Source organism: Paenibacillus sp. JT22N15 (assembly GCF_059383755.1).
This window is the reverse complement of record NZ_JBXENV010000001.1, coordinates 288,358-346,028: the sequence shown is the minus strand read 5'-3', so window position 1 is coordinate 346,028 and position 57,671 is coordinate 288,358. Positions and strand designations below refer to the sequence as shown.

The window sequence follows — 57,671 nt, the reverse complement described above, 5'->3', positions numbered from 1 at the left end:
TAGAAGGCAATTTGGAAATGCCGCGGCTCGGGCTTGAGGAGCAGCAGTATCAGCAGTTAATGAGCAGTCTGGATGCAATTATGCACAGTGCAGCGGATGTGAGGCACTTTGGCGAAGAGGGACAGTTTGCCCGTACGAATGTGAATGGGACGGCGTATTTGCTGGAGCTAGCCGCAGCTTGCCGCCAAACGGTTCGCTTCCACCATATTTCTACGCTCGGCATTCCAGAGGACTTGGCTTTAAGCGGGCAATGGGAAGCAGTTGTAGCCGCTGGAGAGCTTGCGCCGGAGCTGCATGTTGAGAGCTTGTATACGAACAGCAAGATGGAAGCAGAGAAGCTGCTGTACGCTGCTGCTGAGCAGGGCGTTCCCGTCAGCATTTACCGGGCAGGCAATTTGTCCTGCCACTCGGTAAGCGGAAGCTTCCAGCGCAACATTGACAGCAATGCGTTTTACCGGATGCTCAAATCGATGCTGCTGCTTGGACAAGCGCCAGAGGTTACTTGGGACATCGATATTACGCCCATTGATTATGCGGGCCAGTCGATTGTCAGTCTGGCGCTGCAGCCGGATACAGCCGGAGGTGTCTACCATATTTGCAACCCGGAGCCACTGCCTTACGAAACGTTGATGGACATGCTGCGCAGCAATGGCTACGCCATAGAGACGTCAAGCCCAGCCGCTTATACGAAGTGGCTGCTTGATAAAGCCATCCTGAAAAATCAGGAGGGTGTGCAGCTTGCGATCGCGCAATTGGAAGGCGATGGGGCGAAGGACTCTGCCTATCGCTACAGCTGCGAGCGGACAACCGCTGCTTTGCAGCAATCGGGCATTACATGCGCAGCGCCTAATGAGCAGCTAATTGGAAATATGCTTGCGTATGCAACGTCGATTGGCTACTTTCCGCAAGCGAGCGAGCGCCGTCCGGTCAGATAGGTACGTATATTCGCAAGATAATAGAGATAAGCATGAATGACGAATATGCAAAATGAGAAGCAAAACGCCAAGCATCAGACCTGCGAAGGACTGGAGCTTGGCGTTTTTTTACTATAAGAAGGTGGGCTGGATTAAAAGCTAGGGTTTGGCTTCTGGAAGCTTCTGCTGAGGTTTTCAGCATCAAGATCGCGCACGCGCTTCTCGAAATCCTCTAGAACATCAATTAAATAGGATTGACCGTCAGATTCTGCTTTGAAAATAAACTTATCGGCATCGTGGATGACCACATCGTGGCCGCACAATTTAAGGCATTTGGCATAATCTTCTACAGTGGGGTGCTGGTTCTCTTCCAGAAAAATCAACCCGTGCAGCGTCTTCGTTTCATGGGGGCGAATGATTTTGAAATGTACGGTATGTTGGATAGACATATGGGCTTCCTCCTTATTCTTCCGGGCTCGCTTCTATTATAATCCATTAAGCGCAGAGAAGCTGTGAAAAATGTTACAATCTTTTAGACGAATAGCTAGCAGGAGGAGCTGCACCTATATTGACAATAACTGAATGATCATTTATTATTAGCGAAGGAGCTCGATTTAAATTATCAACAGTTTTATTTTAATAAATGATCGTTCGTTTATATGGAGTTTATCTTTCATTAACCATAATTTAAAGGAGTAATCGCCATGCTGACTGCTATTATTGTGCTTGCTGTACTGCTGCTTGCGGTAATGCTTGTTTTAAAGTTCTATCCTGCGCTTGGAGGCGTGTTAACGAAGGAGCAGCTTGCTGCTTTCTCACGTTTGCCCCATTACAAGGACGGCAAGTTTAAAAATTTGAGTGCGACGGCTATGGACAACAGTGCAAGCAACCTATTTTCCATGCTGCGCGATTATATGAAAACAAACCCAAATCGCAAGCCACAGGCGCAGCTGCCGCTGCAGAAGCTGCAATTTGGCGGGGACGATAAGGGCGAGCAAGCGCGAGTCACTTGGTTTGGACATTCGGCTATGCTGCTGGAGCTGGATGGAAAACATATATTACTAGATCCGATGTTTGGCCAAGCGCCGACGCCGTTCCCTTTTTTCGGAAACAAACGTTATAGCGGCAAATTGCCGTTTGAAATTGCCGAGCTGCCGCAAATTGACGCTGTTGTATTATCCCATGATCATTATGATCATTTGGACTATGATTCGATTCTCAAGCTTAAAAACAAAGTTCGCCGTTTTATCGTTCCGCTCGGCGTAGGCAGCCATTTGGAGCGGTGGGGAGTGGAGAAATCGATTATAACCGAGCATGACTGGTGGGAAGAGCTGGAGTTTGAAGGCATTCGCTTGGCGGCCGCTCCAGCGCAGCATTTTTCAGGACGAAACCTCAACAACCGGGATTCTACGTTGTGGTGCTCTTGGGTGATTACAGGACGTGCAGCTAACATTTATTTTAGCGGCGACAGCGGTTATGGCGCGCATTTCAAAGAAATTGGCGAGAAATACGGTCCGTTTGATCTGACCCTTATGGAATGCGGACAATATGATCCGCGCTGGGCGTCGATTCATATGATGCCAGAGGAAACGGTGCAGGCCCATGTCGATGTAAAAGGAAAAACGCTGCTTCCGATCCATTGGGGAGCTTTTACACTCAGCTTCCACGACTGGAATGATCCAGTAGAGCGCGTGACGCAAGCGGCCAAGCAGCTGAATGTGCAAGTTGCAACGCCTATCATTGGCGAGCCGGTAGCCGTCGGGGCTGGCCGGCTTCCATCCTCCATTTGGTGGAAAACCGCGCAGTGAAAGGCTAATTGAATAACTAACTTAAAATCCAACTAAAAAACCGTCCCGAAGCTGCGGCTTCAGGACGGTTTTTGCAATAATTTAGGCAGCATGCCAAGCAGCTTGTTTGCTGTTTCCGCATCACCGTAGTTCCAGTTATTGTCGACTACGTAAGCATGGCCCTTTTGCACAGCCGGAAGCTGCTTCCAGAGCGGGCTGTTTATTAGCGATTCCATCGCTTGCCGAGAATCCTCTGTGTCGGGCACGATCATAAACAGGCGATTACCGGCATAATGGGGCAGGGAGCCAACTGTAATTTCCTTATAAGCCCGCTGAGCGGCAATGAGCATTTTCACTTCGCTGATTGGGGCAAAGCCAAGCGGATGATAGAGGGTGGATGCCAGCCCGCTGCCAGCCATTATAAACAGCCGATTTCCCCGTTCAAAAATGAATACGGAGGCGGTCTCGCCTTCCCTTATATGGCTGCCTAGCTGCTGCCACATCTGTTCTGTCCGCCGCTCATGTCTAGCAAGCCAGCGCAACGCCTCCTGTTTCTTGCCTAGCCAGTCGCCAAGCATAAGCAAACGCTCCTCGAGCGTTCCCCAAGAGTTAAAGGCAAGCGTCGGGGCAATGTCCGCCGCCTGCTCATAAATCTGCTCGTCACCACTCGCTAAAATAATCAAATCAGGCTCCTGCTCCGCTGCTTGTTCTTTATTGAACACTGGATAAACGGAATAATCCGCTCCCCCTACCGTTTGAAATCCGAGTACATGCAGGTCACCCAGTGTCTCGCCATAATACAGGATACGCTGCGGTTCTGCTGGAATGACAACTTGATGTCCCATCCAGTCTTTGACCTGAACGCGCTGCCGCATGGAAAGGGCATATTGCCTTGGCGAACCGCCGGTCATTTGCCGAAAGCGGCGGCTGAAATAATATTCGTCGGCGAAGCCGCACCATTCGGCAATTTCACGCAGCGAGGCATGGGAGTTCGCGAGCCATTCCTTGGCATGGTCAATGCGCAGCGATACTAAATAATCGAGCGGCTTTTTGCCAGTGAGCGCTTTAAATAAGGAGCTGTATTGCCACTGGGGCATGTTCGTCAGCGCTGCGAGCTGCTTGACCGTAAGCGGACTCTTATAATGAAGCTGAATATAGTGAACCGTATCTTCTAATGAATACAGCTGGCGATTCCCTTGGCTTGCTGGAAGATGCTGCTCCAGCAGCATGCCCATCAGCTTTTGGAAAGCGAGATTTTGCTTATACGCTTCGATGCCTTGCAGCGCTTTGCCATCTGCCTGTATCGCTTCCAGCAGCTTGGCGTATGGAGCAAGCGGGTAAAGGCGCAGCTCATGCTTGCCAGGAAACAGCGATTGCTGGTAATACGATGGCTGAACATAGTCGAGGCGAACGACCGAATAAACGAGGCAATAGTAGTTCATCGTTTCATTCGTCTGGCCATCAAATTGGTAGCAATCTCCGGGGGCTAATTGGAATGCGCTGAACGCTTCAAACCGGACATAGCGATTGTTCAAATAAAGGGTGCCTTCACTGTCGACAATGATGAGCAGCGTATGGCTCTCGACGGTTTGCTCGGCGAAAGTAATGTCCGCAGACTTCGTTAACCGTTTCATGCTGACAAGCTTAAGCATAAGGTGGTGAAGCGGAACGGACGGGGTTTCATGGGCATTCATGCGAGCGGAACTCCTTACTTTTAAGTTCATTAGCAATAGGATTGCATTGTTTCCTTTCATTATGCCATAGAATGGAGGGGAAGCGAATGGACGAAAAAGAAAACAGGCCGAGCCAGGGCTAAATCATGCCCTGTAACTCGACCTGTATCGTTTATTATTTGTAACGAAGCTTGCGCGTTAAACGTTATTTTTTCAAAATTTCTGCTGGCAGCGCGTCAATGAGCCAGTCGCGGGAAGTTGCGTCGCTGGATGCTTTCTGAATGTCAAAGTAGTATACTTTTCCTTCTTTTACAGCAGGGAGGTTTTTCCAAATGGTGCTTTTCAGCAATTCTTCCGTATCTTTCTTGGCATCTTCAGGTACAGGGTTCAAAATGAAAATACGATCGCCTGCAGCTTCAGGCAAAATTTCCGAAGAGATTTCCCGGAAGCCTTCGCCAGCGTCAATAATTTCCTGGATTAACGGAGTCGGCTTGAAGCCGTCCTCGTTGTAAACCGCTTGTGGAAGTCCGGCATTGGCCATAATGAACAGGCGGTTGCCTGGATACATTGTGAAGACGGAAGCTGTTTCTCCTTCTTTCAAGCCGTTCTCGTGCAGCATAGCCCACATTTCTTTTGTTTTCGCTGTATATTGGGCAATCCAATCCTCGGCTTCCTGCTTCTTATTAAGCAGATCGCCCAAAATGCGCATGCGGTCCTCAAGCGGAGCAAACGTATCAAAGGTAATGGTTGGTGCGACTTTGGCAAGCGCCTCATATTGGGCGTCATCTGAGTTGCCGAAAATGATCAAATCAGGAGAAAGCGACAATGACTTTTCAACGCTGATTGGAAAGCCAACATCTTCCGCATCTTTAATTTGCTCCTCGTAGACGGACCCTTCTGTGTTTTTCATCACCCCGATAGGTGTAACGCCAAGCGCAAGCAAATCGCCTGTCGTCTCGCCATGGTAAATAACGCGTTGAGGCGTAACCGGAACTTCAACCCCATGGCCTGTCCAGTCTTTGAAAATGCGCGTTCCCGTTTCAGCTTCTGCTGAAGCCGCTGGGCTTTCGGCAGCTGGTGAGCTGCTCGCTTCTGTAGTAGGAGCGGTGCTTGCCTGCTCAGCAGCCGACTGCTCCGTGTTGCTTCCGCATGCCAACAATAATGCCCCCATTAATGCGACAGTAGTAAGTAAAGAAATAATGCGTCCTGCTTGTTTCATTGTGGTTCTCCTCCTGCATCGTCTCAAAGATATTGATAATCATTATCGTCGACTAGCATAATAGATTGCGGCCAGTTGTACAATGGATAAAATTCAAAGCTAATTTGGGTTTGTACAAATTCATGTGCAGACAGCAGCAGATGTTCACCATCCTGTTAAATTCTCCTGCGCCACTGCCCCCAATACTCTCCTATAATAAGGGTAGAGGAAATAGTTCAAGGGGGTGTGAGCGATGTTGTGTTTTTTGATTCTTACGGCTTGTTTTTTTGGAGGCATTATTTATATTATGAAGGCCGGAGCAACGATTGTTGAGGATGACTCGATCATTCAGGATCGGATTCTTGAAGGACTAAGCTAGGATAGCAGCAAAAAATAAACTTTTTTCATTATAAAGCTTCTTCATCAAGCATGGCGGGCGGCAAGCGATTGTTATCGTTTGGCCGCCTTTTGCTTGCCCTTCACGCCTATTCAAGGCTCCGCTCAGCGTGACAGGTTGCAACTCGGCAGGCAGGAGCGTAATATGGAAACGAGGACTTCAAGCAAACTTATCGTTAAAGGAGTGCAGGAAGCGATGCAAATTATTTATCATGGACATTCTGCTGTGCAGCTCATAACAGGGGACAAGTCGCTGATTATTGATCCGTTCATAAGTGGAAATGGGCAGGCAGTTACGAAACCCGAAGATATTAAAGTGAATGCTGTCCTTCTGACACACGCTCATCAAGATCATATTTTGGATGCGGCGCCAATAGCTAAAGCAAATGATGCTCCTGTTGTAGCTAATTTTGAACTAGCGGCTTATATGTCATGGAAAGGTGTACAGACGATACCGATGAATATTGGAGGCACCGTCGATTTAGGCTTTGCGCAGGCCAAAATGGTACCAGCTATTCATACTTCAGGCATTATTGACGAAGAAAAGCAGACGATTACATACGGCGGGCTGGCTTCGGGCTATGTCATTCGCGCTGAAGGGCTGACGATATTGCATGTCGGCGACACTGCATTGTTCAGCGATATGAAGCTGATTGGCGAACATGAGGTCATTGATGTTGCCTTTATTCCGATTGGTGATCACTTTACGATGGGACCGGAGGAAGCCTTGCAGGCAGCAGAGTGGTACCGGGCCAAGCTGGTCGTTCCGGTTCATTATAATACATTTGAGCCAATCAGACAGGATGCGCAAAACTTTGTGGAAGCGCTGGAAGCGCGCGGCCTCATCGGCAAAGTGATGGCCCCGGGAGATAAGCTCGATATTATTAAGCAGGTTTAAGACGGTAGGCATCAGGCTAAATTCTCTTAAACAGCAATTGAAAGCAGGCTGCCAGTGACGGCAGCCTGCTTTGTTTATTTTATCGGACCCATCGAAGAGATTGTGACTTTCGCAGATACGGTAATGTCGGCTTGCGACAGCGCTTCTGCCCAATCATCCTCTACTTTTTTGAACGCTTTGTACTCATACGCCCTTGCGTACACTCCAAGTCCGATTGGATCGACCTTGAGCTTTTGGAATTTGGCAATAAGCGCTTTGAAGTGATCGGTCACCTGCTGGCCGATCATGTCCTCCAGCAGCTTGCTGTCATTAAATACATCGAAGGGGAAAAGATGCTCGGATAGGCCAACAACCATGCTTACTTTTATATCATATTTGAAGCGGTTGTTTTTAAAGCTGGTTTTAATTTTGGTTTTGACCTTTCCTGCAGAAAAGCTGACCGTATTCGTGGAAAACGGCGATTTTTTCGGCTCCTCCGGCAGCTGATAGGAAAGGCTAAAGCCTGGTAACGCATTTTTCTGCAAAATGCGCAGCAGTACCGTTTCCTGTGCATCGAGCATCCCTTTGTATATGCCTGCTTTCGATACGAGTGCCGTTCCCTGAATTCGAACTTTGCCGCCAATGATTTTGACCTGTGAGAAATAGGGGGTTATTCCCTTATCAAGAAATTGTCGGTGAAGCTCATGCGCCGTCGTACTGACCGTTTCCGAATGGGAACTAGTGGAGTCTACCATGCCGCGGAGCAAAATAGGTAGCATCGGCTGATCCGGTGGATTCAAATACAGCATCTCTGGAACGGAGCCGTCAACGACAATGACCCGGTCCGTAACTGTATTTCGGGCATCGCGATAGATGACGTCGAGCATTTGAAACCAGCCCTCATAATTCAGCATTCGCCTGCCAAGCAGAATGACCTGATAATTGCGCCCTTGAGTGGATCCAGCCGTCTGAGCGTCCTGCTCCGACCTGGACTGTCTCAGCGTCTTAGCCGTTCCGGTCATTTCCATGCTCTTCTTCTTGATGCGATTGCTGAATACAGGTGCGGTCAAATAAAAATGGAATTTTTTATTTTTATCCAAATCCATCCCCAGCACAAGCGGGGTAGTGGCATTTTCCAAATTTAGTTGGTCGCTGCAGCTAGACAGGAGGAGCATGATAACAATAAACAGTGTTATCCGGGTGATGGATGAGCTCATAGGCTGCTCCTTTCTTCCTTCCAAAACTTGCTTAGCCATAAATAGCAAAGCAGGCATACTGGAAAAATATATTCCATTATCAGCCCAACCCAAAATAATTGTCTGACCAGAAAGTTGTTTTTATTGTAGGTCGGAAAATAAAAAAACGTCCCGACTGCCAGCAGGATAATCAGCAGCCGCAAGGGGATGCCAATGCTCTCCCGCTTGAATATCCAAGCTATGCAATAGGTAAGCAGATACATCATTGGGATCCAAATAAGCGAGAAAATGAACAGATAGAAGGAGATGAATGGAATCTCAATGCGTTCAATAAATTTGAATTCAATCGATTTCAATACACTGATGACAGGATCATTGTAGAGATGGGATTCCTCCGGGCTGAAATAGACGTAACAAATAATTGTGACGAACAAATACAACAGCATCGTAATGGAATTTGCAATTACAATGCCTTTGGTAGCATACTCCTTATACTTCAAATGTGGATACAGAATGAAAATGGATACCATGCCCAGCATAGGATAAATCGTCGCTTTTACCGCGCTGAGAATGGGCAGCCAGCCTTCCTTGAGTAGAGGCAGCAAATATACCCAGTGCGCATGTTTGAGCGTATATATGTACACAAAAGGAATCCAGAGCGATATCCAAATGATCAGCTCAGCGTATCTCGCAACGTTGCGTATGCCGTGCCGGACAATCGAATAGGCCGGAATGAGCAGCAGCGGCATGAGCACGAATGATTGCGTAGTTGGCAGCAGCCAGGTTTTCGTTACGAGAATCGTGCGAACAAGCCCATCATACATCAGGTAAAAAAAATATAGCGCAAACAGCATAGCAGCCAATACCCCGGCCCACCGTCCCATATATTCCGAAAGCAGGTCGAATAAGGTGCCGTTCGGATAATATTTCATGACCCCAACAATCGCCAGTCCAGCAATCAGGCTTAGCGCCCAGCCGATAATCAGGGCGATCCAGCCGTCCGTATCCGCAGCCTCCGAGAGCTTTCTGGGCAAGTTTAATACTGCCACGCTCACCTGGCTACCCGAAATAATGGAGATAAACTGGAAAAGCGTGATTTGCTTTCCCACGTAGCTATTCATTCTGTGTCCTCCTTGATCCGGCTTTGTCTTTGCCTTATTGACTGTTTAGGAGCCGTACTTAACGGACGCTTGTCCATGAGCCACAGGGGAACCCTTACAATTGTGTCCTTCAAGTCAGCCAGTCTGACTGGACCAATCGGGGTTCCATAGGCGGTGCCAAGCGATTTGAGCGACAAAATATGACCGATCAAAGTCATGAGCCCAATGACGAGGCCAACAAATCCGAACATGGACGCTAGTATCATTAAAATAAAACGGATAAGCCGCACCGCTGCTACCATGTCATAGTTAGGCAGAATAAAGGATGAAATGGCCGTAAAAGCGACGACAATAACCATGACGTTACTGATAAGCCCGGCCTGCACAACCGCTTGTCCAATAACGATACCGCCGACGATGCCGACCGTTTGTCCGACTGGCGCAGGCAGCCTTATCCCAGCTTCCCGCAGCAGCTCCAGTGTAATTTCCATTAATATCGCCTCCACAAACGGGGGAAAAGGAACCTGCCCCCTTGATTCCCCAAGCGTCAGCAACAGCTTGAGCGGGATGATTTCAAAGTGATAGGAAACGACGGAAATATAAAAGGCGGGCAAAAATGCTGCCATAAAAAAAGCGAACATTCGCAGCAGGCGAAGAAATGTCGCAATCGTCCAGCGCGAGCTGTAATCGTCAATATTTTGAAAGAAGGACATGAAGGTTACGGGAGCAATCAACACGTTTGGGGAACGGTCGACGACAACCGCGCAGCGTCCTTGCAGCAGCTGGGAAGCAGTCGTATCAGGCCGCTCCGTCGTTATGAGCTGCGGAAACAACGAAAAAGGATTATCCTCGATAAATTCGCCCAGCTCGCCTGTATTAATGATGGCATCGACATTGATTTGCCGAATTCGCTGTTCCAGCTGAGCCATATACTTCTCGTTGGCAATATCCTCGATGTACAAAATGGAAACGGTCGTTTGTCCTCTCTCGCCAACCATGAGCCGTTTGATTTTGAGTCCGCGGTGGGGGAGATAACGGCGAATGAGTGCGATGTTTAAATCGCCTGTCTCAAGAAAGCCCTGATGTGCGCCCTTCAGCGATGATTCGAGCTGAGGGTCTTCGATATTTCGCTGCGGCCATCCCTTTGTATCGAGGGAGTAGGTCCGCTCGCTGCCATCAATAAATAACAGGCTGTTCCCCTGAAAAAGCCCGATCTCTGCTTTCTCCCAGCTGTATAAATGCTCTACATGACCGACGGTGACGGCAATTTCCTGACTGTTCTCGCCCATCTCTTGCTGCAGTGGACGGAGAACATCGTCATTAATCGCCGCTTTGTCGTTTAACCCGTCGATATAGATCAGCAAAGCCTGTTTGCCTGATTGTTTAATGGTCAGATGGCGGGAAACCATATCGGGGGTTTCGGTAAAAAGCTGCTGAATTTTTGCTAGGTTTTCCTTTAAATCGGTGCTAATGCGGTCGCTATGCGGTATATTTTGCTCTGTATTGTTGTCAGGCATAGCTGTAGACTTCCTCTCTGTCGATTCATTCGGTTCAGCTATTTTTTCCAGCACAGGCAAATTGTATGCAGATGGACGTTTGTGCTTTCCCCTTGGATAGTCGTGCTAGCAGGGCTGTTTTTCTATATAATGAAAAGCAGCATACGCTGCAATGAGGGAGAGCACAGGGAATGACGACATTTTTGAACGATACATTACTGGAAATTAAACAATCAAGGCAAGCCTCGTGTCCTCCGGTCTGGGCGGAGGGCGGACTTCCGCTTTCAAGCCATACTCTGCTTTATGTGGTGAAGGGCAAGGGAGAGGTTACGATAAACGGGGAACGCGAAACGCTTGCCCGCGATGGTTATTATCTTTTTTCTCCGGATACAACGATTGAACTATCTCTTAGCACAGCTGCGCCAGTAGAGCTGCACTGGGTTGTTTTTGATATGTTTCGCATGAAGGTGAGCAGCGAGCATCAGCGGGAGTATGAGCGAGAGCTGGAGTTCCCTGTGGAAGGGCTGATAAAGCTTAAGGGAAGCCGCTTCAAGCGGCTGCTCTATTTGCTAACGGCAGAAGAAAGCACGAGGCAGGGGAAAAGCCGTTTTCTGGAGCAGCATTATTTGCACGAAATGCTGGAGAGCTTTATTGCACATGCGGCTCCCGCTGCGGCGAATGATTTAGAAGAGCGGCTGGGGCTGACGCTGCGCTATATGCAGACCCATTTTCGCGAAGACATTCGAGTGGATAAGCTTGCTGAAATTGCCCAGCTGCACCCGTCCTATTATTCTCAGGTGTTCAAAAAAGTGATGAATAAGACGCCGGTCGCTTTTCTAACCGATCTGCGGATGAATAAGGCGAAGGAGCTGCTGCTGCTGACTGATAAGCCGATTCATGATATTGCCGGGGATGTCGGCTATGGGGACGAATTTTATTTCAGCCGCCGCTTTAAGGCAACGAGCGGTTATGCGCCGACGGTTTACACGCGGAATCGGGAATTGAAAATAAGCTCGCTTTCCTATGCCTATACGGATCATCTATTTACGTTGGGATTGGACATATGCGCGGCCCAGGTTCATAGGCATTTGCCTATTGTGACAAGGGAGCTGGAACTGCCAAAGCATGCGGTCGATCCTTGGGAAATCGGGCGCCAAATCTTTCTTGAAGTGCAGCCGGATTTGTTTATTTGCAAAGATAATGTGCTGGCGAAGGCGCTCAAGCATGTGAGTGACGTAGCGCCAATTGTAGGCATACCTTGGACAACGATGGATATATACAGCCATATGCATGAGCTGGCCGAACTGACGGGCAAGCAGGAGGCTGCGCGAAAATGGCTGGATCGCCATGAACGCAAGGCGGAGCAGATCCGCAGAAGCTTGCTGCGCTCTTTTTCCATAGGCACGACAGCGACGATTTGCGTCGCACGCCAGGGGGAGCTGCGCATTTATGGCACCCGCAACATTGGGCATGTGCTTTATCGCTCGCTGCAGCTTTCACCGCCTGCTAAAATCCGTGAGAAGCTCGCGCAGCAAGCGCCGGGAACGGGCTTCAACTGGGTTTCGATAACACCTGAGGAGCTGGCCGGTTATGAGGCCGATTATTTATTTCTCGCTTTCTCGAACGAGGCGGAGCATAAGCTTCTCGTAGAATTGCTGAAAACGAATGCGGTGTGGAGAAGCTTTCCAGCCATGAAAAATGATCGTGTCTATTTCCTTGATAAAACAAAATGGATCGTCTACGCTCCTTATGGCATAGATTTGCAGTTGGAGGAAGCGAGCAAATTGCTGCTTTCACCGAATAGATTATCGCTGTAAACCTGAGAATAATCCATATGGCAATCTTGAATTATGTCATGTACGGGAAAGCGGGAATCGTTATAATGAAGAAGATGATAATGATTATCAATATTGGTATTCGAGGAGGCTTTACGGGTAAAAGCGTATGAAATGGAACAAAGGATATACGATTAGTTTATCGCTTATTGCAGGCTGCGCATGGCTTGTGTTCTCACTGTTTATAGCGGTGTCGGGTGGCGCGAAGGAAATAGATTTGCATACGGTTTGGACGGCTGTTTTCGATTATAATGCCAGCTTGACGCCGCATCAAATTATACATGAGCTGAGACTGCCGCGCGTATTGGGCGCAGCACTTACGGGCATGGCCTTTGCTGTAGCCGGAGCTATTATGCAAGGGGTAACCCGCAATCCAATGGCGGATACGGGCTTGCTGGGCGTAAATGCCGGGGCGGCTTTCGTTGTAGCGCTTTGCTTTGCGCTGCTTCCAGCGTTATCCTATTCGCAATTAATGCTGCTCTCCTTCGTCGGCGCTGCTTTAAGCACCTTGTTCATCATGCTGCTGGGCTCGGCGGCTCCGGGCGGGCTTACTTCGCTGCGGCTGACGATTGCTGGCGCTGTTGTTGCTGCTATTTTGCATTCGCTCAGTTCTGGCATTGCGATTTATTTTGACCTCAGCCAGGATTTGGCGTTCTGGTATGCAGGCGGTGTAGCGGGAATTAAGTGGATGCATTTGAAGCTGCTGGCCCCCGTTATACTTGCTGGCCTGGCAGGTGCAATGCTGCTCGGACGCCCCATTACGTTTCTCTCTCTTGGTGAAGAAGCGGCGACGGGACTGGGCATTAAAACAGCCCGCATCCGCATACTCGGCCTGCTCATTGCTGTAGTGTTGGCAGGAGCTTCGGTGTCGGCTGCCGGCTCTATCGCTTTTGTCGGGCTTGTTATCCCGCATATTGCCCGCCGAATCGTTGGCGTCGATTACCGGTTTGTGCTGCCGTTTTCGGCGCTGCTTGGCGGAAGCCTGCTCGTCTGGGCTGATTATGCCTCGCGTATGGTCAATCCGCCGCGGGAATTTGCCATTGGCGCAATGGTCGCTATGGTCGGCGTTCCATTTTTCCTCTATTTAGCACGTAAAGAGAGGAGGGAGCTGTAGTCATGGATCAATCGGCATACCGAGCTCGCAGAGCGATTACGGTAAGCATCGTCATGTTTATTTTGGCTATTGTGGTCATTATGATTGGCTTAAACACAGGGACGATTCGCTTATCGCCGCTTGCGGTTTGGCAGACGCTTCTGGGCGGGGGAACGACGGAGGAGCAGATGATTTTATTCGACTACCGGCTGCCGCGCATCATTGTCACGATGCTTGGCGGCATCGGGCTTGGCGTAGCCGGAGCGGTGCTGCAGGGCGTATCGCGCAATGCGCTGGCTGATCCGGGCATATTGGGCCTGCATGCCGGAGCAGCCTTCGGGCTAATCGTATTTGTCTCCTTCTTTCGGACGATGGAGGGCTCGCTTGCGATGCTTATTCCGATGTTCACGTTTGCCGGAGGCAGCGTGATCGCCATCATCATTATTTTGCTGGCGTATGACAGGCAGCGGGGAATTATGCCGATTCGGCTCATTCTTGTAGGGATTGCGGTAGAAGCAGGCGTAAGTGCGATTACGTTGTTCCTATCCCTTAAGCTTGACCCGGATACGTATGCTTTCGCTGCTCGTTGGCTCGCGGGAAGCGTGTGGGGCAGAGATTGGATCAACGTCTGGGCACTGCTGCCGTGGATCGTTATTTTGATGCCGATCATTTACTTAAAATCGAAGACGCTGGATTTGTTCAGCTTTGGCGATGAAATCGCTTCAGGCGTAGGCAGCAGCGTTACGCGAAATCGGCTGCTTATGATTATTCTTGCCGTAGCTTTGTCCTGCGCCAGCGTCTCCATGACCGGCGGTATTGGCTTTATTGGTCTTGTAGCTCCGCATTTGGCACGCAGGCTAGCGGGTCCTCAGCATCGCTATTTTTTGCCGGCGGCGGCTAGCATCGGGCTTGTGATACTCGTAGCTGCGGATACGATTGGACGGTCTATTTTTCAGCCTAATGCGATTCCAGCCGGTGTCATCGTTGCCCTTATTGGCGGGCCATATTTTCTGTACATGCTGTTCAGGAAGAAAGTTTGAGCAGGGCAGTTAAGTGAAGAAGGGTAGATCGGATAGGTAAGGAAAGGTTTTTCAATAACTAACAGTAGACGCTGAACGGACGTTCAGACGATGAATATGGGGGACTTAACGAGTTATGAAAAAATCACGGTTTTCTTCTAAAGCGCTGCTGACGCTAATCAGCCTAATTGTCGTGGCAATGCTGGCGGCTTGTGGACAGGCTGCCTCGCCACAAAGCACGAATGGGAGCAATGCAGGCCAAGGGGCCGAAGCTGCTGCAGAAGCGAGTGCTTCACCAAGCGCTGAACAAGTGGAGCCGCATGGCCCTGATGTGAAAATTGCCTCCATGTCGATTCATATTACGAACAATCTGCTTGCTCTAGGAATTAAACCAGCTGGCTCGGTTGTCGGCGGCGACGTGAAGGACTTCCTGCCACATGTGGCGGATCGTCTGGAAGGCACGGCGAAGCTTGGCGTTGTTACAGATCCGGATATGGAAGCTGTGCTGGCGCTGAAGCCTGATGTTATCTACATCGATGAAGTGTACTCCGGTGCAGACCTCGCCAAATTCGAGAAAATTGCCCCGACGATTTCCATCGATATGGATAATGGCACTTGGAGAGAGCATTTAAAGCGGATTGCCGAGCATGTCGACAAGCAGGCGGAAGCGGAGCAGTTTATTAAAGATTATGAAGCGAAAGCGGATAGCGTGAAGTCGCTTATTAACAGCAAGCTTGGCGCTGATGCCAAGGTGATGGCGATTCGCACAACAGCGAAGGAGCTTCGCGTCATGGGCATGAAGCGTCCGGTAGGACCGATTATGTTCGAGGATTTGGGGCTGACTCCGGCAACGGGCGTTGAAAAAATTACGGATGAGCCTTATGCCGTCATTTCGCAGGAGGTGCTGCCTGATTTTGACGCAGATGCGATTTTCGTCATCATCAGCAAAGGCAATGAGGCGAAAGCGAATTTCGAGCAGCTGGAGCAAAATCCAGTATGGCTCAATCTGAAAGCTGTAAAGAACAACCATGTCTATGTGCTTGACGGGCAAAAGTGGCTCGATTATTCGTCGCTAGGTCACAGCATGGCGCTTGACGATGCGCAGAGCCTGTTCGAGAAATAAGCGAATAAGGCAGTGGGCTGGGTTAATAAAACGGTGATGGAACAGAATTCACCGACCGATCATCTAATGGCTGCGGAGCGCGAATAGGCTCTGCGGCCTTTTTTTCAAAATATAAGAATTTATTAGGTTCATCCTTAAATATAGGAAAGGATATTGTAACGCTATCCTTTCTCTATATTTCTCGGATTGAAAAGCGCTGCGCTGCAAGAGGATGGCGACAGCCGTTTCACCTTGATAATAGTCTTAATATCACAACTAAAAAGTCGGAATACGATTAGCCTGGGCAGGGCGGAATTCGCTATACTTAGAAGGTGAGCAAGACATCTACAGGCAAGCGAAGGGATGGGATCGGTTTGGCAGACAAGCGTGATCAGGCTACGACTATTCAATATATTCATAATAAAAATGGGCCGAAGCTCGGCTATTCCACCTTGTCCGGCGTCCGTATTTTGGAGCAGGACGGCTTTTATTTTAAAGATTTGAACAAGGATGGCAGGCTGGATAAATATGAGGATTGGCGCCTTAGTCCGCAGGAGCGGGCCGAAGATCTCGCTTCAAAAATGAGCGTCGAGCAAATTGCCGGACTTATGCTCTACAGCAGCCATCAGGCCGTTCCGGCTAGCCTGGGCTGGCACCCCGGCACCTATGGGGGCAAAGCTTACACGGACAGTGGTGCAGACTCACATGCGCTGACGGACCAGCAGCTTGCTTTTCTGGAGCAGGATCATTTGCGCCATGTGCTGCTGACGATGGTGGAAAGCCCGGAAACGGCGGCGCAGTGGAACAATACGATGCAGGCGTACGTTGAAGGCTTAGGGCTGGGCATTCCGGTAAATACGAGCTCCGATCCGCGGCATGCGACGGATTCGACGAAGGAATTTAATGCCGGAGCTGGCGGCAGCATCTCGATGTGGCCAGAGACGATGGGGCTTGCCGCTACGTTTGATCCGGAGGAAGCGAAAAAATTCGGCGAGGTTGCAGCCAGGGAGTATCGGGCACTTGGCATTGGCACGGCGTTGTCGCCACAGGTCGATATTGGCACCGATCCGCGCTGGTTCCGATTTGGCATGACTTTCGGCGAAGATCCCCAGCTGTCCACCGATATGGGCCGTGCTTATATTGACGGCTTCCAGACGTCGGAGGGTGAGCATGAAATTGCCGAAGGCTGGGGATATGACAGCGTGAATGCGATGGTGAAGCATTGGCCGGGCGGCGGCTCGGGCGAAGGCGGCCGTGATGCGCATTTTGGCTATGGCAAATATGCCGTTTATCCAGGAGAGCAATTTGAGCAGCATTTGCGACCTTTTACGGAAGGGGCGTTCAAGCTGGAGGGCAAGACCGGAAAAGCTTCTGCGGTTATGCCTTACTATACGATTTCGCAGGGACAAGATCCGGTTAATGGCGAAAATGTCGGCAACTCCTACAATAGCTACCTCATAAACGATTTGCTGCGCGAGCAGTACGGCTACGATGGCGTCGTCTGCACAGACTGGGGCATTACTGCAGATGAAGGCGATGACATTACGAGGCTGATGAGCGGCGGCCGCTGCTGGGGTGTGGAGGAAGGCTACAGCGTAGCGGATCGCCATTACAAGCTGCTCATGGCTGGCGTAGACCAATTTGGCGGCAACAATGAGACGGGTCCGGTTATTGAAGCTTATCAGATCGGCGTGCAGCAGCATGGCGAGGCGTTCATGCGCAGCCGTTTCGAGCAATCGGCGGTGCGGCTGCTTAAAAATATTTTTCGGCTTGGCCTCTTTGAAAATCCTTATTTGGAAGTGGCGCAGACGGCTGCGACGGTCGGTTCCCCGACTTTCATGGCGGCAGGCTATGAAGCCCAGCTGAAATCGATGGTGCTGCTGAAAAATAAAGGGCAGACGCTGCCGCTCCCTGCTGCAAGCGGGCGCCTGACCGTCTATATTCCTAGGAAGTTCCGGCCGGAGGGTGCGAGCTGGCTCGGCCTGCCGATACCGTCCTTCGAGGGTTATCCAATTAGTGTGGATACGGTCCAGAAGTATTTTGACGTGACGGACAACCCTGAGCAGGCGGATTTCGCATTGGTGTGTATCGAAAGCCCTCATAGCACGATGGGCTACAGCAAGGCAGACGCCGAAGCGGGCGGAAATGGCTATGTGCCGGTCAGCCTTCAATACCGTCCTTATACGGCTGTACATGCTCGTGAGACGAGTCTTGCAGGCGATGCTCGCGATGTGCTGAATCGCAGCTACAAAGGGAAGACGGTTACCGTTGCCAATGAATCCGATCTGGATATGGTGCTGGACACGAAAGCGAAAATGAAGGGCAAGCCCGTTATCGTTTCGATTACGCTCAGCAACCCAGCGGTAGTCGCTGAATTTGAAGCTGAAGCGGATGCTATTATTGCCCATTTTGGCTTGCAGGAGCAGGCGCTGCTGGAGACGCTTATCGGTGCTTCCGAGCCATCTGGTCTGCTGCCATTCCAAATGCCGCGGGACATGTTGACGGTAGAAGAGCAGCTTGAAGACACGCCGCATGATATGGATGTGTATGTGGACACAGCAGGCCATGCGTACGATTTCGGCTACGGGCTGAACTGGAGCGGTCTCATTCAGGATGCAAGGACGGCAAAATATGCTGGCGGCAAGCACAGTAAGAAATAATATGCCGATTTAAAGCCTATGTATGGCTATTCAACAACGCCGCCACTGTCAGGAAGCTGATGCTGGCGGGCGTTGTTCGCCTGTTCACAAGTGTTAGGAGCCTGGCAGGCGGCATAAAGGCATCCCCTTGTTTCAAGCCGAAAATTCCATTATGATTAATTTATCGGTTTGGAAAGGAAGCGAAGCATGAACGATTACGAAGCAAAAAAACAGCAGATCCTGGACGCGTTGTGGTTCAGGCATGCGACGAAGGAATTTGACCCCGAGCGAAAAATATCCGATGAGGATTTTCATTTTATTTTGGAAACGGGCAGGCTGTCCCCTAGTTCCATTGGGCTGGAGCCATGGAAATTTATCATTATTCAAAACCAGGCGCTGCGCGCGAAGCTGGCTGAAGTTTCCTGGGGAGCGAAGAAACAGCTGGAAACGGCAAGCCATTTTATCGTTATTCTAGCTCGCCGCAATGTGCGCTATGATTCGGAATATATGAAGTATATGTACACGCAGGTTAAAGGGATGCGCGAGGAAGTTTATCAGAAGGTTCCTGTTATTTACAAGGCTTTTCAGGAGTCTGATCTGCATTTGCTGGATAATGAGCGTACGCTGCTGGATTGGTCGTCGAAGCAAACGTATATCCCGCTTGCCAACATGATGACCGCAGCTGCGCAAATTGGCATTGATTCCTGTCCGATTGAAGGCTTTAATCTGGATCAGGTGCATGCGATTTTGGACGGGGAAGGGCTGCTGGAGGGCGGGAATATGGAAGTTTCCGTAATGGCCGCTTTTGGCTACCGGCTCGCTGAGCCAAAGCGCCCAAAATCAAGGCTGCCTTTAGAGGACATCGTGCAGTGGGTTGACTAAGTTTTTATAATAAAACGCATTGGAAGGCTGCTTGCTGGCAGCACTCCAATGCGTTTTTGCGTTGCCGCTATTGCGGCATGTATCGCTATAAAAGATTAGCCGCCGATTTTGAAGAGCTTATCGAGCGAGCCGCCTTCGGAAATGATCTTAATGGCGGTTGCAATGAGTGGCGACATCGGCAGAACGAAAAACTTGTCCGAATGATCGCTGAGCGCAATCGTATCCGTTACAACAACCTGGCGGATGTTCGGATGCGTCAGCTTCTCGATAGCATTGGCCGAGAACAAGCCGTGCGTCGCGCAAACGTAGGCGTCATGGGCGCCTTTTTTGTGGAGCGCTTCTACGACGTTTACGATGGTGCTGCCTGTATCGATCAGATCCTCAATAATAATCGGCGTCATGCCTTCTACTTCACCAATAATATGGGTAATTTCCGATTGGTTGTGGGCAGGGCGGTTTTTGATCATAATCGCAAATGGGCAATCCAAATAGTTCGCCAGCTTCTCAGCCGTTGAAGCTCGTCCAGCATCCGGCGAAACGACGACGGGATTGACGATATTTTGGCTTTTCAAATGTCTGATAATGAGATCCAGAGCCGTCAGATGATCGACCGGAATTTCGAAAAAGCCTTGAATAGGATCTGCATGCAAATCCACGGTAATGATGCGGTGAGCACCGACCGTAGTCAGCACATCAGCAACCAGCTTGGCGGAAATCGGCTCACGAGGAGCGGATTTGCGTTCCTGGCGTGCATATCCATAATAAGGGATGACGAGATTGATGGTTTTGGCGGAAGCGCGCTTCGCCGCATCGATCATAATCATCAATTCCACTAAATGTTCATTAACCGGATGGGACAGCGCTTGTACAATAAAGACATGGCATGTCCGAATAGGTTCTTCATACGATACGTGAATTTCGCCGCTTTGCTGACGGGATATCGCTACATTGCCCAGCGGAATTCCGAGTGAACCACAAATTTCCTCGGCAAGCGCGCGATTGGATGATCCCGAAAATATTTTTACCTTCTGCATTGTGCTCCTCCTTCAAGTTTTGCGCAGCAAAACTACTTCGAAAGCATAAACTTAAGTTTTGCGCAGCAAAACGATTTCGCAAGCGTAAACTTAAGTTTGCTACGAAAAACTACTACATTCCATTATACATTGAAGGAGGTCAGATTCAAGTCATAGTTCGTTCAATTTAGGAAGCTAGCGTTAGTTTGGACGAGGGTTTTCGTTTAAAGGCAACAAGCCCCTGACTTGCTGGCAGCTGGTATATAAATACAAAAACAGCCTCCAAGCCTGCGATTAACGCAAGTGTGGAGGCTGTCTTATTAGTATTAGCGATTAACGAAGGTTAGGGATTGCAACATCCGGATTGGCATCAGCTTCATAATCAATGCCGTCGGTTTCAAAGCCGAATAGTTGGAAAAACTCTTTGCGGTAGCCAGCAAGGTCGGACAGCTCGTACACATTTTCTGTAGTCAGCTCTGACCATAGCTTTGCAACCTCAGCTTGAATTTCAGGTCTCATTTCCCAATCGTCAACGCGGATGAGACCCCGGTCATCAACGAGTGTTTCTCCAGAAGCATTGTACAGGCGATCAGAGAACAGGCGGTACATTTGCTCAATGCAGCCTTCATGCGTTCCGTTTTCTTTCATTACCTTATACAGCGCGGAAATGTACAGAGGTACAACCGGAATCGCCGAACTGGATTGGGTAACGAGCGCTTTGTTGACGGAGACGTAGGCACGTCCGCCTTTCGTGCTGAGCTGCTCGCTCAGGCGCTTCGCCGTTGCTTCGAGATCATTTTTAGCATAACCAATCGTTCCTTCACGGTAAACCGCATGCGTAATTTCCGGTCCGATATAGGAGTAGGCAACAGTCGTTGCGCCGTCTGCCAGTACGCCTGCTTCCTCAAGCTGGTCGATCCACATTTGCCAGTCCTCGCCGCCCATAACGGCAATCGTCTGGCTGATTTCTTCCTCGGTTGCTGGCTCTATCGTTGCTTCCGTTACATCGCCGCTGTGGAAGTTAACCGTTTTGTTCGTATAGGTTCCGCCAATCGGCTTAATGACCGAAGAAAAGGTTTCACCGGTTTTCGGATGGGTACGGCGAGGCGAAGCTACACTGTACACGACCAGATCAATGCTGCCCAGTTCGCTGCGGATCAGGTCAATCGTTTGGGCTTTGATCTCATCAGAGAAAGCGTCGCCAACGATGCTGTACGATTTGCGGCCAGCTTCAGCAGCGGCTTTCTCGAAAGCAGCGGAGTTGTACCAGCCTGCGGAAGCGGTACGCGCGCCTTCAGCGGCTTTGTCAAAATAAACGCCAATCGTATTGGCGCCAGCTGCAAAGGAGGAAACGATGCGCGATGCCAGACCGTAGCCTGTCGAAGCGCCGATTACGAGCACATTGCGCGGTCCTGCAATAGCTGGCTTGGATGCAACATACTTGATTTGACGAAGGACTTGCTCAGCGCAGCCTTCCGGGTGTGCTGTCGTACAAATAAAACCGCGTGTTTTAGGTTGAATGATCATATTTAATTATTCCTTCCTATTTGTAAAATGGGCTTGCTATCCATATTGCTGAACAATTCTCTACCATTTTACCGATTTTTCCGTTCAAATGGAAGGGCACGAAAAAACGCAAGACCGAGTAGAGTCGGCCTTGCGTGAGATGCTGCTGGAAAGGTTCAAGCGGGGTTATTCAAAATGCTCGCCGGCTGTTTTAATCTGGCTGGCAATTTGGACGATCGATTTGCCTGCTTCCGCCTGTTTTTTAAGCTGCGCTTCGGTAAGTCCCAGCGCCTTGGCTGCTGCGTTTAGCCTTACATTGTCTACCGCGCTGCTTTTGCTATCTGCGGCAGTTTTACTCGTCGTCGTTGTTTTTGTCGTAGTAGTGGTAGTCGTCGTTGTAACGTACTTTTGCTGAACGGCTTTTTTAACTTGTGTTTTCAGCTCATTTACGACTTGGGTCGATTTAGCTTGCGTCAGCTTGCCTGCTTTGACATTGGCTGCGATTTGGGTCGTTTGAATCTGCATTAAGCAGCTGATGACCTTGTCTGTAGATACGCCTTTCGAATTAGCAATCGTTTCCAGCGTTTTGCCCGCTTTCAGCTGAGTGTTCAGTTCGTCACGCGTTACATTCAGCAGCTTGAGCAGCGGTTGGCTAGTAATGATGGCGAACAGATCGGTTTTGACGGTAAAGCCGCCGCTTGTTGCTGTTTTAATCGCTGTTTGGCTGGAAGCCGTAATCGCTGCAGCTGTCTTGACTGGTGCTGCGGAATTTATCGTTTGTGCAGCAAATGCAGAGCTGGAGAAGGTAAGGGCAAGGCCCAGTGTAATCGGGATTAGTTTTTTCATCGTTCAATCACTCCTAAAGGTTATAGTTAGTTTGTATGTGCTTGCCGGCCTCTATAAGATAAGCGATAAAAGTGAAAAAACGGAGAAAGCCGGCAAAACAAAAAAATAACTTGGAGTGCTGAGCTAGAAGATTCCTCTACTTATTAATGGGCAACCCAGCCGCCGTCAATGACGAGCTCGGAGCCGGTGACGAAGCTCGACTCATCCGATGCGAGATACAGCGCGCCATAAGCGATGTCAGTTGGCTTGCCGAGCCTTGGCCATGGCGTAACCTGCTTGGCTGCTTCAAGTCCCGCGGGATTGGTCAGTTTATGCTCGGTCATCGGTGTTTCAATCATCCCGGGATGAATGGAGTTGACACGAATAAAGTCTTTGGCTAAATCGATCGCTGTCGTTTTTGTCAGCAGCCGCACGGCTCCCTTAGAGGCGTGATAGGCAGCTTCTCCACCTGCGCCAATGATGCCGAAAATCGAAGAAATATTAATGATCGAGCCGCCTCCGGCTTTGCGGATTTCAGGCACGGCGTATTTCATGCCTAGAAACACGCCGCGGGAGTTGACCGCCTGAACCTTATCCCAACGCTCCACCGTTTCCTCCTCCACGTTGAAGGGCGAAGCGATGCCTGCGTTATTGACCAAAATATTTAGTTTTCCATAACGATGGACGGCCTGCAGGGTCACATGCTGCCATTGTTGCTCCGACGAGACATCCTGAGCAAGTGGGTATACATCGCCGCCCGTTTCGCGAATAGCTTCAGCGGTTTCTTTCAGCGCGGCTTCCGATAGGTCTGTCAGCACAACCTTGGCGCCTTCGGCTGCGAAGACAGCGGCTATAGCGGCTCCAATTCCTCCGGCTGCTCCAGTGACAAGGGCTACTTTATTTTGCAATCGTTTCATGCCGTATGCACCTCCAGGTAAGTTATACAACTGTCTTTATATAACTAGGATAGGAGGAACGCTGGCGGCGGTAAATTCCAAATATTCAAGCTGGGTGTACGTTTTAGTGGTTAAAAGACGATTAGAGGCTCCCATTTAATTCCCGATAGGAGCTGGGCGTTATTCCCGTCGCTTTCTTGAAGACGCGAACAAAATATTTCACATCATTAAAGCCGACCAGCTCGCCAATTTCATAGACCGTTTGCCTAGAGGTGGAGAGCATTCGCTTAGCTTCCTCTACCCTCAGGTTTGTAACGAATACAGTGAAATTGACGCCATATTGCGATTTGAATAAGCTGCTCAAATAGGAGAAGGACAGCTGAAAGCGCTCGGCTGCCTCCAGCAGCGACAGGGAAGAGTTGCGATAGTTTTGTTCCACATATCGTTTAATGCTAAGTGCGGTATGGGAGCTGGAGCCATTCGTCGCCAGCACGCCATCTGCCAGCTTGTCAATAAGGGGCTCAAGCTGCTGCGAACGCCAAGCGGCCAGCGACACAAGCGTGTTCGTGCGTTTAAGCTCGTTCAACGATTGCAGTCCTTCCAGGCAGGAAGGACTCGTTGCATGTTTGCTGATAGAAATCCAGAGCTGCAAATACACAATCCACCGTTCCTCAAAGGTGTGGAACCGCTGCTCATATTCCTCAAGCAGCTTTAACACCGCTTGCTTGCCTTCCTTCTGAACCGAAAGTGCAAAGCTGTTCTCATCCTGTGGCGTCAAGCCCACCTGACTTGCGGTAGTCGAGCAACGCAGCATATGCAGTTGTTTTTCGGCTTCTCGGTAGGCTTGCTGCAAAGACTGGGCATCCCCATTAAAAATAGCACTGGATACCCTTGCTGCATTAGCTTCAAACGGAGGGAGGAGCTTCAGCCATTCGGCAAGCTTGTCCTTCTCGTCAGAAGCCGCGCAATACACCGTATGCGAGCCAAGCGGAATGGCGATGAGGGTAATCCCTAACGGAAGCTCGCTTTGCTGCGGAAGCGGCTCATTCGCAAGCAGCAGACAAAGGCTTGAATAAGGCAACTCCTCGCAGGCAGCCAGTGTCGTGTCGTCAAGAATAATTTCGCAAACACGATTTTTCAGCTCTATATTGCGCGTGCTGCTTTCCTTGTCTAGTTCAGCGGTCAGCTTCTCCATGGCGCGCGCTATTTCCTGGGGGTTAATCGGCTTCAGCAAATATTCTTTAACCCCGTAAGCAATCGCTTTTTTAGCATAACTAAAATCATCGTATCCAGATAAAATGATGCATTTTGGCTGCTTGCCGTTTGTGGCCGCAATCCGGCCCAGCATTTCAATGCCGTCCACCTTGGGCATTCGAATATCGGTAATGACGATATCGGCTTCATTGCAAGCCAGCCATTCCAGCGCCTCCAGGCCATCGCGGAAGCTGCCAGCATGCAGCAGGGGCAGCTCATTCCAAGGGATAACCTCTTCAATTCCTTTGCGAATCCATGGCTCATCTTCCACAATGATAGTCTTGTACATGATTATCCCTCCGGTTGATAAGGCAATGTAATGATGACCAGCAGTCCTTCCTCCATAGCGCGGTAAGTGAGGCCGTATTGCTCGCCAAAAGCAAGCTTGATGCGGTTATTGACGTTGTATATGCCGATTCCGTATTCATAAGCGCGATTATGCCCAGCCGATTCCTGCGAATCCTGCTCCAGGCTAAGCGACATGTCCAAATTGCCAAGCTTATCGTTCATTTGCTGGACTTCTTCCTCGCTCATGCCTTCGCCGGAGTCGCGGATGGTGAGAATAACCCGGCTTCGTTCGCAGTACCCGGTAATGTTAATAAAGCCTTCCTTGTCTATATTTCGAAAGCCGTGCACAATGCTATTTTCAATAATAGGCTGCAGGACGAATTTGATCGTGCGGCTCTTTCGGACGTTGGGATCAATATCGATTTTCGTTTGAATCGCTTGATCGAAGCGGATTAATTGAACCTTCAAATAATGCTCAATATGATGAAGCTCATCATCGATTGTCACAAGCTTCTCTTCATTGACAATATTGTAGCGGAACATCTGGGACAGGGAGCGAGCAAGCTCTGAAATGAGCGGCACACGGTGGATCAGGGCAATGGAATTGATCGTTTCCAGTGCATTATGGAGAAAATGCGGATTAATTTGTGCTTGCAGCGCCAGCAGCTTCGCTTTATCGGATTTCATTTTCATCTCATATTCCCGATTTACGCTTTCCTTCAGCCGAATAACGATGTCCTCGAAGTAGCCCTCCAATTCCTCAACCTCGTCTTGGCGCCGACTTGGGCGCATCATTTCGATTTTTCCGGTGGCGTATTGCCGCATTTTCCGATTTAACAAAATAATCGGTCCCGAATAGTAGATCGATAGAATAATAATGAGCACGACGCACATAATTCCGCTCGAAAGCATCAGAATACCCATTAAATGATGAATGTACGACAGCTTTTCCATAATGGATGATTCCGGCGTGTACACAATAATGTACCAGTCTGCGAAAGCATTATACGAATAGAAGACGACCCGTTTGACATGCAGATAATCGACGGTAAATGAGCCTTTGCCCTCCTTGGATGTGAAAATTTGTTCATGCAGATGCTTGGAAGCGAGATGCTTATTCGTGGAAAATAACGTTTGCCCGCTATGGTTGCTAATAATGACGTCGCTGTCTTTTCCCATGGCGGTATTGGCAAGGCCATATAAAATAAATTGCTGGACCTGATCGTTTCCTTTATCCTCCAGCTGCAGTGCATTTAGATTAAGAAAGATCAGGCTGTTGCTTGCTTCATCTAAAATATTGAGATTACTCTCTACAACATTATCGTAGAGCTTGCTGCTCAGCGCCTGAAAAGCCAACCACTGGACAGCAATTATCGGAATCATAATGACGATGGTATGAACAAGCATCATTTTATATTTTACACTCAAAGGCACTCTCGCCACCGGGACCCTCCTTTAATTTCTGATCATGGTATAGACGATAGACTTTTATAACGCTTGTTAATTAATATATCATGAATAGTAAAGAGCTTGACAAGTGTTATTTAAAAAATAAATGCATGAATGTGTAGGAAATATTAACCTGATACCGTAAAAAAGTACACCTTTCCGCAAATTGTTAGAGTTTTTTTGTTTTGTAAGCGATCTTATAATGAATTCAAGCGGCCGGGGCAAATGCAACTGGCTCTAAGCCCTAAATCAGACGAATGACAAAATCATGTGAGAAAAGTTAACAGGAGGGTTAAAAATGCAACGATCTGGTAAGGTGAAACTTCCTACAGGAAAAAAGGTCGCCGTCAACATCGGTGTCGATTTTGATGCAGCATCCGTATGGATGGGGACATTCGACCGCTTCTCGCCTGCCTATCTGTCACGCGGCGAATTTTGCGCAGAGGTGGGCGCACCGCGCTTGCTTCATTTGTTCCGCAAATACGGCATCACGACAACCTGGTGCATTCCGGGCCATACGATCGACACGCATATGGAGGTATGTCGTGAAATCGTAGCCGCCGGACATGAAATCTGCCATCACGGTTATGCGCATGAAAATCCAACCCATATGAGCTATGAAGAAGAGGAAGAAATTTTGCTCCGCGGCTTTGCGGCGCTGGATAGGCTGGGGGTCAAGCCGCGCGGCTACCGCTCGCCTGCATGGGATTACAGCCCCAATACCTTGAAGCTGCTGGAGAAGCACGGATTCAGCTATGACAGCAGTCTGATGGGCAATGATCTGCATCCCTACCGCCCAAGGGAAGTCGTAGAGATTAATATGGACAAGGCGAATGTATTTGGCCCGCCTAGCCGAATCGTGGAAATTCCGGTTTCATGGTATTTGGATGATTTTCCAACCCAAGAATATGTCATTGGCGGAGCGGAAGGCATGCGCTCTACGCATGAGGTATTCGAGCGTTGGAGAGATATATTTGACTATGCTTGTGACCATGAAGAGGGCGCATGTTATGTGCTGACGACACATCCGCAGACGATTGGCCGGGCGCATAACATTCAAATGCTGGAGAAGCTGATTCAGCATATGGAATCGCGCGGAGCCTGGTTCGCAACGCTAGGTGAAATTTATGATGCCTATACCGATAACGAGGCAGATGCAAGCAACTCATAAGAGAAAGCCTACACTGGTTAAATAGGAGGCAACTATGACAAACATTCGTATTTCTGCTGTACAGTTCCGCGCCGAGCGTGTATCCGGCTTTGAAGACTTTGAACGGCAGGTTCGAGGGCTGATGGAGGAAGTGCCGCTGGATTCGGATTATGTGCTGTTCCCTGAGCTGTTCACCGTTGGCCTGCTGACCTCATTCCCTGATTGGGAGACAGCGGGACCGTCAGCGATGATGAGGCTGGACCAATTTACCGTTCCTTTCAAGAAACTGTTCGCAGACCTTGCAGCGCAGCGGGGGCAAATTATTGTCGCCGGTTCACATTTGGAGAAGCGGGGCGAGGATTATTTTAATGTAAGCACGATCTTTCAGCCGAATGGCGACATAGCGGAGCATAAGAAATCGCATATTTTTCCCGCAGAGGGCAATTGGAAGACGAGGGAAGGCGAGGAGCTGAACGTCTTTGACATTGGTCCGGCCCGCATTGGTATTGCGATTTGCTATGAGGCTGAAATTCCCGAGGTCTCCCATATTTTGAGCAGGCAGGGAGCGGATATTGTATTTTGTCCATCCTATACGTACACGGAGTTCGGTTTTTGGCGGGTTCGTCATTGCGCGCAGTCCCGCAGCATTGAAAATCAGATTTATGTCGTGCATTGCCCGACGATTTGTGAGATCGGCAAGCCGATTGACAGCGGTTATGGCCGCTCCGCAATATTGACGCCATGCGACACGCCGTGGACGGCCAACGGCATAGCTGTTGAAGCGGAAACGAACGTACAAACCGTCATAACTGGAGCCGTCAATCTGGATTTGCTTTATGAAAATCGCAAGACTGGCGCGGCGACGACTTTCAATGACCGCATTCGCAAAAGCGGAATGTACGCAAATCATGCTCCATATGCACAGGAACGTTCCAACTAACTTATGAGAAAAGGGAGAGGATTTTATATGAAACGTTTATCCGCGCACATGATAGCAGGAATCGCCCTTCTTGTTCTTGTTTTTGCAGCCTCCGCTTGCAGCGGAAATAGCTCCAGTGCAGGCACCGATTCACCCGAGCCGTCTGGCTCGTCAGACGCAGCGGGCGGAGCTGGGAAAATTGCATATTTTTCCGCCGGAGCCTCAAATGCATATCTTCAAAAAGGGTTGGAAGCAGCAGAATCCAAAGCGAAGGAGCTCGGATTCGAAATCGATACGTTCGACGGACGCTTTGATCCGTTGACGCAGCTCAATCAAATTCAAAATGCGGTGACAACCGGGAAATATAAAGGGTTCGTCGTTGAACCGGTCGATGGCAACCAGCTCTGCAAGGTGTTGTCCAAGGATGTGCCGGCCAAAGGTGTAGCGGTAGCCATCATTAATGCTACGCTGTGCGGATCGCCGGATTGGCAGGAAGGAACGCTGACTTATGTGGGCGGTCAGGAAGTCAACGTTTATAAAGAAATCGTGAATAAAATTTTCAGCGACAAGCCGGAAGGCGGCACAATCGCCGTCATTGGCGGCCCGGCAACTGGCGGTCCGTACTTGAGCATGAAGGCAGCCTTTGACAGCGAGCTGCCAAATCACCCGGAGTGGAAGCTGATTGGCATGCATGCGACGACTTATACGGCGAACGAGGCGTTCCAAGTGGCACAAAATATTTTGCAGGCCAATAAAAACCTCGACGTTATTTTCTCCAACTATTCGGGCATGACCGTCGGCGTCGTTAAAGCGATTGATGCGGCCAAACGCGATGATGTAGCGGTCTATGATTTCGGCGGCGACAAATGGGCCTTTGATTCGGTAAGCTCCGGCAAAATCAAATCGACGGTTGTCATGCTTCCGGTCGAGGAGGTTCAGCATGCGATCCAGGCGCTCTACGATTCGTTCAACGGTAAAGAAGTAGAGAAATATATCGATCTGACCAAAGATCCGATTCTCCCTGGCACACCGTTCGTCTATAAGGACAACATGGCTGATTTTACAGCTAAAGGATTGCCAGAATATTAAGCGGAGGAGAGGTTGCGAATGAGTGGAGGAGCTGTGGCTGAAGCGGTGCCGGTAAAGAAGGAAATGGCGATTGAAATATCGGAGCTTATTAAGTCCTATGGAGGCTTTCGCGCCCTGAACGGGGTGAATATCGACATTCAGCGCGGAGAAATTCATTCGCTGGTTGGACAAAATGGAGCGGGAAAATCGACGCTGCTTGGCATTTTGTCCGGCCGGACAGCTCCGAGCGAGGGGAGCGTCCGCATATTTGGCAGCGAGCTGCATTACGGCGACCCAAGGTCCTCGCGCAAGTTCGGTGTTGCGACGATTTATCAGGAGCTGACGATTGCCCCCAATCTCAGTGCGCTGGAAAATGTTTTTCTAGGGCAGCTCTTGTCGGTCAACGGCTTTATTTCCCGCAAGCGGATGACAAAGCGCTATATGGAGCTTTGCGCAATAATGGGTGTGAATATTTCGCCGCTCCAGCGGGCGGGGAATATGTCGATTGCCGATCAGCAAATGCTGGAAATTATGCGAGGCCTCCAGCTGAATGCAAGCATTCTGATCTTGGATGAACCGACGGCTTCGCTCGCTCCCCCTGAGCGCAAGTCGCTGCTGAAAACGATCAAGACGCTGCAAGCGGGCGGTATTACGATCATTTATGTGAGCCATCATCTCGATGAAGTGCTTGAGCTCAGCGATAGCGTGACGATATTGCGCAATGGGGAGAAGATTGTGAGCCAGCCGCGTGCCTATTGGACGAAGGACAAGCTGGTGTCTTCCATGCTAGGTGCAGAGGTGGCGGAGGAAATTGTCAGAGTGACGCAGGAAACCCAGCATGAGGATACCCCTCCCGGCCCGGAGCTGCTTCGGGCAACCGGGGTGAGTGTGCCGGGCGCAATCGAGGATATTGCGATTACGCTCCATGCCGGCGAAATCGTCGGCATCGGCGGGCTGGTAGGCTCGGGGAGGACGACGCTCGTGCGGGCGCTGGCCGGACTTGAGCCCAAATCGACCGGCACTCTGTGGATTGAAGGAAAGCAGGTCAAATGGCCGCGTGAGCCAGGCTATCCGATGAGCCTGGGCATTGCCTTGGCGCCGGAGGATCGCAAGCATCAGGGGCTGGTGCTCGGAATGTCCTGCGAGGACAATATCAACATGGTTAACTTTGGGCAGGTCAAGAAGCTGGGCTTTTACCGCAAGGCGAAGGCCGGCCATATCGCTGATGGACTTAGCAAAAGATTTGGCCTTACCCGTCCGATTCAAACGCTTTGCCGCAATCTCTCCGGAGGCAATCAGCAGAAGGTGCTGCTGGCGAAAGTATGCAATTTGCGCCCGAAGGTGCTCATTGTCGATGAGCCCACCCGTGGCATTGATATTGGCGTCAAGGTCGAGGTGCTGAAAATATTACGCCAGCTTGCAAACGAAGGCATGGCGATTGTCATTATTTCCTCGGAGCTGGAGGAGGTCATTGCCGTAAGCAACCGCGTGCTGGTGCTGTCCAAAGGACGGCTGGTGAAGGAGCTGAGCCAGCGCTCGGAAATTAGCGTCGATCATATTTTACAAGCTACATTTTAGAAAAAGGGGGTTATCGTATGAGCACGCTGGAAAATCAGCTTAATAGGAATATGGAGCGACAGGGATTGTTCAAAAATATGAATAGCCTCATGCTGCGCTACGGAGTGGTCGTTGCTTTTATCGTTGTGGTTGGTTTGTCTGCCATCCTGTATCCGGGTTTTTTGCGCCCGGCGAACTTAGTCAATATTTTTAGCCAGCTCGCGATTGTCGGCATTATGAGCATTGGGATGACCTTTGTAATGATTACAGGCGGACTCGATATGTCGGTGGGCGGCATTTATGCGCTGTGCGCCACTTTAATTGCGAGCTATGCGGACAGCATGCCGCTTCCGGTTGCTTTTGCCATTACACTCGTTGTCGGCTTGGCTGCAGGACTCATTAATGGTGTGCTCGTGACGAGGCTCAGGGTTCCACCATTTGTAGCTACGCTGGGGACAGGCTCTGTGTTTACGGGAATTGCCCTTATTTATTCTAATGCCCAGCCTTTCTTTGTCCAAAAAGAATCGTTTCAATGGATGGGCTCCGGCGAGCTTGGCGCGATTCCCATCGCGGTGTTCCTGCTATTCCTCGTTTACGTCGTTGGTGCGATCGTGCTTGCTTTTACAACCTATGGCCGTTCGCTGTATGCGCTTGGTGGCAATAAGGAAGCGAGCCGCTTGTCCGGCCTTCGCGTGAACTGGCTTATTTCCAGCACTTACGGCTTAAGCGGATTGTGCGCAGCTGTATCTGGCATTCTCATTGCTTCACGGCTCGGCCAAGGTCAGGCGAATATCGGCGAGACGATTGCACTGGACGTAATTGCGGCAGTCGTCATTGGCGGAACCTCGCTAAGCGGGGGCGAAGGAGCGATCTGGAGAACGATTGTGGGAGGCTGTATTTTGGCGGTGCTGTCCAACGTCTTTGACAGTTTGTCGCTAAGCCCGTACTGGCAGTCTGTATTCAAAGGCTGCATTATTATCGGCGCGGTTATGTTCGATTATTACGCCCGCACGAAGACGCAGACTTGAGCAGGCATGTCCATCGTTTGGAACGTATAGTCCGGAAGGGAGACGTTTGAATGCGCCTAAAAGGAAAAACGGCCGTCATCACTGGCGGTGGAACGGGAATTGGTAGAGCGACCAGCTTGCTGTTTGCAGGCGAGGGGGCCAGCGCCGTTGTAACGGATATTGACGAGGATAGCGGTCTGAGGACTGTCAAGGAAATCATAGAGCTGGGCGGACAAGCTTTATTCGTTAAGCATGATGTACGCAGCGAGACGGACTGGGAGGAGGTTGCTGCTCAGACGGCGAACATTTACGGCAAAGCGGATATTTTATTCAACAATGCGGGGCTGTTTTTGATTAAGCCGCTGCTGGAGACGACGCTTGCGGATTGGGAGCGCCTGATGTCCGTTAATGTAACAGGAGTTTTTCTTGGAATGAAGCATATTATTCCCCTGATGCTGGCCGGTGGCAAAGGCGGCTCGATTATTAATGCATCATCCAATGCGGGCCTGTTTGGGGCCTCAGGGCTCACGCTGTATGGCGCGACCAAAGGGGCTGTCCGGATTATGTCGAAGGATGCGGCGCTTGAGTTTGCTTCAGCGAATATTCGGGTCAACTCCATTCATCCTGGCTATATTCATACGCAAATGATCGATTATGCGGCAGAGCTTGCAAGCAAGAAGGTGGAGGATCAAGGGGCGCTTGTTCCCCTTGGCAAAGTAGGCAGTACGCTCGACGTAGCACGGCTGGCCCTGTATCTTGCCTCCGATGAATCTTCATATGCGACAGGAGCGGAATTTGTACTGGATGGCGGCGTATCTGCCGGTCCTCCAGATGTATGGAAGCAAAAATAGAACCGGATGCCAAAATGGCGGAGGAAGCATACATGACGATTAGCAGTTTGATTATAAGGTTGGAGATGGATCATCGGCTGGTTCAGTTCGGCGAGATTGCCTCTCAGGTCAGCCATGCTGGCGGCGATATGACATCAATTGATGTCATTCGCTCTGGCAAGGACATGTCGGTACGCGACATTACAGTCCATATTAATGATTCGGATGAAAGCCCATTGTTAAGGCGGCTGGATGAGCTGCAAGGGACGAAGCTAATCCATGTATCTGACCCGGTATTTCTCGCGCATTTGGGCGGGAAAATTGCCACGAGCCCGAAGCTAATGGTCAAAAATCGGGATGATCTTTCCAAGGTGTATACGCCCGGAGTGGCTAAAGTGTCGAAGGCCATTCATGAAAACCCGGATAAGGCGTATTCGCTGACAATCAAGCGCAATACGATTGCGGTTATTACCGACGGAACGGCGGTGCTGGGGCTTGGCGACATTGGACCTTATGCTGCTGCTCCCGTTATGGAAGGCAAAGCGATGCTGTTCAAGCAGCTTGCGGATGTAGATGCGTTCCCGCTTTGCCTGGATACGCAGGACACGGAGGAACTGATCCGCACAATTAAAGCGGTCAGCCCGATTTTTGGCGGCATAAATCTTGAAGATATTTCTTCGCCCCGCTGCTTTGAAATTGAGCGCAGGCTAGTGGAGGAGCTGGATATTCCAGTATTTCACGACGACCAGCATGGTACGGCAATCGTTGCGATGGCTGGCCTGCTGAATGCGCTCAAGGTAACGGGGAAGCAGCTTGCGGATGTACGAATTGTGGTGAATGGGATTGGAGCGGCAGGCGTATCGATTTGTAAAATGCTGCTTGCCGCAGGAGCGAGCCGTCTCGTCCCGATTGATCGGGACGGCGCTATCGTCTTCGGCGGTGCCTATGACAATCCGATGTGGCAGTGGCTTGCGATGCAGCCTCAGGTTGAACGAACTCCCGGAAGCTTGAAGGAACTGCTAGTTGGAGCGGATGTGTTCATCGGCGTATCGCGGGGCGGCCTGCTGAATAGCCAGGATATTCAGACGATGGCGAAGGACAGCATTGTGTTTGCAATGGCGAATCCCGCGCCGGAAATCGAGCCGGAAGAAGCATTGCCCCATGTTCGCATTTTTGCAACGGGTCGCAGCGACCTGCCGAACCAGATTAACAATGTGCTTGTGTTTCCCGGCATTTTCCGGGGGGCGCTGGACTGCCGCGCGCGCCATATTAATGAGGCAATGAAGCTGGCAGCGGCGCGGGCCATTGCTGCCGTCGTTTCGGACGAGGAGCTCAATGAGCAATATATTATTCCGAGCATCTTTAATGAGCAGGTCGTTGCTAAAGTGCGGATTTCCGTTATTGAAGCTGCTATATCCACGGGATGCGCCCGCCGAATACCGCCGGAAATTGGCTGGAAAATGGCATGAGCAGCATGGCGCGGGAGAAATGGCTGACGAGTGTAGGCATCGATCTGGGCACAAGCACAACCAAGTGGATTGTTTCGAAGCTTAAGGTTGTAGAGACCTCCGGAGGCTTTTCACTGCCGCGCTATGAAATCACCGAGCGAAGGCTGGCTTATATAAGCCCGGTTTTTTCAACTCCGCTGCTAGGCGAATCCGAAATTGATCTGCAAGCTTTATCGTGTCTATTGGAGCGAGAATATCAACAGGCCGGCATTAAGCCGCAGGATGTGCAGACCGGAGCCGTTATCATCACGGGCGAGACGGCGACGAAGGACAATTCTGAGAAAATTGTACATGCGATGGCCGGGCATGCTGGACAATTTGTCGTCGCAACAGCAGGTGCTGATCTGGAATCCTTGCTTGCTGGGCGAGGTTCTGGAGCGGCTGCCCGCTCAGCGCGGCAGCCAGGCGTAATCGTCAACGTGGATGTCGGCGGCGGGACGGCAAATGCGGCCTATTTCCGCGATGGCGCTATGATAGGGACGGTGACGCTGCATATTGGCGGCCGTCTTATTCGTTTAACACCTGAGGGGAAAGTCTTATATGTATCAGCCCATTGGCAGCTCTGGGCAAAGCAACAGGGCTATGAAAGCGAGCTGCCCGCGATAGGCAGTCTGCTTCCGCTCGCAGCTTTGCGTCTATTGTGCAAGCGAATGGCAGAGCATTTGTATTCGTGCATCATATCAGGCGGACATGCGGTTCGCTGTGGATGGGAAACGGATGTGCTGCTTGTCGCGCCGCCTACCGGTGAACTCCCGATGCCAGGCGAAATTTTTATTTCCGGCGGAGTGGGCGCATTGATGGATATGTCAGATTCCCTTACAATGGAGGAAATAGCCAAATATGGCGATATCGGGCCGGAGCTAGGAGCGCAGCTGGCGCAATTGGCAAGTCGGCATGGGGTTCCGGTCAGGCAAGCGGAAGAGTCGGCCCGTGCGACGGTTATTGGCGCAGGAACGCATATGACGGAGGTGAGCGGAGCGACGTTGTATTATGATTTGGAGGCGCTGCCGCTGCGCAACATTCCGGTTGGCATCTGTCGCTTGCCGCCAGCCGATGACGAGATGCAGCAAGCGGTGCGGGCCAGTGTGCAGCTGGCAGCTGGCTTGTATGGCAGCGGAATGTCCGATCCGCCCTTTGCTTTAGCTCTGCAAGGCGGCGGAGTTTGCTCGTATATTCGCCTGCAAAAGCTGGCAGCAGCGTTATACGCCGAATATACGGCTGCTGCTCCTGAGTCCTCAGTACTGCTGGTCATTTGCCAAAATGATATGGCCAAGGCGCTCGGACATGCGCTTGCGAAGCGGCTGCGTGGCAAGCGGCGGCTCGTATGCGTCGATCAGATAAACGCCGTTGACGGCGATTATGTTGACGTTGGCCTTCCAATAAAGGAGGACATGGTTCCGGTAATCATGAAAACGCTGGTGTTTCACCGGCGGGAGAGCGGGGAGGAACAGGCATGAAGTTATCCGTTACACTCAAAGGCCGGACTTACTCCTTCCATCATTTGAAAGAGGTGTTGGCCAAAGCAAACGAAGAGAAATCGGGAGACCGGCTGGCAGGCATTGCTGCTGCCGATGCGGCGGAGCGGGTTGCCGCCAAATATGTGCTCTCGGAGCTGCGCCTCGCAGATATTCGGGAAAATCCGCTGCTATGCCCCGATAAGGACGAGGTTTCGCGGCTGATCGAGGAGGATCTTGCCGAGGACGTCTATCAGGCGTTCGCCAACTATTCGGTCGGCGAGCTGCGGGAGTATTTGCTTCGCTCCGATACGACAGGCAGCGAGCTGCTGCGGGTCGGCTCGGGCTTGACGAGTGAAATGATAGCGGCGGTATGCAAGCTGATGTCCAATCTGGATTTAATTCAGGCGGCTTCGCGGATGGAAATATTGACAACCTGCCGGACGACAATCGGCTATAAGGGGACGCTTGCTTCCCGCGCCCAGCCGAATCACCCGTCCGACCATGTAGGCGGCATGAAGGCTTCGCTGTTCGAGGCGCTCAGCTACGGCATCGGTGATGCGGTCATTGGCATCAACCCGGCGACGGATGCGGTTGAAAATATGAAGTCGCTGCTCTATGCGACGAAGGAGGTCATAGACCGCTGGGCGATTCCAACCCAAAACTGCGTGCTTGCCCATATCACGGCGCAAATGCGTGCAGTGGAGGAAGGGGCTCCTGCAGATATGCTTTTCCAGAGCCTCGCCGGAACCGAGGAGGGCAATCGCGGCTTCGGCATTGATCTGGCGCTGCTTGAGGAAGCGGATGCTTTAATTCGCGCACGGGGTACAGCGGAGGGGCCGAACCGCTGGTATTTTGAGACGGGGCAAGGCTCCGAGCTGTCTTCGGAATCGCATTTCGGCATCGATCAGCTTACGCTGGAAGCCAGATGCTATGGCCTTGCAAAACGGTTTAACCCGTTTATCGTCAACACGGTTGTCGGCTTTATCGGTCCTGAATATTTGTATGACAGCAAGCAGGTCATCCGTGCGGGGCTTGAGGATCATTTTATGGCGAAGCTTCACGGGCTGCCAATGGGCTGCGACATTTGCTATACGAACCATATGCAGGCTGATCAGAATGATATGGATAACTTGAGCATTTTGCTCGCATCTGCTGGAGTCAGCTTCGTTATTGGCGTTCCGTTAGCGGATGACTGCATGCTGAATTACCAGTCGTTAAGCTATCATGATATTGCCACCGTGCGCGAGACGCTGCGGATGAAGCCGGCTCCTGCGTTTGAAGCATGGCTGGAAAGCGTTGGCGTCATGCGGGGCGGCAGGCTCACTGCTGAGGCGGGAGATGCCATCCGGTTTGTCTATTGAGAGAGGAGGTCATCTAATGGATCGACAAAGGCAGGCCGAAATCTTTGAAAGCCTCGCGGCCCACTCGCCCGCCCGAATTGGAGTTGGCCGCTCAGGTACCCGTGCGCTTACGCAGGAAGTACTGAAGCTGAGGCTGGATCATGCCCATGCGGTGGATGCGGTATACGGGGAAGTATCTCCGGCATTGCTTGCGGAATTCGAATTGTTTTCGGTTGATACCCAGTTTCATGACAAAGAATTATATTTGAAGCGTCCTGATAAAGGCAGGCTGCTGTCCGAAGAGGGGAGTGCGGCAATAGCGGAGCGCTGCTTGAAGCGTCCTCAAGTGCAGGTCGTTGTGGCGGATGGGCTGAGCGCCAAGGCGGTCGATGCCAATCTGCCTGATATTCTGCCTGCTTTAATGGATTCATTGGAAGCAAACGGGCTAACGGCGGGAACACCCTTCTACGTCAGAGGGGCGCGGGTTGGCTGTATGGACGATATCGGGCGGATTTTGGAGCCTGAGTCGCTTGTCCTTCTCATTGGAGAACGCCCTGGCCTTGCGGCAGCTACTTCAATGAGCGCTTATATGTGCTATCGCCCCTATCCGGGAAGGAAGGATTCGGAGCGAACGGTTATTTCCAATATTCATGCAAGAGGTACGCCGCCCGTGGAAGCGGGGGCTCATATTGGCTCTGTTTTGCGCAAAATGCTGGAGCAGCGCATGAGCGGGATCGGATTTATCGTCTGAGCTTAAATAAGAATGTGGAGAGGGTTCAAAAATCGTATGCTGAAAGCCGGAACTTTCTGGCGCAGGCTTCTGTAAAACGGAGGCCGCGTACAGAGCGTTCCGGCTTTTTTTGATTTGAGCGTTAGTTGGACATCTGCTTTCATTTTTTACATCGGCCGCGTTCATAGCTTGTACATTTTCAAAGTGTAAACTGGTTGCTAACCCTGTCAAACGTAGAAGACGTATGAACTGGAACGGTGTGAAGACACTGGAAAAAGCACAACATACGGGCAAGGCGATACGAGGAGGAATAGTATGCTGCAAGGCCATATTTTGTTAGCTGAAGATGATGAGCGGCTAGGGAGATTAATTGTGCAGATGCTTGATCGGCTATCATCAGGTGGACTGGGTACAGGATGGCGAGGATGTGTATGATTATTGTCTCGCTGCCCATTATGAGGTTGTCGTACTCGACTGGATGATGCCGGGCATGACAGGTGTAGAGGTATGCAGCAAGCTGCGGGAGCAGGGCTACAGTGGAGCCATTCTCATGCTGACGGCACGCGATTCGCTTCACGATCGAATAGAAGGCCTCGATTCAGGGGCCGATGATTATTTGGTTAAGCCGTTTGAGCTGTTCGAGCTGCTTGCTCGTTTGAGGGCGCTGGGACGCCGGAATTTTGCACCGCTAGTAGAGGAAGTCGTTCAAATTAGCGATATGACACTCAACCGCAGCACACAAGCAATGAAGCAGGGAGAGCAGGAGGCGGCGCTTAGCCCGCGCGAGTTCCAGCTGCTCGATCTGCTGCTTCGCAACAAGGGGAGCGTTTTGCCGCGCGAATTGATTTTGGAGCGGATATGGGGCTTCGAAACGGATGTTGCGATGAAGACGGTCGATGCGACGATCAAGCTGCTGCGCAAAAAGCTGGAGCCGTTTGGCAACGCCGACAAAATCCAGAGCATTCGCAGCGTCGGGTACAAATTTGATGATTAATCGGTTGTTCAAAAATAAAGATATGTTCGCGCAAACGCAGGCGCGGCTGACGCTGCTTTATGTCGGCTTGCTGTCGCTGTTTCTCGCCGTGTTTGTCGTCGTTGTATATTGGCTGCTCTCGCTTGTTATTTACAATGAGCAGAAGAAGGATCTGCTGTCGTTTCTCGATCAGTCGACGAACGTTATTGAGAAGCAGATGAAGGACAATCGGCAAGCGGAAGAAATTGACTTGAATGACCGCAACTTGCTTGGATTTGGCAATGACCAGTTTTTTTATTATTTGATTGGAGCAGATGGCGCGCTTATTGCGGGGAAAGAAGTATTTCCTGTTTTGAGGCCAGAGCTGCTGGAGCTGGTGAAGGACTGGAAGCCTGGCAATAACGAGGTCAGCTACGAGACGATTACGACCGATGCCACTTCTGCGGGCGGCATGCCAGGGGGAAAGCCGCTAGAAGGCAAGCTTTCATTAATGATTGCGGGCAAGCCTGTTCTGACGGGGCAGGGCAGCTCCAGCATTTTTTATGTGGCGAAAAATATTTCCCAGCAGCATTCGCTGTTTCAATGGCTGCTTTGCATTCTCATAGGCGTCGCAGCATCATTTACGATTGTCGCTTTTCTAATTGGGCGATACATGTCGCACCTTGCTATGCTGCCCATTGCCGAATCGTATGATCGGCAGCGCACCTTTACAGCGGATGCGTCGCATGAGCTGCGCACGCCGCTGAGCGTGCTGCTGATGTCGATTAACGCGCTCGAACTGGAGCAGGAGAGCTCCGGCAGCAAGGTTGAAAGAGCTGGCCCCGTCCATATGGAGCGTGAAAATGCTTCAGTTACAGCCCGATCTGAAAACGCTGCGGAGGATGATAATGATTTTGTCTCTAAGACGCTTGCGACGATGAAGAATGAAGTGAAGCGGATGACGCGGCTCGTTGGTGATTTGCTGCTGCTGGCCCGTTCGGATGCGAGCGAGCTTGAGCTGGAGCATAACATGTTTGATTTTCGCCCCATTGCCGAGAAGACCGTTCAATCGATGGAGACGCTGGCCGCTGCCAGAAGCATACGTCTGGGGCTTGAAGCGCCAAATCGGGCGATGATGCGTGGCGACGCGGAGCGCATGAAGCAGGTGCTGTATATTTTACTTGATAATGCGATTAAGTTTTCGCCGGAGGGGGAGCGCATTATTATCCAGCTAAGCGCATCGGCCTCGGAGCGTCGGGGCTTGCTGAGGCTGACGGTGCAGGATAAAGGACCGGGTATTAAAGCGGCAGACGCTGCGCGCATATTTGACCGTTTCTATCGGACGGACAAGGTGCGAACGCGGCGAACATCCGGTCATGGGCTGGGACTCGCAATTGCCAAGCAAATGGTGGAAGCCCATCATGGGAAAATTGGCGTATGGCCTGAGGTTGGCAAAGGCAGCACCTTCTATGTGATGATTCCGGTTGCCTTCAAATGAGAGGGACAAGCTTGCTTGAATAAAAAAAGGAGAGGAGGCCGTTTGCTTAAGTTTATGCTTAAGCAAACGGCTTTCCTCTCTTTTTCCATAGAAGCGGGAATGCTATTTACGCCTATTCGTGAATTTGTGTCAGCAGATCGCCAAGCACCTTCATCGCTTCGGTTTCCTGCTCGCCGTCGATTTCCAGCGTCACTTCCTCGTTCACGGCAATGCCGAGCGTCAGCATGCTGAGCGAGCTTTTGCCGTTCACTTTTTTGCCCTTATTCAGGACGGAAATTTTGCAGGGAAAGGCGCTGGCGGCTTGAACGAACGTTTTAGCCGGGCGAACGTGAAAACCTGTTGGGTTAAGAATCGTAAAGGTTTGACTGATCATGAGGAGATCACTCCGTTTCGGATGTATTTTATTTCAAGTATGGTTTGGAGGCTAATCCTTATTGCCGTTTTTGCTCTACAAAGGCGGTTACTTGCTCATAGCTGCGAATGCGAAGCGCCTGCTCCGCGTAGGCGGCCCATTCGGGCTGGTCCAGCTCGCCAACGAGCTGTCTAGCCTGCAAAATCGCGCCAGCGCTCATGCTGAATTCATCCAGCCCAAGCCCAAGCAGCAGCGGAATGGCCGTCGTATCGCCAGCCATTTCCCCACACATGCCCACCCATTTGCCTTCCTGCTTCGCGGCTTTGATCACCATGCTGATGAGGCGCAAAATCGAAGGATGCCATGGCTGATACAAATAAGATACCGTCTCATTCATCCGGTCCGCCGCCATCGTATATTGAATCAAATCGTTCGTCCCGATGCTGAAAAAATCAACCTCTGGCGCGAACAGATCAGCGGACACAGCAGCGGACGGAATTTCAACCATCATGCCGACTTCTATGTGGTCTGCGACAGCGATGCCTTCGGCAGCAAGCTTTGCCTGTTCTTCGGCGAGCAGTTTTTTTGCTTCAAGCAGCTCCTCGATGACCGCAATCATTGGAAACATAATTTTAAGATTGCCATGGCTGCTGGCACGAAGCAGAGCGCGCAGCTGCGTGCGGAAAATATCCTGGCGGTCAAGGCAGAGCCGGAGCGCGCGCTGCCCAAGGAACGGATTGCTTTCCTTCGGCAAATCCATGTAAGGCAGCTCTTTGTCGCCGCCAATGTCGAGCGTGCGGATGACGACGGGCTTGCCGTTCATTTTTTCAAGTACGTATTTGTAGCTGGTATATTGCTCATCTTCGGTTGGAAGCGAGCTGCGTCCCATATAAAGAAATTCGGTGCGGAACAAGCCGATCCCTTCAGCGCCATTATCGAGCGCACGCTGCACATCTTCCAGTTTCCCGATGTTGGCCGCAAGCTCTACCTGCTTGCCGTCTCGGGAAAAGGTTGGCTGATCCTTGAGCTTAGCGAGCTCAGCTTTATGCTTGTCATATTGCTGTTTTTGCTGCTGGAAGGCAGCGAGCTCGTCAGCGGACGGATTGATAATGATGGAGCCCGCTTCGGCATCCATTATGATAAAAGCATCGGCCGGCAATGAGCGAAGAGAGGAACCGACGCCAACGATGGCCGGAATTTCCAGCGTCCGCGCCATAATCGCGGAATGGGAAGTGCGGCTGCCGATTTCGGTAATGAAGCCGCGCACGACGTCCAAATTGAGCTGGGCCGTATCGGAAGGCGTCAAATCCTCGGAAATAATAATACATTCCTCAGTCATATTCGCAAGATCGAGATGGGGCACCCCGCGCAAATGGCTCATAATGCGGCCCGCCACATCTTTAATATCGACGGCGCGGCCTTGAAGCAGCTCATCCTCCATCGCTTGCAATAGTTCAATGAAGGAAGTCGATACTTCATGAAGCGCATATTCAGCGTTAATGCCTTCGTCGCTCATTTTTTCCTCTGCAGCATCAATGAAATCAGGGTCTTCCAATATCATCAGATGGCCTTCAAAAATTTCGGCTTTATCCGCGCCAAGCTTTTGCTCTGTGGAAACTCGAATCGCTTCAATCTCTTCCTGCGCTTGGGCTACTGCGCTGCGAAAACGCTGAATTTCCCCAGTGGGATTTACAGCTTTAAGCTTTTTCGGCGTATAAAGGTCTTGATGAATAAAGTAGGCGGGAGCTGCCGCAAGCCCTGGCGATGCACCCGTACCTTTCCATACTGTTGTCATGCAACCTCATTCCTTTCCTTGACTCAATGGCTCCTCAGTATCTTGCCTGCTTGAATTAAACCAAGAGCCGTTCGTTTCAAAAATAATTACAGCTTGCTGTAGGCTTCCACAATTTGCACGTGCAGCGGGTGTTCCGCTGGCAATGATGTATAACGTGCAATAACGTCGCTGAGTGTGGAGCTTGAGAGAGTTGCTTGAATTTCTGCAGCCTCGGAATCTTCTGTATAGTTGAAGCGCAGCGCAGCGGCCATCGCTTTTGTCAAATGGTCAGTTGGCAGTCCGAGCTCAAAGGCGAGCAGGGCGGGCCTTACGAGACGGTCATCCGGCGACAGCTTGCGAATCGGCGAACGGCCGACACGCACCACTTCATCGGTCAAATAAGGATTAATAAAACGCTCTAAAATTTGCTCAATATACGCTTGATGCTCGCTTTCCGAGAAGCTGTAAGTACGAACAAGCATTGCGCCCGTTTCTTTGAGCGCACCCTCGACTTCCCTACGGACAGCGGCGTCCTTCATCGCTTCCTGAATAGTGGCGTATCCTTGCAAATAACCATGATAAGCGGCAACGCAATGCCCGGTATTAACGGTGAACAGCTTGCGTTCGATGTAAGGCTGGAGCTGATCGACATAATGGATGCCGGGAATTTCCGGCGTTCCTTGCGGGAGCGCAGAGCGGTCAACCGTCCACTCATAAAAAGGCTCAACTGTCACTTGCAGCGGATCGTCATGCTGCTGAAGTGGAACGATGCGGTCAACGGCAGCGTCTGGAAAAGCAATCGTTTGCTCTGCCTGTGCTTTGACGTCAGCAGCCAGATGGGAATAAACAAGCTCCTTAAGCTGCGAACTGCCGCCAATCGCATTTTCACAGGCGATAACAGGCAAGGGAGAAGCAGCAGCTGCTTGGTTGTTCGCCAATCGAAGCGTGATGCCTTCAGCAATGGCTCCGGCAATATGCTTCAGGACTGACACGCCGACGGCTGTCGTGACGAGGTCAGCCTCGGCAATGGCCGCGGCAACGAGCGCCGTATCATTGCCGTTAATCGCATTGACGCCCGAGACGGTGAACGACTCAGCTTGCTCGCTGGCCAGCTTAACGGTATATTGCTGTTTTTCCTGCAGCAGCGCGACGAGTGAGGCGTTCACATCGACGAATGTGACGCTGCAGCCTGCTTGCGAGAGCAGGAGGCCGATGAAGCCTCGCCCAATGTTGCCTGCGCCAAAATGGACGGCCCTCATTCTTCCATACCTTGCTCAAAAATAGCGATGAGCTCGCCCTCAGAGCTGGCGGTCAAAATCCGCTCCATATCGTCTTCCTCGGATACAAGCATCGCAACGCTCGTTAAAATGTTCAGATGGTCATCGCCGACCGCAGCGAGCCCAATAACGAGTCTAGCTGGCTCGTCGCCGCCAAAATCTACTCCGCCCGGCACGATTAGTATCGACATGCCCGTCGAGTGGATGAGGCTTTTGGAATCATTGGTGCCGTGAGGCATCGCAAGTCCGCCGCCAATATAAGTCGAGAGCAGCTCTTCGCGCTCAATCATTTTGTCAACGTAGGAGGCTGGAACATGGCCTGCTTCAACGAGCAGTTGTCCCGCAAGGCGGATCGCTTCATATTTGTCGCTAACTTGTACGTTCAATTTCACTTTGTCTGTGGATAAAATAGTCATGGCTCATTTCTCCAATCCAGTTTGAATTTGATTTCTTTCTCTAGGTGAAAGGATAGAAAAGCTTGAATTTCCGTTGCGCTGCCGTGCTTGAGCAGCTCTGTCAGCTCCGTCATCAGCAGCATCGCGCTCACTTCGCTCAAAATCTCCAGAGCGGTACGGCGAAGCTCGGCAGGGCCAAGCATCAATAAAATTTGTTTCACTGGAGCACTGCTGCTGTCTCCAAACGGAAGCGGCTCGTTAAACCGAAAAAGGCTGAGTATAGGAAAAGCGATCGCATCGGACCGGGTATGGAACAATGCCAGCTCCGTATCAGGAATAACCTGGCTGCCATGCTGCTCCCGCGTCAGCAGCAGGCGAACGACCTTCTGTTCGTCGGACACCGCATGCAAGTGCCGGATCGCCTCAATAAGCTCCTCGGTAACGCCTGTTAAATCGCCTCGCGGGAGGCCGGGCCGTTCCGGCATCGTATACACCTGAAAGGTTTCCAGCAGCATAACCGAATCCGAGGCGTACATTTTCAAATGCATCAACCGTTCCAGCGGCGAGTGGCTGATCGTTTCCGGCGTTTTGGGCGAAGGAGCATGCTTGAGCGTAATATTTTGAATAAAGGACCGCAGCCGTTCTACTTCCGCTTCCAGCAGCAGGGGACTCAGCTTAATATAACGCTCGGCAGCTATCGGCAAATCAACCGTCGAAATAATAAGATCGTATTGCTGCTCCGGCATTCGTGCTGCTTCGTACCAAGAACGGTTGCCAATCAGCTCGATTTGCGGCAGCTCCTTGCTAATTCTAACGGCCAGCAGCTTTGACGAACCGATACCGCTGGTGCAGACGAGCACCGCTCTAACTTTTCGCGGAAACTGCTTGAGCCGTTCCATGGAGGCGCCAAAATGCATGACCATGTAGCCAATTTCCTCATCAGGCACTTCGATCCTGCTTATAATAGCATTAACGCCTTTGCGAATAAGGGTAAACAGCAATTCATAATCTTTCTTAATTTGCGCGAGCAGCGGATTGCGAATCGTGCTGCCTTCCTCTATTCTGCGAAAGGCAGGCAGCATATGCTGATGGAGCCCTTCTCTTAGGGAACGGTCTTCGGTAAAAGGCTCGCCGAGCTGCTCCTCCATAAACGCGATCAGCTTCGTTACGCTTGCATTGAGCGTCCAATCTCCCTGAGCGAGCAGCAGCCCATCTTCCTCAGCCGAATCGGTCGCTTTAAGCAGCTTGGCGATATAGCGGACCTCCTCAGCAGGAAGCTCCAGTGCGAGCATGCTCAGCAGTTCCTCGGCCTTGCTTTCTCCTCTCGCAGAGTAGGAGGGAGGAACGCCATTAACATGCGGCGGAATCAAATGGCCTTCCTGAATTCGCGTCAGCGTGACAGCAAGCCGAATGAGCAGATTTAAATGCTCTTTTTCTGACAATTGCAGCTGCCAGCCGTCCTCCAGCTTCCAAAACGCCTGCTCCAAGGAGAAAAAATGCTTCCTGCCAACCATCGCCAGCAGCTCTTTCGATAATGGATGCAAGGTGATGGCTTCCTGAGCTTGGCCGAACAGGTCGGATTCGTCCAGATGGGTTTGCGCGAGCCAGGCAATAAACAGCCTTTTTGCTGACTCCGGCCCGCTTATTTCTACACCGTAGCCGCGCCTGCGCACGAGTGTCAGCCCGTGGCTCTGAATCATTTGCTCCAGCTCGTCAAGATCGTGGCTAATCGTTGGCATCGTAACGCGCAGCTGATGGGATAGCGAAAATTGCTTGATCGGCTCATTATGCTTAAGCAGCTTGCATAATATAAGCGCCTTACGCTCCTCGGCTGAAAACTCAAATAGATCCGCATGCTCAAGCGCTTGCTTAAAACGTTCCAGCCTCTCGCTGTCCGCTTCGATTTTGATCCCGATTCCGGAGCGCTTATGCAGCTTGATATGATTGGCAGCTAGTACAAGCTCAATGTCACTGAGCTCGCGGTGAATCGTTCGGGTGCTTGCTCCGACCTCAGCGGCAATATCTGCCGCTGTTATTTCATCCCGCTGCTCCAGCAGCAGCTCTACAATACGTCGCTGTCTCGTCGATACTTTGATAGGAGATCATCCTTATCCGGGAAATGGACTTAACGCCGACATTAAATGTCAGCGTTAAGCGCAAAGTCTAGGCTTGCTTCGTTTAAAATATAAGAATTACGCTTAGCTTAATCTGTTAATCAAAGCATCATACTCGGGGCTCTTCAAGAAATCTTCAATGGAGATGTGCTCAGCTCCAGGAACTTTCAGTCGCGCCCGTTCAGTCAGCGATTTATGGGTAATGACGATATCCGCATCAGAAGGGAGATCGTTAATCGCCGTGTTGGTCACCTGTATAGGAAGACCGGCTGCTTTGACTTTCTTTTTCATAATGGAAGCGCCCATTGCACTAGAGCCCATTCCAGCATCGCAAGCAAAAATAATTTTGCTCACATCTTCCTTCGATTTCACTGTGCCAGCAGCTGCGGAAACTGTGCCAGCTTGAGCACCAGCTGTTTCAGCGCCTTTAGAAGAGGCCTTCATATCTTGCATTTTAGTCGTTGCTTCCTCAATATCGCCTTGAGCGTTTTTGCTTGTTTTCAGCAGAAGCGCGCCGATTACGAATGATACTGCCGCCGCGATAACAACACCGCTAATCATGGCAAAGTAGCCGCCCTTAGGCACGAGCGCAAAATAAGCGAGAATACTTCCTGGTGAAGGAGCGGCTGTAAGGCCTGCGCCCAGCAGGGAGAAGGTAAACGTACCAGCCATGCCGCCGCCGATAACCGCAAGAATGAGGCGCGGATTCATGAGGACGTATGGGAAATAAATTTCGTGAATACCGCCGAAAAACTGAATGATGATAGCGCCTGGAGCAGAGCCTTTCGCTGCGCCTTTGCCAAACAGCCAGTAAGCGAGCAGTATACCAAGACCGGGACCTGGGTTAGACTCCAGCATGAACATAATGGATTTGCCAGTAGCCAGCGATTGCTCAAGCCCGATTGGACTTAATATACCGTGGTTAATCGCATTGTTCAGGAACAAAATTTTACCCGGTTCAATTAAAATGTTCGCCAGCGGCAAGAGGCCGTGGTTGATGAGAAATTCTACGCCGGAAGAAATCAGATTGCTGAATGCGGTAACAAGCGGGCCAACGCCTTTGTATGCCCCAATCGAGAGGGCCGCGCCGATGATGCCGGAAGAAAAGTTATTGATAAGCATTTCGAAGCCTGATGGAATTTTACCTTCCAGCGCTTGGTCGAATTTTTTCAAAATCCATGCAGCCAGCGGACCTACGATCATAGCTCCGAGGAACATCGTAATATCCGATCCGAGAATAACGCCCATCGTGACCATGGCTCCGATGACGCCGCCGCGGGTGCCGTGAACCATTTTACCACCTGTATAACCGATCAGGAGCGGAAGCAAATAAGTAATGGTTGGGCCAACAAGCGTTGCCAAATCTTCATTTGGAAACCAGCCGGTCGGAATGAACAGGGTTGTAATAATCCCCCAGGCAATAAATGCGCCGATATTTGGCATAACCATTCCGCTTAGGAATCTGCCGAATTTCTGCACCCCTACCTTTACACCGCCGGATGACGATTGTTGTACTTCTTGACTACTCATGACATGACTCCTCCTCAATGAATTGCGAAGCAATAACAGCTTCGATAGGCGCGGGTATATGAATGAACGAAGCGATCATCACGCGCAATATGTTTTCACCGTTTGTCATGTTACTCCTTACAAACGGGATAATAATCATGTTAATGGATAGCGTTTACAGTCGCAATGAAAGGAAAAGAAGAAAGCGTCATGAGCGCTGTTGACAGTATTTATTTTGGCAGAAATGGAGGGGAATATGCGAATGATTCGCCAATAAATGATCATTTATCTATTGAAAAGGCGAATATTTGAGCATTGAAAGGTGAAAAAAGTCCGTCTATTTTCCGGAGTAATCTGAAATGGTGTTCACAATAAATAAGGTTGTAGAATAGGGAAATAAAGAAAAGTAGTCTGACACCTATTTTCAGTAAAATAGATTAACGTCTATATCGTTAGTAGTTAAAAGTCTATACCTTCGATAGAGAAATCTCATAATATACAATTGTTGTATATGGAGGTGTTTAGCTTGTGGAGTGTCAATATCCATAATAAAAAAGAAATGACTTCAGTAACAAGAAAGCCTGCACGTAATAAGAAATGTATCGTCAAAAAAAAGAACATACGTATAACAGATAAACGGAAACTGAAGAGCTCTAATACTGGCCGAAAAAAAGATTTTAAAAAGAAAACAGTTATTGTTTGCCCTTTGAGAAGAAAAAAAGAACGTAAAAAGTTTATTTTATCGAGAAAAAAATTTAAACGTGTTGCTTGTACACAACCGGAAAATATTATAATAGCTCCGGGAGATATACAAGGACCTCCAGGCTCTCAAGGGACGCAAGGCTCTTCAGGCTCGCAAGGACCTCAAGGCTCTTCAGGCTCGCAAGGACCTCAAGGCCCTTCAGGCTCTCAAGGCCCTCAAGGCCCTCCGGGCTTGCAAGGGATTCAAGGCCCTCAAGGACCTTCAGGCTCGCAAGGGATTCAAGGCTCTCCAGGCTTGCAAGGACCTCAGGGCCCACCAGGACCGCCAGGACCTGTCGTCCTTCCTGATATCATTATTTTGCCAAGTGCTCAAAGATATTTTTATATTGTGACCTCAGATATACAGTCCTCTGTAACGATTCCAGCTAAAGAATTTACAAACGATGAGGGAACATTAATAACCGCATTTACAGGAATTGGTCAAAATAGCTATAGTAATCTTTACATCAATGGGATATTGCAAGAAGGCAGTATATATAGCTTAAATGAAAGTGCCTTGAACATTAATCTATACAATCAAACTATTTTTTTAGGTACGCCTATTATTCTCGAAATCATTCAATTTTTTGCTCAAGTAACCTTATAAAATGTGCGTTTAATTAGATGATCCGCCCTTCCCTTTAATCTATCTCTATCATTTACTAGTAGAGATTGAAGAAGGGAGGTGATATAAATGGCAATTACAAAACCCTTTATGGCTGCTCGAAGGTTTTCTGCTACAATTGGAGACGGAACAGGTGTCGGCGTTGCATTTAATATTCTTGCAACAGCCACCACCAATGATGCCGGAGTTGCTGCCACAGCTTTTCCAACTGCACCCGCGTATTATAATCTTTATATTAATGCGCAGATTCAAACAGCAGATACTTCAACCGTTACTACCACTGCGATCACCATACCTGGTGGCGATGCACTCGATCCTGCGACACCAATTGTAATCGAATTTGTTGTAAACTAATCATCTTTATGGATGAGATGCCGACAATAATATTGTTTTGGATTGTCGGCATTGTCTTTTTAAATGCTTCTGGGGATATTATTTTCGTACATATCTACTTGAAAAACAAATAAAGGAAGTGGAGATGAATGGCGATTATATACCCTATCATTCCCCCAATAATTTCCGGTGTTATTTATAATTTAGGTGCTCAAACTGTTCCTGTAGAAACGGATGTTATTTTTGATTCAAATGGCATTCTTTCACCTGGAATCACCCATGACCCCGAAACCGCACAAATTGCAGTTAGCAATCCGGGCAAATATGAGGTTGCTTTTTCTGTATCGTGTGTAGAACCAAACCAATTCGCCCTATTTTTAAACGGCACACTGGTTGCGGGAACTGTTTATGGCTCAGGTGCTGGCACTCAGCAAAACAATGGGCAGGCTATAATTGCTCTAGCGGCTGGTGATGTTCTTACTCTGCGAAATCATAGTTCAGCTGCTGCGGTTGGCCTTCAGACTTTGGCCGGTGGCACACAAACAAACGTAAACGCTTCTGTTGTCATCAAAAAATTAAGTTAGCTCCTAACAATATGGATGAATTGTGAACATCTTGTTTGCATTTTAGATCGAACGGCCGATGTAATGGAAGGAAGTCGAATAAAAAGTTGAGAGCAGCCTTAACAAAAGAAAAGAGCGTAAAAAATCGCTTATTCTGCGATTTTTTACGCTCCGTTTCACAAGTTTGGTTACAGCCTTCTGCGGTTGTAGAAAATAACGAACACACTCGACAAGATTAAAATAATTAATGCGATGCCTGCAGTAATAGCTTCCGAAGCGCTGCCCTGCGGCTGAGTGCTTTGACCGCCGGGACCGCCGCCCCCCATGCCATTGGGCGGTGCCATCATGCCGCCTTGTCCGCCCATACCGCCTTGTCCACCTGGACCTCCGCCGCCAAAGCCTCCACCACCGAAGCCTTGACCGCCTTGCTGCGCACCGTTAGCACCGTCAGCTGGAGGATTACCGCCCGCTGCGTTGGCGCCATCAGTTGGAACATTGCCACCCGCTGCATTAGTACCGTCGGTTGGAGGATTACCGCCCGCCGCGTTAGCGCCGTCAGTTGGAGCGTTGCCACCACCAGGGAAACCGCCGCCGCCCATACCACCACCACCGCCAAAGCCGCTGCTGCCGCTGCCGGAACCGTCGCCCGAGGAAGGAATTGTGCCGTCAAGCTGCTGGGTGACGCTTGCTACTTGAGTGCTTGCGAAGGAAAGCACCGTCGTAATGCCCTGCTCATACTCTTCATAGGAATAGAAGGAAGAAGGGTCCGCTTTTACATAAGGAGAAATCAGCTCGGCTATTTCTTTTACTCTGGCTGCGAAAGTATCATCTGCCAAATATCCTTCTATCATTTGTTTGATAATAGCGTGGTACTGCTCCTTGTATTCATCGACTGCCAGCAATTTGGCGATGAGAGGCCGATCCGCCAGTGTGCCGGAAGTCGGTTCATCAATGAGCACGCCCGTGCCGCCAAAGCCGCCGAAGGACATATTGTAATCCCATGGCAAAACCGAGAACAGGCCATCATCCTCATATAAATAGTAGTTATGTTTTTTCTCCGATAAATAGCTGTCCATATTGCCCGCAACGGCGTTTAAGGCAATAAATTTCAGCGCTTCCTGTACATCAAGAACGCTGTCATAGTCCGTACCATTATTTAATTCATCGAGCATTTTCAGCAAAATATCGTCATTGGACGAAGCGGACTTGAGATCAAGCCCCGTGTACGATTTCATCGTCTCCAGCCAGTTCAGCTCGCTGCCATTGCCGCCGTTTGCTTTATAAAGCGCACCATAGCTGTTGCCGAAGTTGCGTTCCAGATAGGCATCGCCAATTTGCTCGATCGCTAAATAGAAGCCCCAAAGCTCGCCATTTACATATACATTCACATAGGAATATTTAGGGGTTGGCAAGCCCATTTCTTCGGCAAGCTCATAGGAAAGAAACTCGCGCATATAGGAGGCATCGCTGAAATTATTGTTCAGATTGATTTTGCTAATGCCATTAATCGTCTGATTGACATATTCGTCGAAAGACAGCTTGAAGCTGTAGCGGTCCGAATCAGTCATATTGACGACGCTGCTCAGGCTGAGATTGCCCTTCGTGCGGATGCCGACATTTTTGAAAACTTGGCCGTTGTAATCGACCGTCGCTTCCTTAAATTCCTCTGCGCTGGCGTTGTCCAGCATATTTTGAAAGTCATCTTTGTCCACTGTAATTTTTACATCGATAACCTTGTCCTTGGGAAATACCGTCTCATCCAGCGTCTGCTCCCCGCCTGAGACAACGTTTGTTTCCGTTGTCGTTGGAGTAGAGCCTGTACCATTGGTACAGGCTGTAATGGTGAGAAGCAGAAGGAGGGAGCACAGGCTTAGAAGCAAGGTTGAAGCTTTTGCTTTCATGCCGGAAACCTCCTCATAATTAAGATACATAATCCCCGCTGTAGCTGATCAAAACGGCATTTTTGACACCTGATAGCTCGGAAAGCTGGTTAACAAACGCGCCTTCCTGATCACGAAGCCGAATTTCAATCGTCATTTCCACATTGCCGCGCGTAACGGTTTTTTGCTTCACATTGTAGCGTTTAACGAGCTTGTTCAGACGGCCGTGAATTTCTTTCTCGGTCGTTTCATTGTCGCAGTTGACGACAAGCAGGTACGGCTGCTCAACCGAGCCGCCTTTAACGAAGAAGAAGAGCACGAGACCGACAACGACAGAACCAATAACAGCGAGCGTATAGAAGCCTGCACCCGATACGATACCGGCAACGGCAGCCCAGAACAGGAAGATCAGGTCGGTTGGATCTTTAATTGGCGTTCTAAAGCGGACGATGGACAATGCGCCGACCATGCCGAGCGAGAGCACCAGATTAGAGTTAATCGCGATAATGACCATAGCCGTAACCATCGTCATGCCGATGAGCGAGACGTTGAAGCTTTTGGAATAAAGCACGCCGCTGAAAATCCGTTTGTACAGCGTATAGATAAAGAAGCCAATCAGAAAAGCTACGCCCAGCGTAATGAGTATTTTTGAAATGCTAATATCGGATGTAAAGTTGCTCGTCACCGAGTTTTTAATAATATCGGCAAAAGAAGTGGACGTTTCCGTCGCTGTAGTCGTTGCGGCAGCTGCCGTAGTAGTGGTCTCCATCGTTTAAAAATCCTCCCAAGTGTTGAATTTAAGATATTTGCGGCAGATCACATATTTGGATGCCGAGGTGCGGTGCAGCCCTTCGAGTTGAAGCGCAGTTTGAATATAAGCCGGCATGTATTCATCGAATTTCACTTCTAGTATCATCCGGTTATCTTCCAGAGCGATGACGGGATCAAGATTCGGGTCAAAAATGTCCAGCGCATGCAGCCCCGTTCGCAAATCCTTGTCGAACGTAATCCGCACATTGCCATTTTCATAAACATAAGGCTCGCGCACATAATCAACGATCACCTTCGGACGAAGCAGCCGGTACTTCATCTCCTTGTAAATTTCCATAAGCAGCGGCTTATCAGGCCGATTGAACACTTCATAGTCGCCAGCCATCATCTGGTCGTACATGGCCCGCGTAAGCGGCTCCTTGACTTTGGCAATGTAATCCTTGAATTTGATTTTTTTCTCAAAATGGATGACCTTGTCCTGCGTATTATAAATGCGAATCCGATATTTGCTTCGGTCGCGTACGCCGCCCAGCTTCTCATGCAGCGCTTTATTGTTCACATCGTCGAAGTACAAGCTTCGAATGTGGTATTCGCCCGTATCGCCGACATTGGCGTCCTGCTGCATCATATTTTTTAGCCGCTGCCGGATGATGAAATATTGATGCTGGTTGATGATAAATTTCAGCTCATGCCGGAACTTTAAATTTTGCTGCAAATGACTCCCTCCTTCTCTCTATCAATCGTTCAGCTGTTATGGTGGCTTCGCTAAGCTGTTTGTAAAGCTATTGTAAATTCAGATGCTGATGTGAAAATGAGTGCCCGCTGAAAGATTGCTGAATGCCGGGTGAAAAGTTTGACTTGCTTTGGGCGGGAGCGTTATCGTAAAAGGCAGCACAGGTATGAACTTCACGGGAAAGGAGATTAAGATGAAAAAAGAATGGATATGGATTTTGGCCCTTTGCCTTGTACTATTGCTTGTCGTTGCAGGAATAGAATGGCTGAAATCGGCTGGGACAACAGAGAAGGCGGCTGGGAAGCCTTATGCTATCGTTACGACCTTTAAAGAGGATGCGGCAACTAGCCGCGCTTTCACCTGGTTTACGGATAATCCGCAAGCGGGAACAGTGATTGAATGGATTGAAGGAATGGATGCTGCAAAATTGTCAGGCGAGGGCGAGGGGACGCAGGTCAGTCGTCTTGAGGGGAAGACATCAACGCTGGATACAGGCAATGGCGCAGTAAGAGGGGGGCATAAGCTGGAGCTTACAGGGCTGTCGCCGGGCACAGCCTATACGTACCGTGTGGGCGACGGGAGTGAGAGCGGCTGGAGCGAAGCGTTCCATTTTATGACGCAGGCGCAGGCTGCGGATCCATTTACTTTTATAAATGTGACCGATTCTCAAGGGGTGACGGAGCAGGATTTCGAGCTTTGGGGAAATACGCTGGATCAGGCGTTTAGCACATTTCCTGGCGCGCAGTTTATTGTGCATAACGGCGATTTGACGGAAAATCCGGATGATGAAATCGCGTGGCAAAACTTTTTTGGCAAGGCGCAGCAGTGGGTTACGCGTTTTCCGCTTATGCCTGTGACAGGCAATCATGACGAGGTAGATAATAACGCAGACGAATTCGTCGCTCATTTCAATTTGCCAGCCAATGGAGCGGACGGCTCGATTGAAGGTACAACGTATTCGTACGACTACGGCTCGGCGCACTTCATCATGCTGAACACGGAGTCGAACAAAAAGGAGCAGACCAAGTGGCTGGAGAAGGATTTGGCAGCTACAGACAAACGCTGGATTATCGTATCGGTTCATCGTGGCCCCTATGCCGGTAATCAATACGAGAAAATCGATGATTGGGTTAAGCTGTTTGACAAATATGGGGTTGATCTCGTGCTTCAGGGGCATAACCATGAATATGCAAGATCGTATCCGCTGAAGGATGGCAAGGTGACAGGGGATGGAGATGGTGTCATCAGCACGTCAAGCGGTACCGTCTACGTCGTCACTAACGCAGCGGGGCAGAAGTTTAATGAGATGAAAGAGGATCAATTTTATCATAAGGTTCATTTTCAAAATAATAAGCAAATGTTTGCCGGCATTACGATCGAAGGAGATAAGCTGACATATGAGGCTTATGATGTGGATGGCAATAAGCTGGATGCGTTCGTGCTGCAAAGTGAAAAATAAAACAGGGTGTCCCCGCGGCCAGATTGTGGCCTTGTGGGGCACCCTGTTTGCTTATACATCCGCTAACGGCAGCTTGACGGTGAATGTACTGCCTTCGCCGACGGTGCTGGCCGCCTCAATCGTTCCGCCATGCGCTTCAACGATGGACTGCGTAATTGAAAGCCCGAGGCCTGCTCCGCCGCTTAGGCGGGTGCGGGAAAATTCACTGCGATAAAAACGCTCGAACAAATGGGGGAGATGCTCCGGCTTAATGCCCGCTCCGTTATCGGTAATGGAGATGGCGGCATAGGCTCCGGCTTTTGCGAGCTTAAGCGATATTTTGCCTTGATTGGCGTCGGTATGCTGGACTGCATTTAAAAATAAATTGAGCACCACCTGCTTGAGCTGATCGGGATTGTAGCACCCGCTTAGGCTCACAGCAGCGTCAATCCGCACCTCACGCTGGCCGCCCAAAATATGCAGCTGCGGCTCCAGCTCATGAATGAGATTGCCAAGGTTCGTATCGACCTTAACGAGCTCTGGCGTCTGATCAAGCTTGGCTAGCAGCAGTAAATCTTCTACGAGCTTGTTGATGCGCGTCGATTCAAGCTTCATGCTCGTTAAGGCGCGGTGCAGCTGCTCCGGATTTGAAGCGGCTCCGCGCAGCAGCACCTCCAGAAACCCATGGATGGAAGTGAGCGGCGTCCGCAGCTCGTGCGAAGCGTCAGCAACAAAGCGCCGCATCCGCTCCGTCGTCTGCCGCTCCGTCTCGAAGGAGCTTTCCAGCCGACCGAGCATGCCGTTGAACGCTTCGGAAAGCAGATCGATTTCCTGCTGTCCTTGCGATATGGGCAATCGCTCGGTGAGATTAATGGCATCTGTGCGCTGTGCGGCCTTCACGATGCGCGACAGCGGTGCGAGCGTCTTGCGCAGCAGTGGCAAGTAAAGCGATAAGCCACCGGCCAAGGCAACAATAGACAGCCCGGCGAAAATAGCTAGCTGCGATGCAAGCACCGTTTGCAGCAAATCGGTGTCGTTGCCTGCTTGAATGAGTCCATCTGGCGAATTCGGCGGTCCGGCAAGCCGAAAGACGACAAGCTGCTGGGCGCCTTCGCTATTGCTGAGCAGCTGATAACCGCCGTCGCGATGCTTTTTCAAATCCTCAAAAATTTTCATGTATTCCGCTTTGCTTAGCTCTGGTGTCCACGTTTCACTGCTAGTTGTTAATATCGTTCGTTCACCTGTGCTGCTCACATAGGCAAGTGATAGGCCTGGTTGAGTAATCGTAGGCATATTGCTTGGGCCTTCCTGCGAAGGCGGCGGTGAAAATGTGGAATCATCCGATGCCATCTCGCCGATATTGGGTGATTTTTTCGGGTAAACGGGTTTGCCGTCTGAATGCCACTGGGGAGGCATCGCCTGAATTTGCGCTTCCAAAGCCTCGGCTCGATTATTATATATAAAGTCCTTCATTAAAACATATTGCAGCGTTCCAATTAACAGAAGCAGCCCTGCCAGTACGAACAGCGAACGGCTAAGCAGCTGATAGCGCAGCGATTCGGGCTTTAGTAGGCGAAGCAGCAGCGGAGCTTTGCGGTCCGTCATGGCAAATCCATGCGATAGCCAGAGCCGCGCAGCGTGCGAATAAGCCGGTGCTCCTTGTCCTGCAGCTTCTCGCGCAGCGAACGAATGTACACCTCAACGATATTTTCCTCGCCGCCAAAATGATAGCCCCATACTTTGTCCAAAATAAGCGCCTTGCTCAGCACAATGCCGTTGTTCATTACAATAAATTTCAGCAGCTCATATTCGGTAGGCGACAGCTCCAGCACTTGATCCATGTAGGATAGCTCCTTGCGCAAATCGTCGATGCGGAACGGGCCGTATACGACTTCCCCGAGCAAATTCGGAAATTGATTGCGTAGCCTTGCTTGAATGCGGGCAAGCAATTCCTCAAAGCTGAATGGCTTAATGACATAATCGTCAGCACCAATGCGCAGCCCTTTCACGCGATCCTGCGTTTCATCTTTGGCAGTCAGCATAATAATGGCGATATTATCGCCCGTTGCTTTAAGCGCCTGGCAAACCTCAAAGCCGTTCATGCCCGGCATCATCACATCCAAAATGACTACATGGGGCCTAAAGTCGCTAGCGACCATAATCGCTTCCTCGCCATTGCTGGCTGTTCGAACATCCGCGCCTTCATTCAGCAAGCCAAGCTCCAAAAACTGCACGATATGCGGCTCGTCATCAACAAGCAGCAGCTTAATTCCTTTTACCGACATTTTATCATCTCCAGTTTTGCAAACGGTTGCTTCTCAACACGGGCGATCTCATGAAAAAGTCTACCATGTTTGCAAATCTTGTTCAAACCTAGGACAGCCCTGCGGTTAGAGCGGTCTTTTAAGTGTTTGTTAAGTGGGTTTTTGTAGAATGTAGTCGATTAGAGTCGAAGGAGACGATCAATAGTGATGAATAGGGGATATGTCAAGCATTTTTTAAGAAAATTATGGGTATGGAGCGTAATCATCTCAATGGTTGTGCTTCCTGTATCAGGAGTTTCAGCGCAAGCCGAAACGTGGAGTCAGTATGCGAAGCTTGGTATAACGATGAATGACCAGCTAGGTTCTTTTGATCTACCCGTTAGCGTTTCGGTATACGGCAGCGGAAGTGGAAGTGTATACGTGGCCGATTTTAACAACCATCGCATCC

49 protein-coding genes and 2 pseudogenes (2 of these 51 only partly in view) are annotated in these 57,671 nt (G+C 50.3%); 28 read left to right on the top strand and 23 right to left on the bottom strand.

All coding sequences use genetic code 11. The features are described from left to right. Window positions 1–935 carry the 3' portion of a non-ribosomal peptide synthetase family protein gene (locus tag AC50X8_RS01510; protein WP_494878239.1) on the top strand. Its footprint begins 2,746 nt before the window's first position, so only the last 935 of its 3,681 coding nucleotides appear in the window; its start codon lies beyond the left edge, outside the window; it ends in the stop codon at window positions 933–935. A 131-nt stretch (window positions 936–1,066) separates the two neighbouring features. Here the strand turns inward: AC50X8_RS01510 and AC50X8_RS01505 are convergent, their stop codons facing one another. Further along, window positions 1,067–1,363, bottom strand: a complete 297-nt coding sequence (locus AC50X8_RS01505) for a hypothetical protein (RefSeq protein WP_056029773.1) — start codon at window positions 1,361–1,363, stop codon at window positions 1,067–1,069. A gap of 255 nt (window positions 1,364–1,618) precedes the next feature. Between AC50X8_RS01505 and AC50X8_RS01500 the strand changes: the two genes are divergently transcribed. Then, window positions 1,619–2,722: an MBL fold metallo-hydrolase gene (locus AC50X8_RS01500; protein WP_494878237.1), complete on the top strand. Its 1,104-nt coding sequence runs from the start codon at window positions 1,619–1,621 to the stop codon at window positions 2,720–2,722. 59 nt (window positions 2,723–2,781) lie between these two features. On the opposite strand, the gene AC50X8_RS01495 is transcribed toward AC50X8_RS01500, so the two are convergent. Then, a complete protein-coding gene (locus tag AC50X8_RS01495; protein WP_056029766.1) occupies window positions 2,782–4,395 on the bottom strand; it encodes a helix-turn-helix domain-containing protein in 1,614 nt (537 codons plus the stop codon). 184 nt (window positions 4,396–4,579) lie between these two features. Further along, window positions 4,580–5,593 carry an ABC transporter substrate-binding protein gene (locus tag AC50X8_RS01490; protein ID WP_056029763.1) on the bottom strand — a complete coding sequence of 338 codons (1,014 nt, stop codon included), beginning with the start codon at window positions 5,591–5,593 and terminating at the stop codon, window positions 4,580–4,582. Between the two features lie 232 nt (window positions 5,594–5,825). Between AC50X8_RS01490 and AC50X8_RS01485 the strand changes: the two genes are divergently transcribed. Both AC50X8_RS01485 and AC50X8_RS01480 read left to right on the top strand, forming a co-directional pair. Continuing rightward, on the top strand, window positions 5,826–5,951 hold the full coding sequence (locus AC50X8_RS01485; protein WP_257790756.1) for a hypothetical protein: 126 nt from the start codon (window positions 5,826–5,828) through the stop codon (window positions 5,949–5,951). Window positions 5,952–6,164: 213 nt separating this feature from the next. Continuing rightward, window positions 6,165–6,866, top strand: coding sequence for a metal-dependent hydrolase (locus tag AC50X8_RS01480; RefSeq protein WP_056032784.1), 702 nt, complete (start codon window positions 6,165–6,167; stop codon window positions 6,864–6,866). 74 nt (window positions 6,867–6,940) lie between these two features. Here AC50X8_RS01480 and AC50X8_RS01475 read toward each other — a convergent pair whose 3' ends face one another. The 3 genes from AC50X8_RS01475 to AC50X8_RS01465 are packed head-to-tail and all read right to left on the bottom strand — an operon-like array spanning window position 6,941 to window position 10,658. Continuing rightward, a complete protein-coding gene (locus tag AC50X8_RS01475) occupies window positions 6,941–8,101 on the bottom strand; it encodes a Ger(x)C family spore germination protein (RefSeq protein ID WP_494878234.1) in 1,161 nt (386 codons plus the stop codon). Then, complete coding sequence (locus AC50X8_RS01470; RefSeq protein ID WP_494878232.1) at window positions 8,059–9,162, bottom strand: GerAB/ArcD/ProY family transporter; 1,104 nt, start codon at window positions 9,160–9,162, stop codon at window positions 8,059–8,061. The genes AC50X8_RS01475 and AC50X8_RS01470 overlap by 43 nt, the downstream gene beginning before the upstream one ends. Then, window positions 9,159–10,658 (bottom strand): spore germination protein, encoded by a 1,500-nt coding sequence (locus tag AC50X8_RS01465; protein WP_494878676.1) that lies wholly within the window; start codon window positions 10,656–10,658, stop codon window positions 9,159–9,161. The genes AC50X8_RS01470 and AC50X8_RS01465 overlap by 4 nt, the downstream gene beginning before the upstream one ends. Window positions 10,659–10,828: 170 nt before the next feature. On the opposite strand from AC50X8_RS01465, the gene AC50X8_RS01460 reads away from it, so the two are divergent. The 6 genes from AC50X8_RS01460 to AC50X8_RS01435 all read left to right on the top strand — a co-directional run bounded on the left by AC50X8_RS01460 (window position 10,829) and on the right by AC50X8_RS01435 (window position 19,207). Continuing rightward, on the top strand, window positions 10,829–12,454 hold the full coding sequence (locus tag AC50X8_RS01460) for a helix-turn-helix domain-containing protein (RefSeq protein ID WP_056029752.1): 1,626 nt from the start codon (window positions 10,829–10,831) through the stop codon (window positions 12,452–12,454). Window positions 12,455–12,581: 127 nt separating this feature from the next. Then, a complete protein-coding gene (locus tag AC50X8_RS01455) occupies window positions 12,582–13,586 on the top strand; it encodes a FecCD family ABC transporter permease (RefSeq protein WP_494858180.1) in 1,005 nt (334 codons plus the stop codon). 2 nt (window positions 13,587–13,588) lie between these two features. Then, entirely contained in the window at window positions 13,589–14,605 is a 1,017-nt protein-coding gene (locus AC50X8_RS01450; RefSeq protein WP_494878229.1) for a FecCD family ABC transporter permease, read from the top strand. Between the two features lie 115 nt (window positions 14,606–14,720). Then, on the top strand, window positions 14,721–15,707 hold the full coding sequence (locus AC50X8_RS01445; RefSeq protein ID WP_494878227.1) for an iron-hydroxamate ABC transporter substrate-binding protein: 987 nt from the start codon (window positions 14,721–14,723) through the stop codon (window positions 15,705–15,707). A gap of 347 nt (window positions 15,708–16,054) precedes the next feature. Then, the gene (locus AC50X8_RS01440) at window positions 16,055–18,346 is read left to right on the top strand and encodes a glycoside hydrolase family 3 protein (protein WP_494878674.1); all 2,292 of its coding nucleotides are present in this window, start codon (window positions 16,055–16,057) and stop codon (window positions 18,344–18,346) included. Window positions 18,347–18,532: 186 nt separating this feature from the next. Beyond that, on the top strand, window positions 18,533–19,207 hold the full coding sequence (locus tag AC50X8_RS01435) for an NAD(P)H-dependent oxidoreductase (protein WP_494878225.1): 675 nt from the start codon (window positions 18,533–18,535) through the stop codon (window positions 19,205–19,207). Between the two features lie 95 nt (window positions 19,208–19,302). Here the strand turns inward: AC50X8_RS01435 and AC50X8_RS01430 are convergent, their stop codons facing one another. The 6 genes from AC50X8_RS01430 to AC50X8_RS01405 all read right to left on the bottom strand — a co-directional run bounded on the left by AC50X8_RS01430 (window position 19,303) and on the right by AC50X8_RS01405 (window position 26,432). Continuing rightward, window positions 19,303–20,241, bottom strand: coding sequence for a ribose-phosphate diphosphokinase (locus AC50X8_RS01430; RefSeq protein WP_056029736.1), 939 nt, complete (start codon window positions 20,239–20,241; stop codon window positions 19,303–19,305). 312 nt (window positions 20,242–20,553) lie between these two features. After that, window positions 20,554–21,747, bottom strand: coding sequence for an enoyl-ACP reductase FabV (gene fabV, locus AC50X8_RS01425; RefSeq protein ID WP_056029733.1), 1,194 nt, complete (start codon window positions 21,745–21,747; stop codon window positions 20,554–20,556). A 165-nt stretch (window positions 21,748–21,912) separates the two neighbouring features. After that, on the bottom strand, window positions 21,913–22,572 hold the full coding sequence (locus AC50X8_RS01420) for a hypothetical protein (RefSeq protein ID WP_056029730.1): 660 nt from the start codon (window positions 22,570–22,572) through the stop codon (window positions 21,913–21,915). 143 nt (window positions 22,573–22,715) lie between these two features. Further along, window positions 22,716–23,468 (bottom strand): glucose 1-dehydrogenase, encoded by a 753-nt coding sequence (locus AC50X8_RS01415; protein WP_056029727.1) that lies wholly within the window; start codon window positions 23,466–23,468, stop codon window positions 22,716–22,718. 121 nt (window positions 23,469–23,589) lie between these two features. Next, window positions 23,590–24,990, bottom strand: coding sequence for a response regulator transcription factor (locus AC50X8_RS01410; RefSeq protein ID WP_056029724.1), 1,401 nt, complete (start codon window positions 24,988–24,990; stop codon window positions 23,590–23,592). A gap of 2 nt (window positions 24,991–24,992) precedes the next feature. After that, complete coding sequence (locus AC50X8_RS01405; protein WP_056029721.1) at window positions 24,993–26,432, bottom strand: sensor histidine kinase; 1,440 nt, start codon at window positions 26,430–26,432, stop codon at window positions 24,993–24,995. A gap of 304 nt (window positions 26,433–26,736) precedes the next feature. Between AC50X8_RS01405 and AC50X8_RS01400 the strand changes: the two genes are divergently transcribed. The 12 genes and pseudogenes from AC50X8_RS01400 (at window position 26,737) to AC50X8_RS01345 (ending at window position 40,454) form a co-directional block, all read left to right on the top strand. Further along, complete coding sequence (locus tag AC50X8_RS01400; protein WP_056029718.1) at window positions 26,737–27,609, top strand: polysaccharide deacetylase family protein; 873 nt, start codon at window positions 26,737–26,739, stop codon at window positions 27,607–27,609. A gap of 34 nt (window positions 27,610–27,643) precedes the next feature. Further along, complete coding sequence (locus AC50X8_RS01395; protein WP_056029715.1) at window positions 27,644–28,528, top strand: nitrilase-related carbon-nitrogen hydrolase; 885 nt, start codon at window positions 27,644–27,646, stop codon at window positions 28,526–28,528. Between the two features lie 27 nt (window positions 28,529–28,555). Next, window positions 28,556–29,596: a sugar ABC transporter substrate-binding protein gene (locus AC50X8_RS01390; protein ID WP_494878219.1), complete on the top strand. Its 1,041-nt coding sequence runs from the start codon at window positions 28,556–28,558 to the stop codon at window positions 29,594–29,596. A gap of 18 nt (window positions 29,597–29,614) precedes the next feature. After that, window positions 29,615–31,153: a sugar ABC transporter ATP-binding protein gene (locus tag AC50X8_RS01385; RefSeq protein ID WP_494878215.1), complete on the top strand. Its 1,539-nt coding sequence runs from the start codon at window positions 29,615–29,617 to the stop codon at window positions 31,151–31,153. Between the two features lie 17 nt (window positions 31,154–31,170). Then, window positions 31,171–32,160, top strand: a complete 990-nt coding sequence (locus tag AC50X8_RS01380; protein ID WP_200931583.1) for an ABC transporter permease — start codon at window positions 31,171–31,173, stop codon at window positions 32,158–32,160. 50 nt (window positions 32,161–32,210) lie between these two features. Next, a complete protein-coding gene (locus AC50X8_RS01375; protein WP_056029709.1) occupies window positions 32,211–32,990 on the top strand; it encodes an SDR family NAD(P)-dependent oxidoreductase in 780 nt (259 codons plus the stop codon). 32 nt (window positions 32,991–33,022) lie between these two features. After that, the gene (locus AC50X8_RS01370) at window positions 33,023–34,438 is read left to right on the top strand and encodes an NAD-dependent malic enzyme (RefSeq protein ID WP_494878672.1); all 1,416 of its coding nucleotides are present in this window, start codon (window positions 33,023–33,025) and stop codon (window positions 34,436–34,438) included. Then, window positions 34,393–35,934 carry an ethanolamine ammonia-lyase reactivating factor EutA gene (locus tag AC50X8_RS01365; RefSeq protein WP_494878212.1) on the top strand — a complete coding sequence of 514 codons (1,542 nt, stop codon included), beginning with the start codon at window positions 34,393–34,395 and terminating at the stop codon, window positions 35,932–35,934. The genes AC50X8_RS01370 and AC50X8_RS01365 overlap by 46 nt, the downstream gene beginning before the upstream one ends. Next, the gene (gene eutB, locus AC50X8_RS01360) at window positions 35,931–37,295 is read left to right on the top strand and encodes an ethanolamine ammonia-lyase subunit EutB (protein WP_494878210.1); all 1,365 of its coding nucleotides are present in this window, start codon (window positions 35,931–35,933) and stop codon (window positions 37,293–37,295) included. Before AC50X8_RS01365 ends, eutB begins: the two co-directional genes overlap by 4 nt. Then, entirely contained in the window at window positions 37,273–38,025 is a 753-nt protein-coding gene (gene eutC / locus AC50X8_RS01355; protein WP_494878208.1) for an ethanolamine ammonia-lyase subunit EutC, read from the top strand. Before eutB ends, eutC begins: the two co-directional genes overlap by 23 nt. Window positions 38,026–38,319: 294 nt before the next feature. After that, a pseudogene (locus AC50X8_RS01350) lies at window positions 38,320–38,998 on the top strand (response regulator transcription factor). Beyond that, a complete protein-coding gene (locus tag AC50X8_RS01345) occupies window positions 38,991–40,454 on the top strand; it encodes a sensor histidine kinase (protein ID WP_494878203.1) in 1,464 nt (487 codons plus the stop codon). The pseudogene AC50X8_RS01350 and the gene AC50X8_RS01345 overlap by 8 nt, the downstream one beginning before the upstream one ends. 112 nt (window positions 40,455–40,566) lie before the next feature. On the opposite strand, the gene AC50X8_RS01340 is transcribed toward AC50X8_RS01345, so the two are convergent. The 6 genes from AC50X8_RS01340 to AC50X8_RS01315 form a co-directional block, all read right to left on the bottom strand. Continuing rightward, a complete protein-coding gene (locus AC50X8_RS01340; protein WP_056029695.1) occupies window positions 40,567–40,827 on the bottom strand; it encodes an HPr family phosphocarrier protein in 261 nt (86 codons plus the stop codon). A 58-nt stretch (window positions 40,828–40,885) separates the two neighbouring features. Continuing rightward, a complete protein-coding gene (gene ptsP / locus AC50X8_RS01335) occupies window positions 40,886–42,601 on the bottom strand; it encodes a phosphoenolpyruvate--protein phosphotransferase (RefSeq protein WP_494878201.1) in 1,716 nt (571 codons plus the stop codon). An 86-nt stretch (window positions 42,602–42,687) separates the two neighbouring features. Then, the gene (locus tag AC50X8_RS01330) at window positions 42,688–43,839 is read right to left on the bottom strand and encodes a mannitol-1-phosphate 5-dehydrogenase (RefSeq protein ID WP_494878199.1); all 1,152 of its coding nucleotides are present in this window, start codon (window positions 43,837–43,839) and stop codon (window positions 42,688–42,690) included. Then, entirely contained in the window at window positions 43,836–44,273 is a 438-nt protein-coding gene (locus AC50X8_RS01325) for a PTS mannitol transporter subunit IIA (RefSeq protein WP_494858219.1), read from the bottom strand. The genes AC50X8_RS01330 and AC50X8_RS01325 overlap by 4 nt, the downstream gene beginning before the upstream one ends. Then, window positions 44,270–46,135: a BglG family transcription antiterminator gene (locus AC50X8_RS01320; protein ID WP_494878670.1), complete on the bottom strand. Its 1,866-nt coding sequence runs from the start codon at window positions 46,133–46,135 to the stop codon at window positions 44,270–44,272. Before AC50X8_RS01320 ends, AC50X8_RS01325 begins: the two co-directional genes overlap by 4 nt. 315 nt (window positions 46,136–46,450) lie before the next feature. Continuing rightward, on the bottom strand, window positions 46,451–47,896 hold the full coding sequence (locus AC50X8_RS01315) for a PTS mannitol transporter subunit IIBC (protein ID WP_056029680.1): 1,446 nt from the start codon (window positions 47,894–47,896) through the stop codon (window positions 46,451–46,453). Between the two features lie 165 nt (window positions 47,897–48,061). Here AC50X8_RS01315 and AC50X8_RS01310 point away from each other — a divergent pair, with 165 nt between their 5' ends. The 4 genes and pseudogenes from AC50X8_RS01310 to AC50X8_RS01295 form a co-directional block, all read left to right on the top strand. Then, window positions 48,062–48,187 (top strand): hypothetical protein, encoded by a 126-nt coding sequence (locus tag AC50X8_RS01310; protein WP_494878196.1) that lies wholly within the window; start codon window positions 48,062–48,064, stop codon window positions 48,185–48,187. 214 nt (window positions 48,188–48,401) lie between these two features. After that, window positions 48,402–49,223 carry a DUF4183 domain-containing protein gene (locus AC50X8_RS01305; protein ID WP_494878195.1) on the top strand — a complete coding sequence of 274 codons (822 nt, stop codon included), beginning with the start codon at window positions 48,402–48,404 and terminating at the stop codon, window positions 49,221–49,223. An 87-nt stretch (window positions 49,224–49,310) separates the two neighbouring features. Continuing rightward, window positions 49,311–49,595 (top strand): DUF4183 domain-containing protein, encoded by a 285-nt coding sequence (locus AC50X8_RS01300; RefSeq protein WP_494858224.1) that lies wholly within the window; start codon window positions 49,311–49,313, stop codon window positions 49,593–49,595. A 167-nt stretch (window positions 49,596–49,762) separates the two neighbouring features. Beyond that, window positions 49,763–50,158: pseudogene (locus tag AC50X8_RS01295) on the top strand (BclA C-terminal domain-containing protein); the annotation flags it as partial. Window positions 50,159–50,325: 167 nt separating this feature from the next. Here AC50X8_RS01295 and AC50X8_RS01290 read toward each other — a convergent pair. The 3 genes from AC50X8_RS01290 to AC50X8_RS01280 are packed head-to-tail and all read right to left on the bottom strand — an operon-like array spanning window position 50,326 to window position 53,503. Next, entirely contained in the window at window positions 50,326–52,038 is a 1,713-nt protein-coding gene (locus tag AC50X8_RS01290) for a CotH kinase family protein (protein ID WP_494878193.1), read from the bottom strand. A 19-nt stretch (window positions 52,039–52,057) separates the two neighbouring features. After that, the gene (locus AC50X8_RS01285) at window positions 52,058–52,786 is read right to left on the bottom strand and encodes a DUF4956 domain-containing protein (protein WP_494878191.1); all 729 of its coding nucleotides are present in this window, start codon (window positions 52,784–52,786) and stop codon (window positions 52,058–52,060) included. A 3-nt stretch (window positions 52,787–52,789) separates the two neighbouring features. Continuing rightward, window positions 52,790–53,503 carry a polyphosphate polymerase domain-containing protein gene (locus AC50X8_RS01280; RefSeq protein WP_099519620.1) on the bottom strand — a complete coding sequence of 238 codons (714 nt, stop codon included), beginning with the start codon at window positions 53,501–53,503 and terminating at the stop codon, window positions 52,790–52,792. Between the two features lie 211 nt (window positions 53,504–53,714). Between AC50X8_RS01280 and AC50X8_RS01275 the strand changes: the two genes are divergently transcribed. After that, window positions 53,715–54,980: a purple acid phosphatase family protein gene (locus AC50X8_RS01275; RefSeq protein WP_494878189.1), complete on the top strand. Its 1,266-nt coding sequence runs from the start codon at window positions 53,715–53,717 to the stop codon at window positions 54,978–54,980. 51 nt (window positions 54,981–55,031) lie between these two features. Here the strand turns inward: AC50X8_RS01275 and AC50X8_RS01270 are convergent, their stop codons facing one another. Both AC50X8_RS01270 and AC50X8_RS01265 read right to left on the bottom strand, forming a co-directional pair. Next, complete coding sequence (locus tag AC50X8_RS01270) at window positions 55,032–56,564, bottom strand: sensor histidine kinase (RefSeq protein ID WP_494858233.1); 1,533 nt, start codon at window positions 56,562–56,564, stop codon at window positions 55,032–55,034. Beyond that, entirely contained in the window at window positions 56,561–57,244 is a 684-nt protein-coding gene (locus tag AC50X8_RS01265; RefSeq protein WP_056029652.1) for a response regulator transcription factor, read from the bottom strand. The genes AC50X8_RS01270 and AC50X8_RS01265 overlap by 4 nt, the downstream gene beginning before the upstream one ends. A 186-nt stretch (window positions 57,245–57,430) precedes the next feature. Here AC50X8_RS01265 and AC50X8_RS01260 point away from each other — a divergent pair, with 186 nt between their 5' ends. After that, on the top strand, window positions 57,431–57,671 hold the start of the coding sequence (locus AC50X8_RS01260; protein ID WP_494878668.1) for an S-layer homology domain-containing protein. Its footprint extends 3,542 nt past the window's final position; only the first 241 of its 3,783 coding nucleotides appear in the window; its start codon is at window positions 57,431–57,433; its stop codon lies off the right edge, out of view.

What these genes read in the sequence shown, in the direction of transcription:
- AC50X8_RS01505 (WP_056029773.1), bottom strand. Translation starts at nt 1,363, where the DNA reads ATGTCTATCCAACATACCGTACATTTCAAAATCATTCGCCCCCATGAA.
- AC50X8_RS01500 (WP_494878237.1), top strand. Translation starts at nt 1,619, where the DNA reads ATGCTGACTGCTATTATTGTGCTTGCTGTACTGCTGCTTGCGGTAATG.
- AC50X8_RS01495 (WP_056029766.1), bottom strand. Translation starts at nt 4,395, where the DNA reads ATGAATGCCCATGAAACCCCGTCCGTTCCGCTTCACCACCTTATGCTT.
- AC50X8_RS01490 (WP_056029763.1), bottom strand. Translation starts at nt 5,593, where the DNA reads ATGAAACAAGCAGGACGCATTATTTCTTTACTTACTACTGTCGCATTA.
- AC50X8_RS01485 (WP_257790756.1), top strand. Translation starts at nt 5,826, where the DNA reads ATGTTGTGTTTTTTGATTCTTACGGCTTGTTTTTTTGGAGGCATTATT.
- AC50X8_RS01480 (WP_056032784.1), top strand. Translation starts at nt 6,165, where the DNA reads ATGCAAATTATTTATCATGGACATTCTGCTGTGCAGCTCATAACAGGG.
- AC50X8_RS01475 (WP_494878234.1), bottom strand. Translation starts at nt 8,101, where the DNA reads ATGGCTAAGCAAGTTTTGGAAGGAAGAAAGGAGCAGCCTATGAGCTCA.
- AC50X8_RS01470 (WP_494878232.1), bottom strand. Translation starts at nt 9,162, where the DNA reads ATGAATAGCTACGTGGGAAAGCAAATCACGCTTTTCCAGTTTATCTCC.
- AC50X8_RS01465 (WP_494878676.1), bottom strand. Translation starts at nt 10,658, where the DNA reads ATGCCTGACAACAATACAGAGCAAAATATACCGCATAGCGACCGCATT.
- AC50X8_RS01460 (WP_056029752.1), top strand. Translation starts at nt 10,829, where the DNA reads ATGACGACATTTTTGAACGATACATTACTGGAAATTAAACAATCAAGG.
- AC50X8_RS01455 (WP_494858180.1), top strand. Translation starts at nt 12,582, where the DNA reads ATGAAATGGAACAAAGGATATACGATTAGTTTATCGCTTATTGCAGGC.
- AC50X8_RS01450 (WP_494878229.1), top strand. Translation starts at nt 13,589, where the DNA reads ATGGATCAATCGGCATACCGAGCTCGCAGAGCGATTACGGTAAGCATC.
- AC50X8_RS01445 (WP_494878227.1), top strand. Translation starts at nt 14,721, where the DNA reads ATGAAAAAATCACGGTTTTCTTCTAAAGCGCTGCTGACGCTAATCAGC.
- AC50X8_RS01435 (WP_494878225.1), top strand. Translation starts at nt 18,533, where the DNA reads ATGAACGATTACGAAGCAAAAAAACAGCAGATCCTGGACGCGTTGTGG.
- AC50X8_RS01430 (WP_056029736.1), bottom strand. Translation starts at nt 20,241, where the DNA reads ATGCAGAAGGTAAAAATATTTTCGGGATCATCCAATCGCGCGCTTGCC.
- fabV (WP_056029733.1), bottom strand. Translation starts at nt 21,747, where the DNA reads ATGATCATTCAACCTAAAACACGCGGTTTTATTTGTACGACAGCACAC.
- AC50X8_RS01420 (WP_056029730.1), bottom strand. Translation starts at nt 22,572, where the DNA reads ATGAAAAAACTAATCCCGATTACACTGGGCCTTGCCCTTACCTTCTCC.
- AC50X8_RS01415 (WP_056029727.1), bottom strand. Translation starts at nt 23,468, where the DNA reads ATGAAACGATTGCAAAATAAAGTAGCCCTTGTCACTGGAGCAGCCGGA.
- AC50X8_RS01410 (WP_056029724.1), bottom strand. Translation starts at nt 24,990, where the DNA reads ATGTACAAGACTATCATTGTGGAAGATGAGCCATGGATTCGCAAAGGA.
- AC50X8_RS01400 (WP_056029718.1), top strand. Translation starts at nt 26,737, where the DNA reads ATGCAACGATCTGGTAAGGTGAAACTTCCTACAGGAAAAAAGGTCGCC.
- AC50X8_RS01395 (WP_056029715.1), top strand. Translation starts at nt 27,644, where the DNA reads ATGACAAACATTCGTATTTCTGCTGTACAGTTCCGCGCCGAGCGTGTA.
- AC50X8_RS01390 (WP_494878219.1), top strand. Translation starts at nt 28,556, where the DNA reads ATGAAACGTTTATCCGCGCACATGATAGCAGGAATCGCCCTTCTTGTT.
- AC50X8_RS01385 (WP_494878215.1), top strand. Translation starts at nt 29,615, where the DNA reads ATGAGTGGAGGAGCTGTGGCTGAAGCGGTGCCGGTAAAGAAGGAAATG.
- AC50X8_RS01380 (WP_200931583.1), top strand. Translation starts at nt 31,171, where the DNA reads ATGAGCACGCTGGAAAATCAGCTTAATAGGAATATGGAGCGACAGGGA.
- AC50X8_RS01375 (WP_056029709.1), top strand. Translation starts at nt 32,211, where the DNA reads ATGCGCCTAAAAGGAAAAACGGCCGTCATCACTGGCGGTGGAACGGGA.
- AC50X8_RS01370 (WP_494878672.1), top strand. Translation starts at nt 33,023, where the DNA reads ATGACGATTAGCAGTTTGATTATAAGGTTGGAGATGGATCATCGGCTG.
- AC50X8_RS01365 (WP_494878212.1), top strand. Translation starts at nt 34,393, where the DNA reads ATGCGCCCGCCGAATACCGCCGGAAATTGGCTGGAAAATGGCATGAGC.
- eutB (WP_494878210.1), top strand. Translation starts at nt 35,931, where the DNA reads ATGAAGTTATCCGTTACACTCAAAGGCCGGACTTACTCCTTCCATCAT.
- eutC (WP_494878208.1), top strand. Translation starts at nt 37,273, where the DNA reads ATGCCATCCGGTTTGTCTATTGAGAGAGGAGGTCATCTAATGGATCGA.
- AC50X8_RS01345 (WP_494878203.1), top strand. Translation starts at nt 38,991, where the DNA reads ATGATTAATCGGTTGTTCAAAAATAAAGATATGTTCGCGCAAACGCAG.
- AC50X8_RS01340 (WP_056029695.1), bottom strand. Translation starts at nt 40,827, where the DNA reads ATGATCAGTCAAACCTTTACGATTCTTAACCCAACAGGTTTTCACGTT.
- ptsP (WP_494878201.1), bottom strand. Translation starts at nt 42,601, where the DNA reads ATGACAACAGTATGGAAAGGTACGGGTGCATCGCCAGGGCTTGCGGCA.
- AC50X8_RS01330 (WP_494878199.1), bottom strand. Translation starts at nt 43,839, where the DNA reads ATGAGGGCCGTCCATTTTGGCGCAGGCAACATTGGGCGAGGCTTCATC.
- AC50X8_RS01325 (WP_494858219.1), bottom strand. Translation starts at nt 44,273, where the DNA reads ATGACTATTTTATCCACAGACAAAGTGAAATTGAACGTACAAGTTAGC.
- AC50X8_RS01315 (WP_056029680.1), bottom strand. Translation starts at nt 47,896, where the DNA reads ATGAGTAGTCAAGAAGTACAACAATCGTCATCCGGCGGTGTAAAGGTA.
- AC50X8_RS01310 (WP_494878196.1), top strand. Translation starts at nt 48,062, where the DNA reads ATGAAAGGAAAAGAAGAAAGCGTCATGAGCGCTGTTGACAGTATTTAT.
- AC50X8_RS01300 (WP_494858224.1), top strand. Translation starts at nt 49,311, where the DNA reads ATGGCAATTACAAAACCCTTTATGGCTGCTCGAAGGTTTTCTGCTACA.
- AC50X8_RS01290 (WP_494878193.1), bottom strand. Translation starts at nt 52,038, where the DNA reads ATGAAAGCAAAAGCTTCAACCTTGCTTCTAAGCCTGTGCTCCCTCCTT.
- AC50X8_RS01285 (WP_494878191.1), bottom strand. Translation starts at nt 52,786, where the DNA reads ATGGAGACCACTACTACGGCAGCTGCCGCAACGACTACAGCGACGGAA.
- AC50X8_RS01275 (WP_494878189.1), top strand. Translation starts at nt 53,715, where the DNA reads ATGAAAAAAGAATGGATATGGATTTTGGCCCTTTGCCTTGTACTATTG.
- AC50X8_RS01270 (WP_494858233.1), bottom strand. Translation starts at nt 56,564, where the DNA reads ATGACGGACCGCAAAGCTCCGCTGCTGCTTCGCCTACTAAAGCCCGAA.
- AC50X8_RS01265 (WP_056029652.1), bottom strand. Translation starts at nt 57,244, where the DNA reads ATGTCGGTAAAAGGAATTAAGCTGCTGCTTGTTGATGACGAGCCGCAT.